Source organism: Rhodopseudomonas sp. NSM, assembly GCF_052445935.1.
Taxonomy (GTDB): Bacteria; Pseudomonadota; Alphaproteobacteria; order Rhizobiales; family Xanthobacteraceae; genus Rhodopseudomonas.
Genome location: NZ_JBQTCH010000006.1, coordinates 335,784 through 384,565, shown reverse-complemented (window position 1 = coordinate 384,565; position 48,782 = coordinate 335,784). Strand labels below are relative to the sequence as shown.

The following is a 48,782-nucleotide window of genomic DNA, read 5'->3' as shown; positions in this document are numbered from 1 at the left end:
CTCGACCCGGCAATCCATCTTCTTCGCAAACAGTCATGTGGCGCGCTCGCGCGCGCGATGGATGCGCGGGTCAAGCCCGCGCATGACGTCGTTAGTGAGGCCAGGCCGTGACAAAAGAGTAAGCCATCATGCCTTGCGAAGGGTGATAGTAAGGTTGCCAGGCAATGCCACATTCTCAGCCGTCATCCCCCGCGTAAGCGGGTGATGGATTCACGATTGAAGCTCGTAGGATGGGTTAGGCGCACTTGCGCCGTAACCCATCACTTCGCGCACACCGTCGCACGATGGGTTACGCGCTTTGCGCTAACCCATCCTACGGGCTGCTGTTTCGGCGCCTTCGCCACGCTCGGCATCATCATCGGCATCTTCGGACAACGCGGTTGAGCCCGTAGCGGTCCGCAAGGATGTCAGGGCGGCGACCAGCCCGGCGGCGCCAGTTCGAATGTCGCGAAATCGAAGCCCGGCGCCACGGTGCAGCCGACCAGCGTCCAGTCGCCGGTCGCGGCGGCGGCCTGCCAGGCGTGCGGCGGCACGATCGCCTGCGGCACTTCGCCGGCTGCGATGTCCGGCCCGAGCGTGATCGTGCGGTGGCCGCTGTCGTCGGCGATCTGCAGCGTCAGCGCCGCGCCGGCGTAATAGTGCCAGATTTCAACGGCGTCGATGCGGTGCCAGTGCGAGCGCTCGCCGCGCGCCAGCAGGAAATAGATCGCGGTCGAGACGCTGCGGCCGGAGGCGTCGCAGCGCGGATCGCGAAACGTCTCGCGATAGTGGCCGCCTTCGGGATGCGGCGCGAGGCCGAGTTGCGCGATCACCTCCGCGGCGGACAGGGTCGCCTGCATCACGAATTGTTCTTGCGCTCGCGGATTTCGCCGAACACGTCGGCCGCGCTCTCGCCGGCCAAGCCGACCGCCGCAGCGACCGACGCCTCGTCGGCACGCAGGAACACATTGGCCTGCTTCTCTTCGCCGAGCGTCACCGGGATGGTCGGCTGGCCGGCGGCGCGCTGCTGCTCGACCTGTTTGGCGCGCGCCTGCAGCGCGGCGTTGTCGGGCTCGATGGTCAGCGCGAATTTGACGTTGGAGGCGGTGTATTCGTGGCCGCAATACAGCTTGAAGTCGTCCGGCAGCGCCCGCAGCTTCAAGAGCGATTCCCACATCATCGGATAGGTGCCCTCGAACACCCGGCCGCAGCCGATCGAGAACAGCGTATCGGCGGCGAACAGCGCGCGATCGTCGTCGAACACGTAGGAGATGTGATCGAGCGTGTGGCCCGGCGTCTCCAGCACCCGCGCGCTCAGTCCGCCGACCTTGACGACGTCGCCCTCCTGGACGCGCAGATCGACGTCGGCGATCTTGGCGTTGGCGTCGTGCGGCGCGACGACGCGGCACTGATACTTCTTCTTCAGCTCGGCGATTCCGCCGACGTGATCGCCGTGATGATGCGTCACCAGAATATCGGTCAGCGTCCAGCCTTCCTTCTCCAGCGCCGCGATCAAGGGCGCGGCTTCCGGCGCGTCGATCGAGGCGGTGGCGCCGCTCGACTTGTCGTGGATCAAATAGCCGAAATTGTCGGTGAGGCACGGAACGATGCGGATGTCGGCAGCCATGAGATCTCCCGGGAATTGGACGGTGCGGTTGCGCCCGACGTTGGTGGCGGCCGCCGGAGCGACGCAACACGGACTCTACCACGACGGCGAGTCCGGCGAAACGCACGAGAATGCGCGTGTCAACTCCGCAGCACGCCGCTTTGCCGGAGTGTCCACTGCCGTGGTAAAAGCTCGGCATGACGATCGACGTGGTCAATCTGCGCGAGTTCTACTCCAACCGGCTCGGCGTGGTCGCGCGACGCCTGATCAACCGCGGTATCCAGACGCACTGGCCGGATGCGCGCGGACAGCGCGTGCTCGGCCTCGGCTATCCGACGCCGTATCTCGGCCTGTTTCGTCATAATTGCGAACGCTGCATCGCCTTCATGCCGGCGGCCCAGGGTGTGCTGAAATGGCCGACCGCGCGCGCCACGCTGTCGACGCTGGTCGAGGAGCGCGCGCTGCCGCTGCCCGACGCCGCGGTCGACCGCATCCTGCTGGTGCATTCGCTGGAAATGTCCGACGACCCCGACGCGCTGCTGCGCGAGGTGTGGCGGGTGCTGGCGCCGTCGGGACGGCTGCTGGCGGTGGTGCCGAATCGCCGCGGCGTCTGGGCGCGGATCGACAACACCCCGTTCGGTCACGGACGGCCGTATTCGCGCTCGCAGATTTCCGACCTGCTGCGGCGGACCTGGTTCACCCCGGTCGGCTGGAGCGAGGCGCTGTTCGTGCCGCCGCTCGAGCAGGCCTGGCTGCTGCGCTCGGCGCCGGCATGGGAGCGGATCGGCGCCGCCACGTCGCTGCCGCTGGCCGGCGTCCATGTGGTCGAAGCGACCAAGCAGGTGGTGCGGCCGATCCAGGCGCGGCGCGAACGCACCCGGCTGATTCCCTCGCTGGAGCCGTCACTGGTGCCGTCGCCGATGCAGGCCGACGACAACGACCTGCCGGCGCGGCCGCGCTGAACGCAAAAGGGCCGCGCCGAAGCGCGACCCTTGCTGTCTCCAGCCGATCGGCCGGGCTTATTCGTTGCCGGGGGTGGCGTCTTCCGCGGGCGCCGGCGCTGCGGCGGCGCCTTCGGCGGTCCGCGGCGTATGCGGACGACGCCGGCGACGCGGCGGAAAGCGTTCGCCGCCAGCACCGGTCGCGCCCTCGAACGCCGCGGGGCTGATCTGCGGCTGCGGCCCGGTGATGAACGAGGGCAGCCGATCGACGCCGGCATCGACGCTCGGCTGCGGCTGCTCGACCCGCGGCGTGAATTGCGGCTGCGGCCGATGCTCGCGCGGCTGCGGCTGCTCACGCGGCTCCCGCGGCTGAAACTGCGGCTGTTCGCGGGGTTCGCGCTGTTCGCGCGGCTCGCGGGGCTGAAAGGATTGCGGCTGCTGCTGCACCGGGACGAGGCCGGGCTCGGCGCCGAAATTCGAGTAATCGGCCTCGCCGTCGTCGTCGCTCTCCGACATCTCGTTGTCGAGGCGGGGCGCCTGCTGCGGCTGGTTCTGCCGGAACTGCTCCTGCGCCGCGGCGATCAGGCGAAAGTAATGCTCGGCGTGCTGATAGTAGTTCTCCGCCGCGACCGGATCGCCGGAGGAGCGCGCGTCGCGCGCCAGCTGGACGTATTTCTCGGCGACGTGAGAGGCGGTCCCGCGGATCTTGATATCGGGTCCATTCGACTCGAACACCCGGGTCATCGGGTTCTGGCCGCGCCGGTTATTGTTATTGTTGTTGTTATTGTTGCTACCGCTGTTCCGGTTACGCAGCCGCTTGTTGTTCTGCCCGTTTCTCATGTCTTACCTTCTTACGAACCCGTTATATCCCGACAGTCGCGAAATCCCGACGGCCGCTTGTTCAGATTGGAGTGTGTTGCGGGGGCCAGGCATGCCGCTGCCCGTCATGAAACTATCCCAGTCATGAATCTGTCGAAGCATGCGCCGCCGGGCGCTCGGACGGCGCCGAACGCGACGACGCCGAACGCAATGCGACCACCCGAAGTGTTGACCCGCCCGGTATCGATCGTGCCGTATATCGCGTTCAGCAAAGACGCGTTCCCCAACTCCGGAGCGCGCCGTGCCGCGCCGGCCGGACCATTCAACGAGCCCGCCACAGCAGGCTCAGCTTCGCTTGCGTGAGTTCTTCAAGCGCAAATTCAGGCTTTCGTTCGCTTCGCGGTCGCGAGCAGCGCGGCTGTCTCAGCCTTCGCGCGCCATCAAACCCGCCGTTTGGGAACCCTTCTCGATCCGGGCTCTCGACAAGAACTCTGTTCTGTTCTGGTCTTTGACCGCAGACCCGCGGGACCAGCCACCCTGGACCGATATCCTGCCCGGAACGTAGTCGCTCTCGACCGATATTCCAAGCGTTTTTTGCAATCAATTCCGACATTAACCCGTCAAATTGCGCCCCACCACCGCCCGAAAAACGCCACCCAGATCGGGCCGCGGCGGATCGGCGACGGCCAGCCCGGCGGCCCGCATCAGCGCCGTGACGTCGTCGCTCTGGCCCTGCCCGATCTCGACCACCAGCGCCCCGCCGGGGCGCAGCAGCCGCTTCGATTCGGGGGCGATCCGGCGATAGGCGTGGAGGCCGTCGTCGCCGCCGTCGAGCGCGCGGCGCGGATCATGCGCTCGAACCTCGACATCGAGCGCGGCGATGTCGCGCGCCGGTATGTAGGGCGGGTTGGAGACGATCAGGTCGAACGAAGCGCCGAGCGCCGCGGCGTAGTCGCAGGCGACGAAGCCGGCGCGATCCGCCAGCCCGAGAGCGACCGCATTGGCCCGCGCGGCTCGTAGAGCTCCGGGGCTGATATCGGTCGCCAAGCCGAACGCGTCGGGGCATTCCGACAGCAGCGCCAGCAGGATCGCGCCGGAGCCGGTGCCGAGATCGAGAATCAGCGGGCGCGCGCGCGCCTCGGCGCGCAGATAGTCCAGCGCGACCTCGACCACGGTCTCGGTGTCGGGCCGCGGCACCAGCGTGTCGGCGGACAGCGTCAGCGACAGCCCCCAGAATTCGCGCCGGCCGAGAATCCGCGCCACCGGCTCGCCGGCCAGCCGGCGCGCCGCGAAGGCGTCGAGCCGGCTGGCCTCGTCCGGCGTGAGCCGACGCTCGGCCTGCACGATCAGTCCGGTGAGATCGAGCCCGGTCGCCTCCCCGACCAGCAGCCGGGCGTCGAGCTCGGCGGATTCGATGCCGGCGTCCCGCAGCCGCCGGCCGAGCGCCCGGCGCGCGGCGGCGATGGCAGTGCCTGCGAACGATCCGGTCACGCGCGCCGCGCCGCTGATCGCGCGCGGCCATGTCGCTTACGCCGCATGGCCCTGCGCGGCGAGTTGCGCGGCCTGGTGCTCGGTGGTGAGCGCGTCGATCAGTTCGCCGAGCGCTTCGCCGGCGATCACCTGCGGCAGCTTGTACAGCGTCAGATTGATGCGATGATCGGTGACCCGTCCCTGCGGAAAGTTGTAGGTCCGGATCCGCTCCGAGCGGTCGCCGGAGCCGACCTTCTCCTTGCGCTCGGCCGAGCGGGCCGCGTCGAGCCGCTGCTGCTCGGCGTCGTAGATCCGCGAGCGCAGGATGTTCATCGCCGAGGCGCGGTTTTTGTGCTGCGAGCGGCTGTCCTGCATCATCACCACGATGCCGGTCGGCAGATGGGTGATGCGGATCGCCGATTCGGTCTTGTTGACGTGCTGGCCGCCGGCGCCCTGCGCCCGCATGGTGTCGATCTTGAGATCGTCCTGCCTGATCTCGACGTCGACCTCCTCGACCTCGGGCATCACCGCCACCGTCGCCGCCGAAGTGTGGATGCGGCCCTGCGTCTCGGTGTCGGGCACCCGCTGGACGCGATGCACGCCGGATTCGAATTTCAGCTTGGCGAAGGCGCCGCGGCCCTTCACTTCGGCGATGATTTCCTTGTAGCCGCCGACGGTGCCTTCGGAGGCCGAGATCACCTCGACGCTCCAGCCCTGCAGCGCGGCGAATTTCTCGTACATCCGGAACAGATCGCCCGCGAACAGCGAGGCCTCGTCGCCGCCGGTGCCGGCGCGGATTTCCAGCATCACGTTGCGATCGTCCATCGCGTCCTTCGGCAGCAGCGCGACCCGGATCTGCTGGATCAGTTCCTCGCGATGGGCGTCGAGCGCGTCGCGCTCGGCTTCGGCCATCGCCCGCATCTCGGGGTCGGTGGCCGGATCCTCGAGCAGTTCGTCGATGTCGCCGAGTTCGTCGCGCACCTCGCGATAGGCCTTCACCGCCTCGACCAGCGGGTTCAGCTCGGACAATTCGCGGGTGATGCGGACGTAGTCGGAGGCGCCGACCTCGCCGAGCAATTGCGCTTCGAGCGAGGCGTGATGCGCGAGCAGGACGTCGAGCTTGGCTTCGGGCAGTGTGGACATCGATCGGTCTCGGACAGCGAAGGCGAAAACGGAAAAGGCAACGGCGGGGCGACGGCGCGGAGATCGTCGCTACAACGACAGCCCGTGGGCCTCGGCGAATTCCGCGAGCTTGTGCCGGATCGAGACGCTACCGGACGGCAGATCGAGCAGCGGCGAGATCGCCGCTTCGGCCTTGGCGGCGTCGAGTTCGAGGATCATCGCCTTGACCGGGCCGTGCGACACCGCCGACACCGACAGCGCGCGGTAGCCGATCGCGATCAGCGCCAGCGCGCCGAGCGGCTGCGACGCCATCTCGCCGCACAGCGACACCGAGCGCTTGGCGGCCTTGGCCTTGCGGACGATGTCGCGCAGCGCGCGCAGGATCGGCGCCGACAGCGTGTCGAAGCGGTCCGACACCTTGGCGTTGCCGCGGTCGACCGCATACAGGAACTGGAACAGATCGTTGGAGCCGACCGAGATGAAGTCGACCTTCTTCAGCAATTCGTCGAGCTGATACAGCAGCGCCGGCACCTCGACCATGGTGCCGACATCGACCCGCTCCGGCAGCGTGTGGCCGTGCTGGCGCAGATAGGTCAGCTCGCGCTCGACGATCGCCTTGGCGGCATCGAATTCGGCGACTTCCGAGATCATCGGGAACATGATGCGCAGATTGCGCCCGCCGCCGGCGCGCAGCAGCGCGCGGATCTGGCTGCGCAGCAGGCCCGGCCGATCCAGCCCGAGCCGGATCGCACGCCAGCCGAGCGCGGGATTTTCCTCGACCACCGTCTCCATGTAGGGCAGCGCCTTGTCGCCGCCGATATCGAGCGTGCGGAAGGTCACCGGCTTGGAGCCCGCCGCATCGAGCACGGCGCGGTACAGCGCGAGCTGATCGCTGGAGCGCGGCAGGCTCTGGCCGATCATGAACTGCAGCTCGGTGCGGAACAGGCCGACGCCGGACGAGCCGGTGTCGTCGATATGCGGCAGGTCGATCGCCAGCCCGGCATTGATCATCAGGTCGATCGGCTGGCCGTCGGTGGTGGCGCAGGCGAGATCGCGCAGCGCCGAATACTGCGCCTGGCGGCGGGCACGGAAGCGCACCCGCTCGGCATAGGCGGCCTCGACTTCGGCGGACGGCCGCACATAGATCGAGCCGGAGGTGGCGTCGACGATGATCGCGTCGCCCGGATCGGCGATGCCCGGCGCGTTCGGCACTTCGCCGATCGCCGCGATGCCGAGCGCGCGCGCCACGATCGAGACGTGGGAATTCGCGGTGCCTTCTTCCAGCACCAGGCCGCGCAGCCGCTTGCGGTCGTAATCGAGCAGCGCCGCGGGGCCCATCGAGCGCGCGATCAGGATGGCGTTGTCGGGCAATTGTTCGCGTGACGGCGCGTGGTTCTGGCCGACGAGCTGGCGCATCAGCCGGTGGCCGAGGTCCTCGAGATCGTGCAGCCGGTCGCGCAGATAGGGATCGGTCGAGCGCAGCATCCGGGCGCGGGTGTCGGACTGGACGCGCTCGACGGCGGCTTCCGCGGTGAGGCCGGTGGCCACCGCCTCGTGCAGCTTGTGCGACCAGCCGTGGTCGTTGGCGAACATCCGGTAGGCTTCGAGCACGTCGCGATGGTCGCCGCCGTCGGCGACGTCGCCGCGCTCCAGCAGGCGGTCGAGGTCGGCGCGCAGATTCGCGAGCGCGGTGTCGAGCCGCCGGATCTCCTTGGGCAGATCCTCGGCGATGTAGTTGGTGATGACGACGCGCGGCTCGTGCAGCACGACATGGCCGAGCGCGATGCCGTCGGACAGGATCGCGCCGGTCTTGTGGATCGAGTGCCGCGCCGCTGGCTCGGCGCCGGGCTGCGCCAGCGCCGACAATTCGCCCGAGGCGATCATCTCGGCGAGCACCATCGCGGTGGTCTGCAGCGCCTCGACTTCTTCCTCGACGTAAGTGCGCTTGGCGCGGTTCTGCACCACCAGCACGCCGAGCGTGTTGCCGGCGCGCAGGATCGGCACGCCCAGGAACGAGTGATAGATCTCTTCGCCGGTCTCCGGGCGGAACGAGAATGCCGGATGGCTCTGCGCGTCGGACAGATTCAGCGGCGTCGCCTCGGAGGCGACCAGACCGACCAGACCTTCATGCGCGGTCAGCACGGTCTGGTGAACAGCCTCGCGGTTGAGGCCTTCGGTGGCGTAGAGTTCGAGCGTGTTGTCGACCCGCAGGACGTAGGTCGAGCACACCTCCGCCACCATATTGGCGGCGATCAGCACCACGATCTTGTCCAGCCGTTCCTGCGCGGAGACCTGCTCCGCCATGGTTTCACGGAGCCGTCTCAGCAAGACGCGGGGGCCGCCCGACGTGCTCCGCATATGCCGACATCTCCCCTGAAAAGCGTCACCACCGCCGGCCTGCGGTGCCGGCGACGAACCTCTGGACGCAGCGTCGCCGGGCCGCGATCCGCCCCGGCCTTCGAAGCAAGCCGGGACCAGGCCGGTTCACGGCCCGATTCCAGCCTTCGCGACGCACCGGAACCGGCCGTTCAGCCGTCTCGCCGGCGCCGCGCGCCCTTCAGGCCGTATAGCGAATTGACGCTTGATTTGCCAAGCAAAACGCCTGCCGCGGGCAACGGCGACGAACGCCGCGCCCGGCCCGAAATCACTGCAAAATTGTTCTAAACTTGATCCAATCCGTACAAAGTATGCAACGTCCGTACCGCGAGCTCGGTATAGGCGGCGTCGATCAGCACCGAGAACTTGATTTCCGAGGTGGTGATGGCGCGGATATTGATGTTGCGGGCGGCCAAAGCGGCGAAGGCCTGGGCCGCGACGCCGGCATGGCTGCGCATCCCCGAACCGATCACCGAGACCTTGGCGACGTCGGTTTCGCTGTCGAACCGGGCGTAGCCGATCTTGTCCTGCGCCGAAGTGATGGTCTGCTTGGCGCGGGCGAAATCCGCCGCCGGCACCGTGAAGGTCAGGTCGGTGGTCTTGCCGTCCTCTGAGACGTTCTGCACGATCATGTCGACGTTGATATTGGCGTCGGCCAAAGGCCCGAAGATCGACGCCGCCACGCCCGGCTTGTCCTCGATCCGGCGCACCGAGATCTGGGCCTCGTCCTTGGAAAAGGCGATGCCGGTGACGACGTGGTTCTCCATGATTTTCTCCTCGCTGCAGATCAGCGTGCCCGGCGGCGTGCCGTGCGGATCGATATCTTCGGGTTTGTCGAAGGAAGAGCGCACGAAGATCGGCATGTTGTGCACCATGCCGAGCTCGACCGAGCGGACCTGCAGCACCTTGGCGCCCTGGGAGGCCAGTTCCAGCATTTCCTCGAACGCAACCTTGTCGAGCCGCCTGGCCTTCGGCACCACGCGGGGGTCGGTGGTGTAGACGCCGTCGACATCGGTGTAGATGTCGCAGCGGTCGGCCTTCAGCGCCGCCGCGATCGCCACCGCCGAGGTGTCGGAGCCGCCGCGGCCGAGCGTGGTGATGCGCCCGGTTTCCGGATTGATGCCCTGGAAGCCGGCGATCACCGCGACTTCCTTGCGGTCGCCGAAGCGCTTGATGATCTCGCTGCCGTCGATCTCGACGATCCGGGCCGAGGCGTGGGCGTCGCTGGTGCGGATCGGCAGCTGCCAGCCCTGCCACGACCGCGCCTGGATGCCGAGCGCCTGCAAGGCGATCGCCAGCAGTCCAGACGTCACCTGCTCGCCGGACGCCACCACCGCGTCGTATTCGCGGGCGTCGTGCATCGGCGAGGCCTCGGTGCACCAGGCCACCAGCTCGTTGGTCTTGCCGGCCATCGCCGACACCACCACGGCGACCTCATGGCCGGCGTCGACCTCGCGCTTGACATGGCGCGCGACGTTCTGGATGCGCTCGATATTGGCGACGGACGTGCCGCCGAATTTCATCACCAGCCGGCCCATGACGAATAGTGCAATCCCTGCAGACAACGAGTAATGATGGCGCGGGCTTCGCGAGATAGGCGCCGCGAGGCGCGTATACACAGCGGCGCTGTTCCGGGCAAGCAATCGAGACCGCGACCAGGATGATTCGCGCCGGACAGGCGGTCGGGAAAGGCGTCTGAGACGGCATGGGGTACATCGACCAGATCCTGCAGCCCGGGGAGAAGGTGCTCTATTCGGCCAAGCCGCACTGGATCTTCTATCTGCCGGCGCTCGGGCTGTGGATCATCGTTGCCGCGGTCGTCGGCCTGACCCGCATTCCCGCCGTCGTCGCCATGGACCCGCGCATCGAGATCGGTATGCTGGGACTGGCTGCAGTGATCGGGGTGTTCGCGCTGTATTTGACGCTGAAGGCCTGGTTCCATCGCTGGACCACCGAGACCGACGTCACGTCGCTGCGGCTGGTCCATAAAACCGGATTCATTCAGCGCCGTACCTTCGAGATGAGCCTGGACAAGATCGAGAGCGTTGACCTCGATCAGAGCATCCTCGGCCGCGTTCTCGACTATGGCGACGTCACCGTTCTGGGCGTCGGCGAGGGGCGGGAAACCATCCGGACCGTCGCCGCCCCGCTGGCGTTCCGAAGTTCAATAACCGCGCGATAGGAGCACGGCGCATCCATGGCACTGCAATCCGAATCTCCCGGTCCCGTGTCGCCTTCGGTCGATCCGGCCGAAATCGCGAAATTCTCCAAGCTGTCGGCGCAATGGTGGGATCCGACCGGCAAGATGGCGCCGCTGCACCGGATCAACCCGCTGCGGATCAGCTTCATCCGCGACGCCGCCTGCCGCAAATTCGACCGCAACGCCAAGAGCCTGAGCTGCCTGTCGGGGCTGCGGATGCTCGACATCGGCTGCGGTGCCGGGCTGCTGTGCGAGCCGTTCACCCGGCTCGGCGCGCAGGTGACCGGGATCGATCCGTCGGCGACCAACATCGCGGCGGCCAGGATCCACGCCGACAAGTCGCATCTGCCGATCGACTATCGCTGCACCACGGTGGAGGAGATCGACCCGCGCGAGCGCTTCGACATCGTGCTGGCGATGGAAGTGATCGAGCACGTCACCGACGTCGGCGCTTTCCTCGGCCGCTGCGCGGCGCTGATGAAGCCGAACGGGATCATGGTGGTGGCGACGCTCAACCGCAACTGGAAGAGCTTCGCGCTGGCGATCGTCGGCGCCGAATATGTCATGCGCTGGCTGCCGCGCGGCACCCATCAGTGGGACAAGTTCGTCACCCCCGCCGAGCTCGAGCAGCACCTGCACGGCTTCGGGCTGGTCGTCACCGAACAGTCCGGCATGGTGTTCAACCCGCTCGCCGACCGCTGGAAGCTGTCGGCCGACATGGACGTGAACTACATGGTGGTGGCCGAGACCGCGCCGTAGCTCGATCGACGCGATGCACGGACTCCTCATCCTGAGGAGGCCGTCGAAGCCGGGCGTCTCGAAGGATGCGGCCACGGGTGCGGCGCATGGTCCGGGACGGCGCTTCGCTTCTCACCATGAGGTTATAATTGTGGTGAGCGTCCCGGAACGCCAATACTGATACGAACGCTCAGCGCGGGGCGCGCTTGGCGAGAATGCGCTGCAGGGTGCGGCGGTGCATGTTGAGGCGGCGCGCGGTTTCCGAGACGTTGCGGTTGCACATCTCGTAGATCCGCTGGATGTGCTCCCAGCGAACGCGATCGGCCGACATCGGATTGTTCGGCAGTTCGGATTTCTCATTCCCGCTCGCCAGCAGCGCGGCGACGACGTCGTCGGCGTCCGCCGGCTTCGACAGATAGTCGACCGCGCCCATCTTCACCGCGGTGACCGCGGTGGCGATGTTGCCGTAGCCGGTCAGCACGATGGCGCGCGCGTCGGGGCGCTCCTTCTTCAGCGCCGACACCACGTCGAGGCCGTTGCCGTCGCCGAGCCGCAGATCGACCACCGCGAAAGCCGGCGCCGCCTTGCCGATCTGGGCGAGGCCGCTGGAAACGCTGTCGCAGGACGTGACCTCGAAGCCGCGGGTTTCCATCGCCCGTGACAGCCGCTCGAGGAACGGCTTGTCGTCCTCCACGATCAGCAGCGAGCGATCGGCGTGGTCGTTCAGTTCGGGGATGGCGTTCACGGCGCGGGATCTCCTATGCGTCTTCAGGCGAAGTGGAACCGCTTCGCCTGACGAGAACGCGTCAAAACCAGAATCGGCAACGTCGACGCAAAAGATATGGCGACGGGGTGCGACAATGCCAAGGCCCGGCCGCAGCCCGGGCCCTGCGACCGGACCGCGCGCCCCCGGTCAAGCCTCTGCGATGGCAGCGGTTTCCGAATTCTCGAAGCGGGCGCGGGGCCAGGTGAGCTGGACCACCGCGCCGTGGTCGGGGAACAGCTTGTTGCGGAACGAGACCTTGGCGCCGGTGCGCTCCAGCAGGGTGCGGGCGATGAACACGCCGAGCCCGAGGCCGGAGCGCTCGTTCGGCGCGTCGTCGGCATGGCGGCGGCGCGACAGATACGGCTCGCCGATCCGCTTCAGCAGATCGGGTTTGATGCCCGGCCCGTCGTCCGAGATCATGATCTGCACGGTTTCGGCATTCCACCAGGCGTTGACCTCGACCGCGTCGCGGGCGAAGTCGACGGCGTTCTCCATGATGTTGCCGATGCCGTAGAGGATCGCCGGGTTGCGCATCACCACCGGCTCGGCGGTGCCGGAGACCGCCACCCTGATCTTGATGGCGACGCCGAAATCGCGGTGCGGGGCCACCGCCTCCTCGATCAGCGTCGACAGCGGCATCTTGTCGAACGGCGCCCCGGCGGCGTTGAGATGCGAGATCTTGGCGAGGATCTCGCGGCAGCGCTGCGCCTGCTCGCGCAGCGTCCGCAGGTCGCCGGCCATCTCCGGCGGCGCGGTCTTCTCCAGCTCGCGCGAGATCAGGAAGATGGTCGACAGCGGCGTGCCGAGTTCGTGGGCGGCGGCGGCGGCGAGCCCATCGATCTGGGTCAGATGCTGCTCGCGCTCCAGCACCAGTTCGGTCGCCGACAGCGCGTCGGCGAGCTTGCGGGCCTCCTCGGTGACCTGGAACGTGTAGACGCTGGTGACGCCGATCGCGAGCAGGATCGAGAGCCAGACGCCGATCAGATAGATCTCCGGAAGCTGCACCGCCTCGTCGCCGGCCCAGGGCAGCGGCTGGTGGGTGTAGCCGAGCAGCGCCGCGCAGCTCGCGGCGAAGATGCCGAGCGCGATCGTCATCCTTGTCGGCAGCGCGGTGGCGGCGATCAGCACCGGGCCGAGGAACAGGAACGCGAACGGGTTCTGCAGCCCGCCGGTGAAGTACAACAGGCCGGCGAGTTCGGCGATGTTCAGCGCCAGCAGCAGCGCCGCATAGATCGGCTCCATCCGCTGCATCGGATTGAACGCGATCTGCAGGCTGAGATTGACCACCGCCGAGGCGAAGATGATGGCCAGACAGGGCAGCACCGCGAAGTCGAATTCCAGCCCCTGGGCGACGATGAAGATCGCCGACAATTGCCCCAGCGCCGCGAGCCAGCGCAGCCGCAGGATGGTGTCGAGCCGGACGTGGCGGCGCGGATGGCGGAAATCGGCGGAGATCAGATCGTCGGACATGGGCCGACCCTACCCGTCGCCGCGCGCGTTCACAATTCGCGCCGGGGTCGCGGACGCCCGCGTCGGCGCTTGCGCAGTCCGGCCGCAATCGGCAAACAGGCCGCCATCATGACCGCCGAGCCCACTCCGAAGCAGACCTCGCCCGCCGCCGCGCCCATCGCCGCGATCGAGGTCGCGCATCTGGTCAAGGTCTACAAGGCGGCGCGGGCGGTCGACGACATCTCGTTCAGCGTCGCGCGCGGCAGCATCACCGGGCTGCTCGGCGGCAACGGCGCCGGCAAGACCACCACGATCGCGATGATCATGGGGCTGGTGCTGCCCACCGCGGGCCACATCCGGGTGCTCGGCCACGACATGCCGGAGCAGCGCGCCGACGTGCTCGGGCGGATCAATTTCGAAAGCCCCTATGTCGACATGCCGTCGCGACTGACGGTGCGGCAGAACCTGCGGGTGTTCGGCAAGCTTTACGACGTGCCGGATCTGCCCGGCCGGATCGCCGAACTCGCCGCCGATCTCGACCTCGGCGAATTTCTCGACCGCGCCAGCGGCAAGCTCTCGGCCGGGCAGAAGACCCGCGTGGCACTGGCGAAGGCGCTGATCAACCGCCCCGAACTGCTGCTGCTCGACGAGCCGACCGCCTCGCTCGATCCCGACACCGCCGACTGGATCCGGTCGCATCTCGAGACCTATTGCCGCCGGCACGGCGCCTCGATCCTGCTCGCCTCGCACAACATGCTCGAGGTCGAGCGCTTGTGCGACCGCGTCATCATCATGAAGCGCGGCCGGATCGAGGACGACGACGCCCCGGCCGCGATCATGGCGCGCTACAACCGCGCGACGCTCGAAGAGGTGTTCCTCGACGTCGCCCGCGGCCGCGACCGCGAGCAGGGCGATCCGCTATGAGACACAACCTCTCCCTTGGTCGGTTCCGCGCAGCTGCGTTCAGCCGCCGCCTCCGCAACATGTCGTCCCCGCGCAGGCGGGGACCCATAACCCCTGGCTTCCCGGTTGAAACAAAGTCTCTGTCTCCGAGCTTCCAACGCGATGCTGCGGCGTATGGGTCCCCGCCTGCGCGGGGACGACAGAGTGATGGACGGTGCGAAACACTGTGGGCGAGCGGCGTGAGGGCACGACCATGCGCTCGCTGATCGGCAGCCTCGAATTCGGCCGCGGCATCGCCTGGCACCGCATCGCCGCGATGGTGCTGCGCTATTGGTACCTGCTGCTGTCGTCGTGGCCGCGGCTGCTCGAGCTGTTGTACTGGCCGGCGCTGCAGATCATCACCTGGGGCTTCCTGCAGAGCTACATCGCCGAGAACGCCGGGTTCTTCGCCCGCGCCGGCGGCACGCTGATCGGCGCGGTGATCCTGTGGGACATCCTGCTCCGCGGCCAGCTCGGCTTCTCGATCTCGTTTCTGGAAGAGATGTGGGCGCGCAATCTCGGCAACCTGATGATGAGTCCGCTGAAGCCTGTCGAGTTTCTCGCCTCGCTGATGATCATGAGCCTGATCCGGCTGGCGATCGGCATCGTTCCGATGACGTTGCTGGCGATGATCTTCTTCGACTTCAACCTGCTCGGCTTCGGGCTGCCGCTGATCGCGTTCTTCTGCAACCTGATCTTCACCAGCTGGGCGCTCGGCATCTTCGTATCGGGCCTGGTGCTGCGCAACGGCCTCGGCGCCGAGAGCATCGTCTGGACGCTGATGTTCGCCGTGATGCCGCTCGCCTGCGTGTACTATCCGGTGTCGGCGCTGCCGCACTGGCTGCAGCCGATCGCCTGGGCGCTGCCACCGACCTACGTGTTCGAAGGCATGCGGGCGCTGCTGATGCAGCATCAGTTCCGCGCCGACCTGATGCTGTGGTCGCTGGGGCTGAACGCGGTGCTGTTCGCGGCCGCGTTTGTGAGCTTTATGCTGATGCTGAACAGTGCACGGCGGCACGGATCGTTGATTCAGAGCGGCGAATAGGCCCTTTCCGGACAGCTTTTGGCCGCCGCCTGTGCTCATAATTCGATCTACGGATTGACGCATCCTGACCCAGCGGCCACTATGCTGCGGTGCGAGAAGAGCCAGGGAAACAAATAAGATGCCGGTTAATATGCCCGTGATTGGTGAGTTTGGCCGTCCGCCGGAGATGCCAGCGGAAGTCAGTCCGGCGATGACCACGCCGATGTACTGGTTCTACGAACTCGCTCACGCGTCGCTCAATCCGGCGCGGGCGATGTCGGACGCGACGCGGCTGATGTTCAAGAACCCGATGAATCCGTGGAGTCACACCGACCTCGGCAAGTCGATCGCGGCGGCCTGCGAAGTGTTCGAGCGCACCACGCGCCGCTACGGCAAGCCCGAATGGGGCCTCGACACCACCGAGGTCAACGGCATGCGCGTGCCGATCGAAATTCACAATGTGTGGGAAAAGCCGTTCTGCCGGATGTTGTATTTCGAACGCAAGCTGGAGCACCCGCTGCGCCATCCGCAGCCGCGGGTGCTGATCGTGGCGCCGATGTCGGGCCACTACGCGACGCTGCTGCGCGGCACCGTCGAGGCCTTCCTGCCGACCCACGAAGTCTACATCACCGACTGGACCGACGCCCGGATGGTGCCGGTCGCCGCCGGCCGGTTCGATCTCGACGATTACGTCGACTACGTCATCGAGATGCTGCGGACGCTGGGCGGCAACATCCACGTCGTCGCGGTGTGCCAGCCGTCGGTGCCGGTGCTGGCCGCGGTCTCGGTGATGGAAGCCAATGACGACCCGTTCGTGCCGCTGTCGATGACGCTGATGGGCGGCCCGATCGACACCCGCCGCAATCCGACCGCGGTGAACAACCTCGCCGCCGAGAAGGGCATCGACTGGTTCCGCAGCCACGTCATCACCAAGGTGCCGTTCCCGCATCCGGGCGTGATGCGCGACGTCTATCCGGGATTCCTGCAGCTCAACGGCTTCATCAGCATGAATCTCGACCGCCACATGGACGCGCACAAGAACCTGTTCAACCATCTGGTCCAGGGCGACGGCGACCTCGCCGACAAGCACCGCGAATTCTACGACGAATATCTGGCGGTGATGGACCTCACTGCGGAGTTCTATCTGCAGACCGTCGATCTGGTGTTCGTCAAGCACGCGCTGCCGAAGGGCGAGATGACCCATCGCGGCAAGCTGGTCGAGCCGTGGAAAATCAAACGCGTCGCGCTGATGACCGTCGAGGGCGAGAACGACGACATCTCCGGCATCGGACAGACCGAAGCGACGCACACGCTGTGTAGCTCGATCCCCGACGATCGCCGCGTGCACTACGTGCAGAAAGGCGTCGGACATTACGGCGTGTTCAACGGCTCGCGGTTCCGCTCCGAAATCGTGCCGCGGATTTCCGACTTCATGCTGTCGGCCGCGAACAGCGCGCACGCGAACGCCGCGGAGTAACGCGCGACGCAACGAGTCCCCGCGAGTAATCCACGTGAGTAATCCACGTGAGTAACGGGGATCGTTGTCGCGGCCGGCGCGGTTTGCATCGTGGAATCAAACGGAAGCGCGATGTCCTAGGGGTCGGGGGCATTGTGGGAATCTCGATTCAGCTCCATTTCAATGAATGAGGACTGAGTCATGATTCAAAGCCGATAATTGAATCGAAATTCGCGAAAATTTCGGGTTCCGGCACCCATGTTGTAGGGGGATCGACGCGCGATCACCCTGTATATTGGGCAAATGATTTGTTTTCGCGCCGGGCGCTTCCAATGGCGGCGGATATGGCAGACTCCAGGTGACCTCCTGTTGTCCGGATCTGCAGAAATGGCCTTCCGCGCACTCCTCTATCGGCGGCCCACCGAGCCGTCGACCATCCCCGTTCGTCACGGCTCGCATTTTTTCGCCGTTCGCATCCGGCGTCATCGCCGCGCGACGCGCTACACGCTGCGCATTCATCCGAGCGATCGCGAAGCGATTCTGACGATGCCGCCGCGCGGCACGCTCGCCGACGCCAAGGATTTCGCACAGCGTCACGGCGCGTGGATCGCGGCGCGTCTCGGCCGTCTGCCGAAGGCGGCGCCGTTCCAGCCCGGCACGCTGGTGCCGCTGCGCGGCCACGACCACAAGATCGTTCACCGCGCCGGCCGCGGCACGGTGTGGACCGAAGTGCGCGAGAGCGGCGAGCGCATCATCTGCGTCGCCGGCGAGCTCGACCACATCGACCGCCGCGTCCACGACTTCCTCAAGCGCGAGGCGCGCGCCGACCTGCAGAAGGCCTGCGACCGCTACGCGCCCGAGCTCGGCGTCAAGGTGAAGCGGCTGTCGATCCGCGACCAGTCGAGCCGCTGGGGCTCGTGCACCTCGGCGGGATCGCTGTCGTTCTCGTGGCGACTGATCCTCGCGCCGTCCTATGTGCTCGATTATCTCGCCGCGCACGAAGTCGCGCATCTGGTCGAGATGAACCACTCGGCGCGGTTCTGGCGCGTGGTCGGCAAGGTCTGTCCGCATATGGAGCGCGCCAAGACCTGGCTCGACACCCACGGCAACGACCTGCACCGCTACGGCATCAGCGACTGAGGGCGCTTGCTGCCGGCATCGTGCCCGGGGCTTCCCCCACCCCAACCCTCCCCCGCAAGGGCGGGAGAGGGAGCCCGCCAAGCGTGATGCACAGCCCCACCACAGCCGCTGAATGCCCCCTTTCCCGCCTGCGGGAGAGGGTTGGGGTGAGGGTGACGCGGGCACGGCGTGTCGATGAGGCGCCGAAGCAGCCGAAAGAAAAAGGCCCGCCAGATCGACTGACGGGCCTCACGCATACTCAAATGTAAAACGGCTTGCTGCGCCTCAGCGCGGCGCCAGCACCATGACCACCTGACGGCCTTCGAAGCGGGCGTCCTGCTCCACCTTGGCGATCTCGGCGACGTCGGCCTTCACCTTTTCCAGCAGCTTGGTGCCGATTTCCTGGTGGGCCATTTCGCGTCCGCGATAGCGCAAGGTGATCTTCACCTTGTCGCCTTCCTCGAAGAAGCGCTGCATCGCCTTCATCTTCACGTCGTAGTCGTGATCGTCGATCATCGGGCGGAGCTTGATCTCCTTGATCTCGACGATCTTCTGCTTCTTGCGCGCCTCGGCGGCCTTCTTCTGCGCCGAGTACTTGAACTTGCCGTAGTCCATGATCTTGCAGACCGGCGGACTGACGTTCGGCGAAATCTCGACCAGATCCATGCCGGCTTCCATCGCCATCTTGATCGCGACGATGGTCTCGACCTTGCCCTGGTTCACACCGGCCTGGTCGATCAGCTGGATCTCGTGATTGCGAATTTCATCGTTGGTGCGCGGCCCATCCTTGGCAACGGGGGGCGGGGCTCTGTTGGGACGGCGAATGGTGGCTTCTCCAATATTGTGAACGTTGGTGGCGAACGATCAGATCAACGCATGTCACAGAAATATCGACGGCTGTGCCGATCAGATCATGCGCTCCATATAAGTCAGAGCGCGACCGGACGCAAAACCGGGATCGCCCCGGTTTTCTCCGCCGAGGCACATGCCCTTCCTGATCGCCGCGCAGTGTGACGGAAGAACCCCGACCCGGCAAGCCAACTTCCGCCTAAGCGGAGCGAAGACCGGCCGATTCGCGGCATTTCCGCCACGCCGGACCCGCGCCCGGCGTTGACGGCGCGACGCCGCGTATAGCAAACCAACTCCGCAACGAGGCCCTTGATCCATGACAAACACCTCCTCCGCTCCGGCTTCCGACTTCATCACCGTCGGCGACGGCCCGGCGCAGCGCCGGATCGCGGTGCAGGCGCGGGCGGGCAGCGGGCCCGGGCTGTTCTGGCTCGGCGGCTTCAATTCGGACATGACCGGCACCAAGGCGGTGGCGCTCGACCAATGGGCGGCCAAACGCGGCCGCGCCTGCGTCCGGTTCGATTATTCAGGCCACGGCACCTCCTCCGGCGCCTTCGCCGAGGGCACCATCAGCCGCTGGCTCGAAGACAGCCTCGCGGTGTTCGAGCATTTCTGCAAAGGCCCCCAGGTGGTGATCGGCTCCTCGATGGGCGGCTGGATGGCGCTGCTGCTGGCGCGCGAACTGAGCCGCCCCGGCGGCACGGGCGCCGCGAAACTCGCCGGCCTGGTGCTGATCGCGCCGGCGCCGGATTTCACCGAAGCGCTGATGTGGAAGGGGTTTTCGCCCGATATCCGCCGGCAGATCGAGACCGAGGGGGTGTGGATGCGGCCGTCCGAGTATGGCGAGCCGTATCCGATCACGCGCGCGCTGATCGAGGACGGCCGCAACCACCTGCTGCTCGGCGGCGCGATCAGCACCGGCTGCCCGGTCCGCATCCTCCAGGGCAAGCAGGACCCCGACGTGCCCTGGACCCACGCCTTCGCGCTGACCGAACGGCTGCCCTGCGAGGACGTCGTGCTGACCCTGATCCAGGACGGCGACCACCGGCTGTCGCGGCCCCAGGACATCGCAAGGATGCTGGCGGCGGTGGAGGAGATCGGGTGAGCTGTTCCTCGGATTGGAGAACCTCTCCCCTTGTGGGAGAGGGTGGCAGCCGAAGGCTGCCGGGTGAGGGGTGTCCCGAGCACAGTGTCCGCGGCTAACCCCTCATCCGGCACGGACTGCGTCCGTGCCACCTTCTCCCACAAGGGGAGAAGGACGTGCGTCCGTCCACTCCGCCCGCACACTCTCGTCCGCTTCACCGACGACATGCCTCTCGCGCAGCGCCGCGAACTGATCGTACGCACTTAACTGCCCGAGCGCCCAAACCGCTGCGCCGCGCACCACCGGATTGGCGTCGCCGAGCAGCCTTTCGGCTTCCGCCGCCAGCCCGGCATCGCCTGAATTGCCGATCGCGATCAGCACGTTGCGGATGAAGCGGTCGCGCCCGATGCGCTTCACCGGCGACTTGGTGAACAGCGCCCGGAACGCCGGATCGTCGAGCCGCACCAGATCCTGCAGCGACGGCGCCCGCAACGCCTCGCGCGCGGCGAGCTTGGCCTCGCGCCCCGCCTGAGCGAACTTGTTCCAGGGGCAAGCCGCCAGACAATCGTCGCAGCCATAGATTCGGTTGCCGATCGGCCGACGGAATTCGTGCGGGATCGGTCCCTTGTGCTCGATCGTCAGATACGAGATGCAGCGCCGCGCATCGAGTTGATACGGCGCCGGGAATGCCGCGGTCGGGCAGGCGTCGAGACAGGCGCGGCACGAGCCGCAGCGATCGGGCTCAGGCTCGTCGCGCGGCAACTCCAGCGTGGTGAAGATCGCGCCGAGAAACAGCCACGAGCCGAATTCGCGCGACACCAGATTGCTGTGCTTGCCCTGCCAGCCGATGCCCGCCGCCTGCGCCAGCGGCTTCTCCATCACCGCAGCCGTATCGACGAAGACCTTGACCTCGCCGCCCGCGGTCGCGACCAGTCCGCGCGCGAGCTGCTTCAGCCGCGACTTGATGACGTCGTGATAATCGTCGCCCTGGGCATAGACCGAGATCGCGCCGCGATCCCTCGTGTCGAAAATCGATCGCGGATCGGCATCGGGACCGTAATTGACCCCGAGCATGATCACCGAGCGCACCTCGCTCCACATCGCCCGCGGGTCGGCCCGGCGCTCCGGCCGGTCGGCCAGCCAGGCCATCTCGCCGTGGCGGCCGGCGTCGAGGTAAGCGAGTAGCTGTTCGAGGGCGCGGGGGGTGGAATCCGGCGCGCAGACCCCGAGCGCGTCGAAGCCGAGCGCCTGCGCCTGCTGCCTCAGCTTTGTCACCAGTTTGCCGCAAGCCTCAGCGGGGTCTGAATCGTCTCCCGGGGCGGCGCTCAGAAGTCCAGATCCACGTAAGTCCGCGACGCCGGCACCCCCGCCAGCCACTCGCTCAGCAGCGGACGGAACGACGGCCGCGACTTGATGCGCGCGTACCAGGCCTTTGCCGCTTCGTCCTCGATCCATGGCACGTCGCCCAGATAGTCGATCGCCGACAGATGCGCCGCCGCCGCCAGATCGGCGAAGCTCATGCGGTCGCCGGCGAGAAAGTTCCGGGTCCGCGCCAGCCAGCCGATATAGGCGAGATGATAGCGCACATTGGCGGTCGCGGCGCGGATCACATCCATCGCCGGCGGCCCGCCGCCGTCTTCCTCGCTCATGAAACGCTTGTAGATCCGCTCCGTCACAAGCGGTCCGCTGGCCTCCTCGAAGAACTTGTCGTTGAACCACGACATCAGCCGGCGCACTTCGATCCGCTCGGCGGTCGAATGCGGCAGCAGCCGGCGATCACGCAAGCCCGCGCCATGGGTCTCGTCGAGGAACTCGGCGATGACGTCGGCGCCCGGAATCGGCGGATAGCCTTCGCCCACCAGCACGGGTGTGGTCCCGGCCGGATTGAGTGCGAGGAAAGCCGTGCGCCGCTCCCATGAGCGTTCTTCCACCAGCCGCAGGTCGAGACCGTGTTCGCCGAGCGCGAGCCGGACGAACCGGGACTGCGGGCAGAACGGATGATGGAAAAGGGTGTACATAGCGACCTTGATAGTTTCGCAGGCTTAACAAACGGTGGCCGGGACAACGATTTGACCCTGCCCGCGGAGGTGCCGGACGCGTGATGCGCGGCCGCGTGGCACGCCGGCTTTCGGCGCATTTTTGACGTTGCGGCATGCAATCGAATAGGCGACAAGGTCGCGCCTCTTGCGAGACCGATCCCTCCCAGCGGACAATCCCATGCTTTCCGATATCATCAGAGCCGTCATTCTCGGCGTGGTCGAGGGTGTCACCGAGTTCCTGCCGGTGTCGTCGACCGGCCATCTGCTGCTGGTGGGGCGATTCTTCAATCTCGGCGAGGGCGATTTCTGGAAGACCTTCGACGTCCTGATCCAGCTCGGCGCGATCCTCGCGATCCTGGCGCTTTATTTCGCCAAATTGTGGCGAATTGCGCTCGGGATGTTCTCCGATCCGGCGGCGCAGCGTTTCATCATCGGCGTGCTGGTCGCGTTCCTGCCAGCGGCGGTGATCGGCGCTGCGGCGGGGTCCTACATCAAGCTGTTTCTGTTCAATCCGTGGGTGGTGTGTTTCTCACTGATCGTCGGCGGCGCGATCCTGCTGTGGGTCGATCAGCTCGACCTGAAACCGCGCCACCACGACGCCACGACGTTTCCGCTGTTGATGTATTTCTACATCGGATGCGCGCAATGCGTGGCGATGATCCCCGGCGTGTCGCGCTCAGGCGCGAGCATCGTCGCGGCGATGCTGTTCGGCGCCGACAAGCGCGCGGCGGCCGAGTTCTCGTTCTTCCTGGCGATCCCGACCATGGTGGGCGCCTTCGTCTACGATCTCTACAAGAGCCGCGCCGACCTGACGACCGACCATATGACCATCGTGGCGGTCGGCTTCGTGGTGTCGTTCATCACCGCGATCATCGTGGTGAAGACCTTTCTCGGCTACGTCACCCGGCATGGCTTCGAGCTGTTCGCGTGGTGGCGCGTCGTCGTCGGCACGCTCGGCCTGATCGCGCTGGCGATGGGGCGCTGATCGCCTGCCGACAGACGCCGGAGCCGATGCCCCGGCATCATTCCGCGTCGGTGACTACGCGTTCTTGCGCGCGAACTCGCCGGTCCTGCGGAAGCGCCAGAGATAGGACGGCACGATCGCCTGCATCGAATCCGGCGTGATGCCGAGCCCCGGCAGCGTCAATCCGGCGCTCTTGGCGGCCTCGGACACGACGTTGTCGACCTTCAGCAGCTCGACCTGATCCGGCGTCAGCTTGAGGCCGCCCGGCGCGAATTGCAGCAGCATCGCCTGCATGCGGGCGAGCCCGAACGGCAGCGGCAACATCAGCCGCTTGCGGTCGATGGTCTCGAGAATGATCTCGATGATCTCGCGCATCGTCAGTTGTTCCGGACCGCCGAGCTCGTAGGTCGCGCCCGGCCTGGTGTTGCCGTCGACGGCTTCGGCCACCGCGGTCGCGACGTCGCCGACATAGACCGGCTGCAGCTTGGTGTCGGCGCCGACCAGCGGCATCACCGGCGACATCCGCGCCAGCGCGGCGAAGCGATTGGTGAACTGGTCCTCGGGGCCGAACACCACCGACGGCCGCAGGATCGTGGCCTGCGGCACCGCGGCCAGCACCGCCTGCTCGCCGGCCGCCTTGGAACGGGCGTAGCGCGCCGGCGAGTTGGCGTCCGCGCCGATCGCCGAGACGTGCACCATCCGCGCGCCGATCGCCGCGGTGGCCTTGGCGATCGCGGCTGCGCCCTCGGCCTGCACGGAGTCGAATTTCTGCGCCCCGCCCTCCGCGAGGATGCCGACCAGATTGATCGCGACGTGAGCGTCGCGCATCGCCGCCTCGATCGAGGCCGGATAGCGCAGATTGGCCTGCACGGCGTGAATCTGGCCGACCCGCCCGAGCGGCTGCAGATGCCCCGCCAGCTCCGGCCGCCGCACCGCCACCCTGATTCGGTAGTCCCGCCGGGCCAGCGCACTGACCACATGGCGGCCGATGAAGCCCGAACCGCCGAAAACCGTGACGAGGGTGTCGATGTTGGAAGTCATGCAGGGTCATCCTGTGGAGAAACGAAGCGCCGGAAGGCCTTCATTCTGGCGGTTTCGCGTTACGGCATCAACCTTTCGCTGTACAGCGGAATTGGAGCCGCGAAGCAATTTGACATTTCCGTATCGGGTCCCTATCAACCCGCCCGGGCCCAGGTGGCGGAATTGGTAGACGCGCTGGCTTCAGGTGCCAGTGGCTTCACGGCCGTGAAGGTTCGAGTCCTTTCCTGGGCACCACTCGCCCGTTGCCCTGAAGCTGATGCCGAGCCCTACGATTCTCACCGCAGGATTCGGCGCCGCGCTCGCCTCGCGCCGGTCGCGGCGATAGGTTGAGCGGGCGATTCGAGGCCGGTTCCGGCTTCTCCTTCAACGTCCGAACTCAAATCTTAGGATTGGCCTGACCATGACGATCCGTCTGCATCGCGGCGATCTGCCGGATCTCGCGCGCTATACGACTTCGGTGGCGATCGACACCGAGACGATGGGGCTGCATCCGCATCGTGACCGATTGTGCGTGGTGCAATTGTCGAACGGCGACGGCAGCGCCGATGTGGTGCAGATCCCGCAGGGGCACAACGACGCGCCACATCTGAAGAAGCTGCTCGGCGACCCGAATGTCGTCAAGATCTTCCATTTCGCGCGGTTCGATCTCGCCGCGCTCTACAACGCCCTCGGGGTGATGCCGCAGCCGGTGTACTGCACCAAGATCGCCTCGCGGCTGGCCCGGACCTACACCGACCGCCACGGTCTCAAGGATCTGGTGCGCGAGTTGCTCAACGTCGACCTGTCCAAGCAGCAGCAATCCAGCGACTGGGGCACGGACACGCTGAGCGACGCCCAGCTCGCTTATGCGGCCTCCGACGTGCTGCATCTCCACGCGCTGCGCGACAGGCTCGACACCATGCTGGCGCGGGAGAACCGCACCGAGCTGGCGCAGGCCTGCTTCGGATTCCTGCCGCATCGTGCCCGGCTCGACCTCGGCGGCTGGAGCGAAGAGGACATCTTCGCGCATTCTTGAGGAATTCGGGCCCGATTCGGCGGGCGGGCCCGCCCCGTTTCGGTCATACTCCTCGTCCTGATGGACTTTTGATCGACCGGTCGCCCAGGTCCCCTCGCCTCTCGCGGCGTTTGTGACTATCTGGGGGTGCTCCCCGCGCCGGAATTCTCCCCGGCCGGCCCCCCGATCCGGAGCGCGAGTGTGAAACAGCGGGGCTCGACGCCGGCCGATCGGCCGGGCGCGGCACCAGGCGGGAGCAGCGGTGGCTTCGGTTCAGGCGGCATCCTATCAGGCCGGCATGGAGGTGCGCTTCGCGGCTGCGGCGCGCCACAGCCGGCTGGTGCGGACGCTGCGAATCGCGGTGCCGCTGGTGGTGGCGCTGTCGATGGCCGCGATCATCGCGATCTCGCTGTTCAATCCGTTTCGCCTGCTGTCGAAACTGCCGCTCGAGGTCGGCGACCTGGTGGTGTCGGGGACCAAGATCACGATGGAATCGCCGCATCTCGCCGGCTTCACCAATGACGGTCGGCCCTACGAGATGTGGGCCCGCTCGGCGACGCAGGATCTGACCAGCCAGGATCATGTCGACCTGCATACGCTGCGGGCCAAGGTCACGAGCGACGATCAGTCCACCGTGCTGATCGAGGCGCGCGACGGCAAGTTCAACACCAAGGCGCAGCTTTTGAATCTGCAGAAGGACGTCTATTTGCGCACCTCGACCGGCAGCGAAGCCTGGATGACCCAGGCCGACATCGACATGGGCAAGGGCACGGTGGCGTCCGACGAACCGGTCGACGTCAAATGGCTCGGCGGTACGTTGCGCGGCCAGCGGCTGCGAATTACCGAGAAAGGCGACGTGATCCGATTCGAGGGCGGAGTGGTAATGAACCTGGACAACGCCAGGCTGCCCGGGCCCGCAGAGGAGACCGATGCGCCGGCGCAGCCGACCTCGACCCCGAAGGCAGATCCGGCGGCCAAGCCGAAATCGTCGCAACGCGAAGTGAACCGTCCATGACCGCAGCCGGCCATCTCTGCGCGCGCCGCATCGTCGCGATCGCCTGTGCGTCCCTTCTCACCGCCGCGATGACCTGCGGCGGCGCCGCTGCGCAGAGCGCGGTGCAGGGCGTGCCGAACGCCATGCAGGGGTTTTCGCAGAACCGCGAACAGCCGATCCAAATCGAATCCGACACGCTGGAGGTCCGAGACAAGAAGAAGGAGGCGACCTTCGCCGGCAGCGTCAAGGTGATCCAGGGCGACACCACCATGACGTCGAAGAGTCTGGTGGTGTTCTACGATCAGGATCAGTCCGACGCCGCCGCCAAGCAGCAGGCCAAGCGCAAGACGATGCCGGCCGCTGCGCCCGGCCCCGGCGGGGCCTCGTCGATCCGCAGGCTCGAAGCCAAGGGCAATGTCGTCGTCACCCAGAAGGATCAGGTGGTGACCGGCGACAGCGCGGTGTTCGACACCAAGACCAATCTGGTGACGATGCTCGGCAGCGTGGTGCTGACCCAGGGCAAGAACGTGGTGCGCGGCGACCGACTGCTGGTCGACATGACCACCGGCGTGTCGCGCGTGGAATCCAACAGCGGCCGGGTGCAGGGTCTGTTTCAATCGTCGGGAAGCGGCACTGGCGGTCCGCTCGGCATCGCACCGACGGGCCAGAAGAAATGACAGCGCGACGGCTTCGAACAACGACGCGGCGCACAGCAGGGCCTGATCGGTAGCGGCATGGTGGACCTTCTCGGCATGTTCCGTCGGCGCGCCCCGAAACAACCTTCGGGCTTCGGGCGCACGCGCATCGACATCACCGCGCTTCAAGGCGAGGTCGGCGATCTGCTGACGGCGCCGGTGCGGGACGCGCCGCCCGTCGCCCGTGCGGCCAGGCATGATGCCTCGCTGGGGCCGCCGACGCCTGCGCAGCCGCGGCCACGCCGACCGGCTGCAGCGCCGAGCGAGCGACGCGAGAGTCATAGCGGCTATCTGGCGGTGCATCGCGTCGAGAAGAGCTTCGGCACCCGCAAGATCGTGCGCGGCGTCAGCATCTATGTCCGCCGCGGCGAGGCCGTCGGCCTGCTCGGCCCGAACGGCGCCGGCAAGACCACGGTGTTCTACATGATCACCGGCCTGATCAAGGCCGACCGCGGCGCGATCGAGCTCGACGGCCACGACGTCACCAAGCTGCCGATGTATCAGCGCGCCCGCCTCGGCATCGGCTATCTGCCGCAGGAAGCCTCGATTTTCCGCGGCCTGAATGTCGAGCAGAACATCCTCGCCGTGCTCGAGGCGGTCGAGCCGGACAAGCGCAGGCGCGAGGCCGAACTCGACAATCTGCTGCACGAGTTCAACATCGAGCGGCTGCGCAAGTCGCCGTCGATCGCGCTGTCCGGCGGCGAGCGCCGCCGCGTCGAAATCGCCCGCGCGCTGGCCAGCCGCCCCAACTACATGCTGCTCGACGAACCGTTCGCCGGCATCGACCCGATCGCCGTCGGCGACATCCAGGACCTGGTCCGGCACCTTACCAATCGCGGTATCGGCGTGTTGATCACCGATCACAACGTCCGCGAAACGCTCGGCCTCACCGACCGCGCCTATATTGTTTATGCCGGCGAGATTCTCACCGAAGGCAGCCCGGAAGAGATCGTCAATAATCCGGACGTCCGCCGGCTTTACCTTGGCGAAGAATTCCGCCTGTAAGCGGTTGCAGTTTCCACGCCGGCGCGGCATGCTTGCGCTGCCTTGCTCGCCCCGCGCTCCCTCCTCGCTGGTGGCCCCCTACTCCGAATTTCCAATTCGTCAAGGCGTGTACATCGGCCACGGAAAGGCGTAAGCAAGAAACGGACCAACTTGGATCGTTCTTGCCACCATGGCACTGACTCAACGCCTCGAGTTCCGACAGTCGCAGTCGCTGGTAATGACGCCGCAGCTGATGCAGGCGATCAAACTGCTGCAACTGTCCAATCTGGATCTCGCGACCTTCGTCGAGGACGAACTCGAGAAGAATCCCCTGCTCGACCGCGCCAGTGACAATGCCGAACCGCCGGTCGCCGGCGAGGCGACGACGGACCGCGCCGAAACCGGCAGCGACGAATTCAGCGGGAGCGACAGCGGCGGAGAGGGTTCGGACTTCTCCGACGGAGTCGGCAGCGACTCGTTCGAGCCGGGCGCCGAAGACTGGATGCACCGCGAGCTCGGCAGCCGCAGCGAGATCGAGCAGACGCTCGATACCGGCATGGAAAACGTGTTCCCGGAAGAGCCGGCCGAGGCCGCCGCCCGCGCCGCGCAGGACGCAGCGCCAGCCTCCTACACCGAATGGGGCGGCGGCGCCTCCAGCGACGAGGGTTACAATCTCGAAGCCTTCGTTGCCGCCGAGACCTCGCTCGCCGATCGCCTCGCCGAACAGCTCGCGGTGGCGCTGACCGCGCCGTCGCAGCGCATGATCGGCCAATATCTGATCGACCTCGTCGACGACGCCGGCTATTTGCCGCCCGACCTCGGCGAGGCCGCAGCACGTCTTGGAACCACCCAGGCCGAAGTCGAGGCGGTGGTCGCCGTGCTGCAGACGTTCGATCCGCCGGGGATCTGCGCGCGTTCGCTGGCCGAATGCCTGGCGATCCAGTTGCGCGAGCTCGACCGGTTCGATCCGGCGATGCAGGCGCTGATCGAGAATCTCGACCTGCTGGCCAAGCGGGATATTGCCAGCCTGCGCAAGCTCTGCGGCGTCGACGACGAAGATCTCGCCGACATGATCGGCGAGATCCGCCATCTCGACCCGAAGCCGGGTCTGAAATTCGGATCGTCGCGGGTGCAGACGGTGGTGCCCGACGTGTTCGTCCGCCCCGGCCCGGACGGCGGCTGGCTGGTGGAGCTCAACAGCGACACGCTGCCGAAGGTCCTCGTCAACCAGTCCTACTATTCCGAACTGTCGAAAACGATCCGCAAGGACGGCGACAAATCCTACTTCTCCGACTGCCTGCAGAACGCCACCTGGCTGGTGCGTGCGCTCGACCAGCGCGCCCGCACCATTCTGAAAGTGGCGACCGAGATCGTGCGTCAGCAGGATGGCTTCTTCACCCACGGCGTCGCGCATCTGCGGCCGCTGAATCTGAAAGCGGTGGCCGACGCGATTCAGATGCACGAGTCGACGGTGTCGCGTGTGACCGCCAACAAGTACATGGCGACCAATCGCGGCACATTCGAGTTGAAGTATTTCTTTACCGCCTCGATCGCATCCGCCGATGGCGGCGAGGCGCACTCGGCCGAAGCCGTGCGCCACCACATCCGGCAGTTGATCGACGGCGAGGTGCCGACCGCTATTCTGTCCGACGACACCATCGTCGAACGGCTGCGCGAAGCCGGCATCGAGATCGCGCGCCGCACGGTCGCGAAATATCGCGAGGCGATGCGCATCCCGTCGTCGGTGCAACGACGGCGCGACAAGCAAAGTATGCTCGGCGCGGCCCTGACGGCGCCCGCCGATCGGTCCCGCGACACCGCTCCGGCTTGATTACGCCGCAGGCAGGACTACTGTCATTTCCCCCAAGGACGAAACGAGGCATCCCATGACTTTTCGGGTCTCCGGCAAGAGCATCAGCGTCGGCGAAGCCCTGCGCGGCCGCGTCAGCGAGCGCACCGAAGAAGTGCTGCGCAAGTATTTCGACGGCAATTATTCGGGCCATATCACGCTGAGCAAGGACGGCTTCGGCTTCCGCACCGACTGCGCGCTGCATCTGGATTCCGGTATCACGCTGGAAGCCGAATCGAACGCGGCCGACGCCTATGCCAGTGCCGATCAGGCGCTGCTGCAGATCGAGAAACGTCTGCGCCGCTACAAGAGCCGGCTGAAGGACCGCTCCGCCCGCAAGGCGCACGCCGAAGCCAGCGCGCTGGCCGAACTGACCGCGCCGGTCGACATGCCGAGCTACGTCATCGAAGCGCCCGGCGGCGACGAGGAGCATTACGAGGACGCTTACAACCCGGTGATCATCGCCGAGGCCACCACCGCGATGAAGCGGCTGTCGGTGAGCGAGGCCGTGGTCGAGCTCGACCTCACCGGCGCGCCCGTGCTGGTGTTCCTTCACGGCAGCTCGGGCCGCGTCAACATCATCTATCGGCGCGCGGACGGCAATATCGGCTGGATCGATCCGCCGGCGCTGAACGGCGCCGCGGCCTGACGGGCAGTGGACGGCGCCGGACCGGCGCGGTTGCGGCGAGATCGGCCATTGACGCCCGTCGACGCCTCTGCCTATGGTCCGCCGCCTTCCGACGCCGGTCCGGAACGGCCGGAATTTGCGACCGCCGGCAGGGATGGTTGATTAGTTAGGTTGATGATTTCAGGGATGTTTTCCCCAGGCCGCGAATGGCTCGGCGGACCTCTGGAATTCGAGCTTGACGCAGCCTGCCCCTGTCCTATTTCACACTGACCGCACAGCTCATCCTCGGAACGCCGCATGACGATTACCGATCTGGTCGCGCCCGAGGCCGTTATCCCGGCGTTGAAAGTCATCAGCAAGAAGCAGGCGCTGCAGGAACTCTCGGCACGCGCCGCGGAACTCACCGGGCAGAACGAACGTGCGGTGTTCGAGGTCTTGCTGCAGCGCGAGAAGCTCGGCACCACCGCGGTCGGATACGGCGTGGCGATTCCGCACGGCAAGCTGCCGAAGCTGGAGCGGCTGTTCGGCCTGTTCGCGCGGCTCGAGCGCCCGATCGATTTCGAGGCGATGGACGGCCAGCCGGTCGATCTGGTCTTCCTGCTGCTGGCGCCCGAAGGGGCCGGCGCCGACCATCTCAAGGCGCTGGCGCGGATCGCCCGCCTGCTCCGCGACCAGGACGTCGCCAAGAAGCTGCGCGCTTCTCGCGACGCCCAGGCGATCTATTCGGTGCTGGCGCTGCCGCCTGCTACGGCCGCATAGTTCGCGGCCGCGCAATGCGGCTGCGAAGAATCAGCTGAGCGGTTTGGTTTGACTGTCCGCGGGTGATTGCGGTCACGGCAAACGCGGGGCCCGTCACCGGACGTCCGCGTTGCGTAACTCAGACATCAGCGTTCAGTGGACGCTGACGGCCTGCAGCTCCTGGCTCCAGGCATTGGCGACCGCCGCCTCGCGGCTGTCGGTCAGCATGATCGGCGTGCCGTCGGCCGAATGCAGAGCAAACAGCTTGATGCCCGGCGCGATATGCGGCGCCTGCGGGAACAGGCCGGGGACATCCTCGGATCGGATCTGCTTCACATAGGCGATATGACCTTCGCCCAGATGCGCCAGCGCTTCCAAGGTGACGCTGGCATTGTCGTGATTTGTGCCCATTCCAGTCATGGTCTCGACTCCTCTGTCAGACTAAGCGGTCGAGTCCGCTACTCGTTCCATTATTCATGTTCCGTGATGGCGATTGTCTTAATGACCCGCTCCGGCTCCGGCCGGACCAGATCGACCGACAACAACCCGTTCTTCAAATCCGCGCCCAGCACCTGCATCCCTTCCGCCAGCACGAAGGTGCGCTGGAAGTGTCGCGCGGCAATGCCGCGATGGATGTATTGCCGGGTCTTGTCATCCTGCTGCCGGCCCCTGATGACGAGTTGATTTTCCTCAATCGTGACATCGAGTTGTTCGCGGGTGAAACCCGCCACCGCGAGCGTGATCCGGAGTCGTTCCGGATCGCCGTTGCCGCGCTCGCAGCGCTCGATGTTGTAGGGAGGATACCCGTCGGCACCTTTCACGACGCGGTCGAGCGCACGCTCGATCTCGTCGAATCCCAGCAGAAAGGGACTTGATAACGAAGGAACACGAGACATCACAAAGTCCTCTCGAAGCGACTTTGAGGGGGTCCTTCACGGCACCCCTGACCGTCCGGCACCGCGCCGTCCGGTCCAACCCAATATGGGCAATGCACCACAAGTCTTCAAGAAGGCCGAAACATTGCAATCGGCCAATGGGTTAGACCCCGACCTCGATGCGGCGCCGGCCGTCGGCGCTGAACAGGTGCAAATGTTGCGGCAAAGCCGTGGCAAACATGCGATCGCCGACCGCCGGCGCCTCCTGGCCCGGAACCCGGACGATGATGTCGTCCGCCGGTAGTTCTCCCGGCTTCCTGCTGATCGCGGTCGGGCGGCCGTGGCCTGATCGGGTCCCGTAGATGAAGGTCTCCGGCCCGACCCGCTCGATCGCCTCGACGGTGAGGTCAAGCGACAGCCCGTCCGTCGCTGCGGGCTCCCGTGAGATTACCAGGTCCTCGGGGCGGACGCCGAGAATGCCGGCTCCGGTCGCGGCGTTGCCGAACCGGGCGCGGACGCCCTCGGCGTCGAGCGGCATCAGGTTCATCGGTGGCGCGCCGATGAAGGAGGCGACGAAGGTCGTCGCCGGCCTGGCGTAGACGTCGAGCGGCGAGCCGATCTGCTCGACCTGGCCGGCGTTCATCACCACCAGAATGTCGGCCAGCGTCATCGCCTCGAGCTGGTCGTGGGTGACGTAGATCGCGGTGGTGCCGAGCCGGCGCTGCAGCTTGCGGATCTCGACCCGCATCGCCACCCGCAGCTTGGCGTCGAGGTTGGACAACGGCTCGTCGAACAGGAACACTTTGGGCTGGCGCACGATGGCGCGGCCCATCGCGACGCGCTGGCGCTGGCCGCCGGACAGTTGCCGCGGCTTGCGATCGAGCATCGCGCCGATCTCGAGAATCCGCGCCGCCTCCTGCACCCGCGCCTCGATCTCGGGCTTCGGCATGCCGCGATTGCGCAGGCCGTAGGCCATGTTGTTGTAGACGCTCATATGCGGATACAGCGCGTAGTTCTGGAACACCATCGCGATGTCGCGGTCGGCCGGCTCGATCTGGTTGACGATTCGGCCGCCGATCTCGATCTCGCCGGCGGTGATGGTCTCCAGCCCCGCCACCATCCGCAGCAGCGTGGACTTGCCGCAGCCGGAGGGGCCGACCAGCACACAGAACTGGCCGTCGCCGACTTCGAAATCGACGCCCTTGATGGCCTCGAAGCCGCCCGGATAGGTCTTGCGGACGTTGCGGAGAACGACGTTGGCCACGATGCTACTTCTCCGTCTCGACCAGACCGCGCACGAACAGTTTCTGCATCAGCACCACCACGGCGACCGGCGGCAGCATCGCCAGCACCGCGGTCGCCATCACCACCGGCCATTCGGTCAGCGCGTCGGACGTCACGATCATCTTGCGGATGCCGATCTGGATGGTCTGCATGTCGTCGCGCGTGGTGATCAGCAGCGGCCACAGATACTGGTTCCAGCCGAGGATGAACAGGATCACGAACAGCGCCGCCATGTTGGTGCGCGACAGCGGCAGCAGCGTATCCCAGAAGAACCGGAACGGCCCGGCGCCGTCGATCCGCGACGCCTCCAGCAATTCGTCCGGGACCGTCATGAAGAACTGCCGGAACAGCAGCGTCGCGGTCGCCGAGGCGATCAGCGGCAGCGTCAGCCCGGCGTAGCTGTCGAGCAGATTGAGGTCTGCGACGATCTTGTAGGTCGGATAGATCCGGACCTCGACCGGCAGCATCAATGTTATGAAGATCAGCCAGAAGATCGTCATCCGGAACGGGAACCGGAAATACACGATCGCATAGGCCGAGATCAGCGAGATCGCGATCTTGCCGACCGCGATCAGCATCGCCATCACGAAGGAGTTGAACAGCATGGTGCCGACCGGCTCGCGGGTGGTGCCCGAGGTGCCGACGAACAGCGTCTGATAATAGGTGTCGAGAAAATGCCCGCCCGGCAGCAGCGACATCTGGCCGTTGGCGATGGTGGCGTTGTCCTGGGTCGAGGCGACGAAGGCGATGTAGACCGGGAACGCCACGATCAGCACGCCGGCCCACAGGATCAGGTGCGGCAGCAGGTTTCCGAATCGGCGGTGCTCGACCATCAGTAGTTGACCTTGCGCTCGACGAAGCGGAACTGGAACGCGGTGAGCGCGATGACGATGCCCATCAGGATCACCGACTGCGCCGCCGAGCTGCCGAGATTGCCGCCGAGCAGGCCGTCGCTGTAGACCTTGTAGACCAGCGTCTCGGTGGCCTTGGCGGGGCCGCCGCGGGTCATGGTGTCGATGATGCCGAAGGTTTCGAAGAACGCGTAGACGATGTTGACGACGATCAGGAAGAAGATCGTCGGCGACAGCAGCGGGAAGACGATGGTCCAGAACCGCCGCATCGGCCGCGCGCCGTCGATCGCCGCCGCCTCGATCACGCTACCCGGGATAGCCTGCAGGCCGGCGAGGAAGAACAGGAAATTGTAGGAGATCTGCTTCCATGCCGCGGCGAGAATGATCAGCGTCGCGGCCTGGTTGCCGTCGAGCAGCGGGTTCCAGTCGACGCCGAGCGCGCGCAGGCCGTGGGCGATGACGCCGAGCGACGGGTTGAGCATGAAAATCCACAGCACGCCGACCACCGGCGGCGCCACCGCATAGGGCCAGATCAGCAGCGTGCGATAGAACATCGAGCCGCGCAGCGGCCGGTCCGCCATCACCGCCAGCAGCAGCGCCAGCGACAGTGACGACACCGCGATCAGAACCGAAAACAGGAAGGTGCGCAGGATCGCGCTGAAGTAATCCGGGTCGCTGAGCAGTTCCTGATAGTTCTCGAACCAGACGAAAGTGGTCGACAGCCCGAACGCATCCTGCAGCAGGAACGACTGCACCACCGCCTGCAGGGCCGGCCAATAGAAGAACACCAGCACCACCGCGAGCTGCGGCAGCACCAGCCAATAGGGCAGGAATTTCGACCGGAAGACGGATTGCTTCTGCATGATCAGCTCCCCTCCCCCCGCTCTTGCGGCGGGGAGGGGTCGGGGGTGGGGGGAGCCGCGCGCACGGCGTCTACGATGGTCTGCATCACGCCGTCGATGTTCTGGAGGACATCGTTATTCCAGAAACGCAATACGCGATAGCCCGCCGCCTCGAGATAGTCCGTTCGAACGACATCGGCGGCCGATCCGTCGTGTTGGCCGCCGTCGATTTCGATGACGAGGCGGAGCGCATGGCAGGCGAAATCCGCGTAATAGGGGCCGATCGTCGCTTGCCGGCGGAAATGAGCCTCGCCGAACGCGGGGCGACGCAGTCGTTGCCACAGCTTTCGTTCGGCGTCCGTCGGGTTTTGACGGAGGCTCCGCGCTCGGTGGATCCGCTGGTCGACTGTGCGCGCCATCAGCGTTCGTGCCTGGGGCACCCCCCACCCCCGACCCCTCCCCGCCGCAAGGGCGGGGGGAGGGGAGATCGCGGGCGATGGAGTGCTTACTTCACCGCGGTCTTTTCGAACTGCCGCAGCATCACGTTGCCGCGGGTGACGGCGGCGTCGAGGGCTTCCTTGGCGGTCTTCTTGCCGGCGAGCGCCTGCTCGATTTCCTCGGCCCAGACGTCGCGCAGCTGCACCATGTTGCCGAGCCGCAGGCCGCGGGAATTCTCGGTCGGCTGCTTGTTGGTCAGTTCCTTGATCGGGGTCTCGAGATAGGGCTGGTCCTTGTAGAAGCCCTCGGCCTTGGCCTTCTCGTAGGCGGCCTTGGTGATCGGCAGATAGCCCGACGCCTTGTGCACCGCGACCTGACGATCGGTGTCGGACAGGAAGGCGAGGAACTTGGCGACGCCCTTGTATTCGTCCGGCGTTTTGCCGCCCATCACCCACAGCGAGGCGCCGCCGATGATCGAATTCTGCGGCGCTCCTTCGACGTCCGGATAGTAGGGCATCGGCGCATTGGTCCAGTTGAACTTGGCCTGCGACTTGACGTTGCCGAAGAAGCCCGACGAGGTCAGGAAGATCGGGCACTCGCCGGAGGTGAAGCGGCCCTCGCCGGTGTTGGTGCGGCCGGAATAGTCGAAGGTCTTGTCCTTCTGCAGCTCGACCAGTTTTTCGAGGTGCTTGACCTGCAGCGGGCCGTTGAATTCGAGTTTGGTGTCGAAGCCGTCGAGGCCGTTGGCCTTGCTGGCCAGCGGCACATTGTGCCAGGCCGAGAGCTGCTCGAGATTGACCCAGGTCACCCAGGCGGTGGAGAAGCCGCAGGTGGCGTAGCCGGCCGCCTTCAGCTTCTTGGCATCCTCGAACACCTGCGGCCAGGTCTTCGGGACTTCGGCGATGTCGGCCTTCTTGAGCGCGTCGAGATTGACCCACATCACCGTCGACGACGAGTTGAACGGGAACGACAGCATCTCGCCCTTGGAGGTCGAGTAGTAGCCGGTGATCGCCGGCAGGTAGGCGTTCGGGTCGAACGGCTCGCCGGTCTCCTGCATCAGCTTGTAGACCGGCTTCACCGCACCGGTCGCTGCCATCATGGTGGCGGTGCCGACCTCGAACACCTGCATGATGTGCGGCGCGTTGCCGGCGCGGAACGCCGCGATACCGGCGTTCATGGTGTCGGCGTAGCTGCCCTTGTAGGTCGGGACGACCTTGTAGTCGCTTTGCGCGGCGTTGAATTCGTTGGCGAGCTTGACCACGACCTCGTTGTTGCCGCCAGTCATCGCGTGCCACCACTGGATCTCGGTCGCCGCCTGCGCCGGCGCGGCGATCGCGAGCGTTGTGGCGATCGTCGTCGCCAGCGCAGCGGTCAGAGCTTTCAAACGGAATGCCATCGAGAACCTCCCAGTTCAGCCGTCATCTTCGTGTGGCGCGCGTTAGCAGCGCTGGATGACAAACACATGACCGTATACAGCGGCCAGACCGTAGGGGGAAAGCGGTCAGCCTACCAAACAAGAATAAAGACTGATGCGGGGACGGCGGGTGCGGCGCACTGCATTGCAGCGCACCGGATTACAGCACACGGGGTCCAGCCCCATCAGCCTGCGCGGCGAAACCGCGGGCGCCGCAGCGCCCGCAGCTCGGGGATCAGCGCTTGCGTTCCGGCCCGCTGACGATGCCGTCGGCCACGAGCTTCGAGACCTCGTCCGGCGTGTAGCCGAACTCGCCCAGAACGTCGCCGGCGTGCTGGCTGAAGGTCGGCGGAATGTGGCGCAGGCTAGCCTTGGTGCGGTCGAACCGGATCGGCGAGGCGATGCCCTTGTACCAGTCCTTCTCGATGATATCGCCGCGGGCCTTGACGTGCTCGCTGGCCAGCGCCTTGTCGATCGCCTGCACCGGCCCGGCCGGCAGGCCGGCGGCGAGCAGCTTGCGGCACAGCGGCTCTGCGTCGTGCTGGGTCAGAATCGCCTCCAGCTCCGCGCGCAGCGCCAGGCGATTTTCGACGCGGTCGCGGTTGCGGGCGAAGCGCGGATCGGTTCCGAGCTCCGGCCTGCCGAGTTCGCGGCACAGCTTGCGGAAGGTGCCGTCATTGCCGACGCCCATGAAGATGTTGCCGTCCCGTGCCGCGAACACCGAATACGGATAGAGATTCGGATGCTCGTTGCCGGTGCGCGCCGGCGGCTTGCCGTGAATGAAGAAGTTGGCGGCGTGCGGATGCATGATCGCCAGCCCGGTCTCGAACAGCGTCGCCTCGACGAACTGCCCGAGCCCCGATTTCTGCCGCTCCAGCAGCGCCATCAGGATGCCGGTGCAGGCGTAGAGCCCGGTCGCCATGTCGACCAATGCGACGCCGATGCGGGTCGGGCCGCTGTCCGGCGTGCCGGTCGATTCCATCAGCCCGACCATCGACTGGATGATGGCGTCGTAGCCGGGGTGGCCGCCATGCGGACCGTCGCCGCCGAAGCCCGAGATCCGGCAATGCACGAGCTGCGGAAATTTCGCCCGCAGCACCTCGTTGCCGATGCCCCATTTGTCGAGCGTGCCCGGCTTGAAGTTCTCGATCATGACGTCGGCGTCTTCGAGCATCTTCATCAGCACAATGCGGCCGCCCTCGGAGGCGAGGTCGAGGCCGATCGAGCGCTTGTTGCGGTTGGTGCCGATGAAATACGCCGCGTCGTCGTCGTGGAACGGCGGGCCCCAGTCGCGGGTCTCGTCGCCGGCCGGCGGCTCGACCTTGATGACGTCGGCGCCGTGATCGGCGAGAATCTGGGTGCAATACGGGCCGCCGAGCACGCGCGACAGATCGATCACGCGCAAACCGGCAATGGCGCCGGGCATCAGGGGAGAAGTCATGAGGGCTTTCTTATTGAAGCTTTGATGCAAGACGGAGGACAGAGCCGCTTGTTGGCAAATGCTCTGCCCGAATGGGACTTCAGATAGTGTTCGAACTCCAGAGCTTTGAACTTATCGGGAAAGGCACAATACCAGCACAGTTCCCAAGGCATGAACTTCGAGGTGTGTGGCGACCTTCCGGTATTGTGATCCTTGATCCGCATTTTTAGATCGGCGGTCGCACCCGTGTAAACCTGATCGGGATGGCTGAGGCTGCGGATGATGTAGACGTACCACATTCCCCACCTCCGCAAAGATCGCGCAAGTTTCGAGCGGCGCCGCCCGCTTCGATGGCTCCCAGAGGGAGGCTAGCGAGGCTCGCTCACGGACGTGAAGACTAAATCAAAATCGCGGGGAAACTGGACGGGCACCACGCGAAGCACAAATGTGCTGCGTTGCAGCCCGTCTTCGCCGACGGCTTCGCCGGGCACCACGCTTCGCCAAGTGGCTTAGCGCGGCTGCGCCACGCGAAGCCAAGGTGTGTGCTGCGTTGCAGCCCGTCTTCGCCCTGTGGGCTTCGCCGGGCACCACGCTTCGCCAAGTGGCTTAGCGCGGCTGCGCCACGCGAAGCCACTTGGCGAAGCGTGGTGGAGCCAGGCGGGATCGAACCGCCGACCTCTTGCATGCCATGCAAGCGCTCTCCCAGCTGAGCTATGGCCCCTGAAGCCTGGGTGCGCGCGGAGAAATCACCGCGCGCGGCATTCGTTGATCACAGATCGGCGACGATCTCAAGTCTCCTCATCGCCGGAAACGTCACCAATGATGTCGGTGACGTCTTCATCGCCTTCTTCCTCGTCGGCAATGAAGGTCGAATCGTCGTCGTCCTCGATCGATTCGTCGATCTCGATGTCGTCCTCGGACTCCGGAACGACGGCCTTGACCTTGCCGGTCTTCTCCTCGGCATCGGCCTCCTCGAGCGACACCAGCTCTTCGGACTCCATCGCCTCGGGCGCCTCGGCGGCGGCGGGGGCTGCGGCAGCGCGGGAGTCGGCCCGGCTGCGCGATGCCACTACCGGCGCGATCGGCACGACTTCGCCGGTATAGGGCGAGATCACCGGAGTCTTGTTCAGATCGTAGAACTTTTTGCCTGTCACCGGGCAAATACGTTTGGTTCCGAGATCGGATTTCGCCACTTGTGCAACCTTGGGATTTCTTGAAAAACGGTGCTTCACTTGGCTAGTTGCCACGCTGCTGTCAATAGCGGTTTATGCGAAGCGGCCGCCGTGCGACGCGCGCGGCCGCAATTCGATCACGCGCCCGGCGCGCAGGGGACCCCATCTTGAGCCATTCCGACCACACCTCGCCGCTCGAGGCGCGCAAAAGCGCGGCGCTCAGCGGGACCGCCCGCGTCCCCGGCGACAAGTCGATTTCCCACCGCGCGCTGATTCTCGGCGCGCTCGCGGTCGGCGAGACCCGGATTTCCGGCCTGCTGGAAGGCGAGGACGTGCTCAATACCGCGAAGGCGATGCGGGCGCTGGGCGCGCAGGTCGAGCGCACCGGCGATTGCGCCTGGCGCGTCCACGGCGTCGGTGTCGCAGGCTTCGCGGAGCCCGCCGCGCCGCTCGATTTCGGCAATTCCGGCACCGGCTGCCGGCTGGCGATGGGCGCGGTGGCGGGTTCGCCGATTTCCGCGACCTTCGATGGCGACGCCTCGCTGCGCTCCAGACCGATGCGGCGGATCGTCGATCCGCTGGAACAGATGGGCGCGCGGGTGACGCAGAGCGCCGAGGGCGGCCGGCTGCCGCTGACGCTGGCCGGCGCGCGCGACCCGCTGCCGATCACCTACCGTACCCCGGTGCCGTCGGCGCAGATCAAATCCGCGGTGCTGCTGGCCGGCCTGTCGGCGCCGGGCATCACCACCGTGATCGAGGCCGAGGCCAGCCGCGACCATACCGAGCTGATGCTGCAGCATTTCGGCGCGACGGTCGTGACCGTGCCCGAAGGCGCCCATGGCCGGAAGATTTCGCTGACCGGCCAGCCCGAATTGCGCGGCGCGCCGGTGGTGGTGCCGGCGGACCCCTCTTCGGCGGCGTTCCCGATGGTCGCGGCGCTGATCGTGCCGGGCTCCGACGTGATGCTGACCGAGGTGATGACCAACCCGCTGCGCACCGGGCTGATCACCACGCTGCGCGAGATGGGCGGCGCGATCGAGCAGAGCGAGACCCGCGGCGACAGCGGCGAGCCGATGGCGCGCTTCCGGATTCGCGGCTCGCAATTGCGCGGCGTCGAGGTGCCGCCGGAGCGGGCGCCGTCGATGATCGACGAATATCTGGTGCTGGCGGTCGCGGCCGCCTTCGCCGAGGGCACCACCGTGATGCGCGGCCTGCACGAATTGCGGGTGAAGGAAAGCGACCGGCTCGAGGCGACCGCGGCCATGCTGCGGGTCAACGGCGTCAGGGTCGAGATTTCGGGCGACGACCTGATCGTCGAGGGCAGAGGCCATGTGCCGGGCGGCGGCCTGGTTGCCACCCACATGGATCACCGCATCGCGATGTCGGCGCTGGTGATGGGGCTCGCGGCGGACAAGCCGGTGAAAGTCGACGACACCGCCTTCATCGCCACCAGCTTCCCGGACTTCGTGCCGATGATGCGCCGGCTCGGCGGCGAGTTCGCCTGAGCGACTGCCTCATGCCGGCTCGACCGGCACGCGGCCGACCAGCCGGTCGGTCTCCTGCTGCGCGGCGGTCAGCGAGGCCGACAGCCGCGCCCGGATCTCTGCGCGATCGGCATCCGCATCGACGATGATCGGTTCGCCGAACCGGATCGCGACCTTCGAGAACAGGCCCGGCAGCAGCAGCCGGTCCCAGCTTCGCAGCAGCTTGCCGCGCTGCAGGCTGACCGCGGCCGGCAGGATCGGCAGGCCGGTGAGCCTTGCGAGGTCGAGAATGCCGTCATTGTTGATGTGCATGCGCGGGCCGCGCGGACCATCGGGCGTCACGAACAGGCTGTGGCCGTCGCGCGCCAGCCGCAGCATCTCGCGCGCCGCCCGCATGCCGCCCTTGGAACTCGACCCGACCGCGGTCTGGATCCCGTACAGGGCGCCGGCCTTGCTGATGATCTGGCCGTCGCGGTGACCGCTGATCAGCGCGATCAGGGGTTTGCCGCCATTGCGCAGCATCGGCAGCGTGTTCAGCCGTCCGTGCCACATCGCCAGGATATATGGCTCCGCAATCGGAAACGGCGTGCGATCGAACCGGCCGGTCCAGATCACGACCTGCAAATAGGCCGCGGCCGGAATCACCGCCGCCCACTGGAATGCGTCGCTCCTCAGGATGCGTTTGACGAAAGCAGGAGTGGCCATACCGAGGATTGTCCGGGCAAATCATGTCGCGGCGCGCAGGGCTGATTTCCGCGGCTCGCGGGTTTATATCGGCCGGCGGCAAGCTGCAAACCGCGCCGCTTGAAATCCCTCTATCCGCCGTGTTGAAGAGCAGCCGCGCTGCTCCGCGCCGGGACCGACTGGAAAGCTGAAGACCGCATGATCATCGCCATCGACGGACCGGCCGCCTCCGGCAAGGGCACGCTCGGCAAGCGGCTCGCCGCTCATTACGGCTTTCGGCACCTCGACACCGGGGTGATCTACCGTGCCGTCGCCAAGGTGTTGCTCGACGGCGGCGCCGATCTGAGCGACGAGGCCCAGGCCGTCGCCGCCGCGCGCGGGCTCGATCCGGGCATTTTCGGCGACCCGGCGCTGAAGAGCCAGGCCGTCGGCGACGCCGCCTCGGTGATTTCGGCCTATCCAAAGGTCCGCGAGGTGCTGGTCGGCTTCCAGCGGCAATTCGCCGCCGAACCGCCGGGCGCGGTGCTCGACGGCCGCGACATCGGAACCGTGATCTGCCCGGACGCCGACGTGAAGATCTTCGTCGTCGCCGACCCGAAGGTGCGCGCCTTGCGCCGGACGCTCGAGGCGCAGGCCCGCGGCGAGCCGGCCGACGAGGCGGTGATCCTGGCCGACATCCTCAAGCGCGACGAACGCGACCGAAACCGCAGCGCAGCGCCGCTGAAGCAAGCGCCGGATGCGGTCTTGCTCGATAATTCCAATTTGGATATAGAAGGCGGCGTCCGGGCCGCCATCGCTATTGTCGAGGCCGTTCGAGCGGGCCGGCGTCGGGTCTGAGGACCAAACCGACGCCGTCATTGGAGGAACGCCCGCTCCACGGTTCTGTACAGATGGTCGAACGCACAACGCCCAGGCCCGATTAGGCCTGTCGTTCTCGTTCTGCGCCCCGCGTTTCTTGGAATGACAGCTTCTCGATCCGATGCTTCGGATCAACGGCTCGACCGTGCAGGCATGCTGCCGGCCCGCTCTGCAATGATTTGCAGGGCGGTCGTCAGGTTCGCGGACCCCTGACACTGCGCGCGCGAGACGTCCCTCAACCGAACTGCCGGCGACATCCGCATCTGGAGAACAAATGGCTTCGACTGATACTTACAATCCGACCCGCGACGATTTCGCCGCGATGCTCGACGAGTCCTTTGCGGGTGGCAATCTGCAGGAAAGCTCCGTCATCAAGGGCATCGTCGTCGCGATCGAAAAGGACATGGCCGTCATCGACGTCGGCCTGAAGACCGAAGGCCGCGTGGCGCTGCGTGAATTCGCAGGACCCGGCCGTGAAAGCGAATTGAAGGTCGGCGACACCGTCGAAGTGTTCCTCGACCGGATCGAGAACGCCCTCGGCGAAGCCGTTCTGTCGCGCGACAAAGCGCGCCGCGAAGAGAGCTGGGGCAAGCTCGAGAAGGCCTTCCAGGGCAACGAGAAGGTGTTCGGCGTCATCTTCAACCAGGTCAAGGGCGGCTTCACGGTCGACCTCGACGGCGCCGTGGCGTTCCTGCCGCGCTCGCAGGTCGACATCCGTCCGATCCGCGACGTCGCGCCGCTGATGAACAACTCGCAGCCGTTCCAGATCCTCAAGATGGACCGCCGCCGCGGCAACATCGTGGTGTCGCGCCGCACGGTTCTCGAAGAGACCCGCGCCGAGCAGCGCCAGGAGCTGGTGCAGAACCTCGAAGAGGGTCAGGTGATCGACGGCGTGGTCAAGAACATCACCGATTACGGTGCGTTCGTCGACCTCGGCGGCATCGACGGCCTGCTGCACGTGACCGACATCGCATGGCGTCGCGTCAACCACCCGACCGAAGTCCTGACGATCGGCCAGACCGTCAAGGTCAAGATCATCAAGATCAACCACGAGACCCACCGCATCTCGCTCGGCATGAAGCAGCTGCTGGACGATCCGTGGCAGGGCATCGAGGCCAAGTACCCGCTGAACGCGCGCTTCACCGGCCGCGTCACCAACATCACCGACTACGGCGCGTTCGTCGAGCTCGAGCCGGGTATCGAAGGCCTGATCCACGTCTCCGAGATGTCGTGGACGAAGAAGAACATGCACCCCGGCAAGATCGTTTCGACCTCGCAGGAAGTCGAAGTGCAGGTGCTCGAGGTGGATTCGGTCAAGCGCCGGATTTCGCTCGGCCTCAAGCAGACGATGCGCAACCCGTGGGAAGTGTTCGTCGAGAAGTATCCGGTCGGCTCGACCGTCGAAGGCGAAGTCAAGAACAAGACCGAGTTCGGGTTGTTCTTGGGCCTCGACGGCGACGTCGACGGCATGGTGCATCTGTCGGACCTCGACTGGAAGCAGCCGGGCGAGCAGGTGATCGACAACTTCAAGAAGGGCGACATGGTCAAGGCCATCGTCCTCGACGTCGATGTCGAGAAGGAGCGGATCTCGCTCGGCGTCAAGCAGCTCGAAGGCGACCCCTTCGCCGAGCCGGGCGACGTCAAGAAGGGCGCGATCGTGACCTGCGAAGTGCTGGAAGTGAAGGAATCGGGCATCGACGTGCAGATCGTCGGCACCGACTTCGCCACCTTCATCAAGCGCTCGGAACTGGCGCGCGACCGCAACGATCAGCGCAGCGACCGCTTCGCGGTCGGTGAGAAGGTCGACGCCCGCGTGATCCAGTTCGACAAGAAGGCCCGCAAGGTCCAGGTGTCGATCAAGGCGCTGGAAGTCGCGGAAGAGAAGGAAGCCATCGCGCAGTACGGCTCGTCCGATTCGGGCGCGACGCTGGGCGACATTCTCGGCACCGCGCTCAAGCAGCGCGACAAGTAAGCTCAGGCTTACCGCCGACCAACATCAGGGCTCCGGCATCGCCGGGGCCCTTTTTGTTTGTCTCGCCCCGCAGCCAAACACCACGCCGTCATGCCCGGGCTCGTCCCGGGCATCCACGACTTTACGGACTCCGCGACAGAAAGATCGTAGATGGCCGGGACAAGCCCGGCCATGACGAAGCAAAGGTCACGCGCAGTCACCGCGGCGTACCGTCGCCTGCACCTTGTTTTCTTCATATTGGGGCGCAATTGATGTAATCCCGTCACGGGAAATCAACGATCCCCTTTGAAAACCGTGAATAGTATTTCGCCGGAGAATCTCCATGTCGCTTGATTCCGATGTGATCGTCGATCGCCGCCGCATTCGCCGCAAGCTGACGTTCTGGCGGGTCGCCGCGGTGCTGGTCGCGATCGGCGCCGTGATCGCGATCGGCGCGATGGCCTCGCCGGCGGGGCGCAGCGTGCTGACGACCTCCGGCTCGATCGCGCGGATCAAGATCGACGGGCTGATCCGCAGCAACTCCGAACGGGTCGAGGCGCTGGAGCGGCTGGCGAAATCGAACAGCGCCGCGGTGATCGTCCACATCAATTCGCCGGGCGGTACCACCGCCGGATCGGAAGAACTCTACACCGCGCTGATGCGGCTCAAGGCCAAGAAGCCGATGGTGGTGGTGGTCGAGGGCCTGGCCGCGTCGGGCGGCTACATCGCCGCGCTCGCCTCCGATCACATCATCGCCCAGCAGAGTTCGCTGGTCGGCTCGATCGGCGTGCTGTTTCAATATCCGAATGTCTCCGAACTGATGAAGACGGTCGGCGTCAAGGTCGAGGAGGTGAAGTCGTCTCCGCTGAAGGCCGCGCCGAACGGCTTCGAGCCGACCAGCCCCGAGGCACGCGCCGCGCTGGAATCGCTGGTGCGGGATTCCTATGCGTGGTTTCGCGATCTGGTGAAGCAGCGCCGCGCCATGGACGACAATCAGCTCGGCATCGTCGCCGACGGCCGCGTCTTCACCGGCCGGCAGGCGGTCGGCCTGAAGCTGATCGATCAGCTCGGCGACGAGAAGACCGCGGTGGCTTGGCTGGAGACCGAGAAGAAGGTCAAGAGCGGCCTGCCGGTGCGCGACTTCAAGCTGGCGCCGCAATTCGGCGACCTGACGTTCCTGCGGGCCGCGGCATCGGTCACGCTCGATGCGCTCGGCCTCGGCCCGATCGCGCGACAGATCGAGCAGTCCGGCGCGATGCATCTCGGCCTCGACGGCATGCTCGCCTTGTGGGTGCCGGGTAGCAGCCGCTGACCGCGGTTCCGGGCACGCGTCGCGCGGCCTTCTCTGCTCGACCGCGCGCGACGCGCTCGCAAGCACCGCCGGACGGCATTGTCCAGCCCGCCTCATTTGATTTAGCGTCTTGACAGTTCACAGTATTTTCAAGGAAATGGCGGTCCGCACGCACGGACCACATCCTCGATGATCAAATCCGAACTCGTTCAGCGTATCGCCGAGCACAACCCGCACCTTTACCAGCGGGACGTCGAGAACATCGTCAACGCGATCCTCGATGAGATCGTCGACGCGCTGGCGCGCGGCGATCGGGTGGAGCTGCGCGGCTTCGGCGCGTTTTCGGTGAAGCATCGGCCCGCGCGGGCCGGCCGCAATCCGCGCACCGGCGCGCATGTTCCGGTCGACCAGAAGAGCGTGCCGTTTTTCAAGACCGGCAAGGAAATGCGCGAACGGCTGAATCGCGACACCGGAAATACTGATACCGGCGCGTGACGCGACGCCCGTTTGCTGGGCAAGGCGAGCGAGAACGACATGCAGAAATTCCTGACGGCCCTGGTGCTGATCCCGCTCGGACTGATTTTCATCGTCTTCGCGGTCGCCAACCGCCATCTCGTCACGGTGTCGTTCGATCCGCTGGATGTCAGCGATCCGATCGGCACCGTGCAGATGCCGTTGTTCGTCCTGATCATCGGCGTGGCGATCCTCGGCGTGATCGCCGGCGGCATCGCTACCTGGTTCCGGCAGCGGCATTGGCGCCGCGCGGCACGGCGGCATCAGGCCGAGGCGATCGAGGCCAGGGCAGAGCTCGCGAATTTGCGCGCCAGCATCGTCACCCCGGCGCAGAGCGAACCGAAGCGGCTGCTGCTGGAACAGGGTTCCGCGACCGGCAGGCGCGACAAGGCCAGCGCGGCGCTGTAGAACTCCGTCGAGCAGCCGGCCTCCCTGCCGCCGGCCGAAACCCGATCGCGAACCCATGTCCGTCGTCGTCAAAATCTGCGGCCTGTCGACCTGCGACACGCTCGAAGCGGCGGTCGCGGCCGGCGCCGACATGGTCGGCTTCGTGTTCTTTCCCGCCTCGCCGCGCCATGTCGGGTTCGACCTCGCGCGCGACCTCGGCAGCCAGGTCGGCGACCGCGCAGCGAAAGTCGCGCTGACGGTCGACGCCAGCGACGCGCTGATCCGCGACATCGTCGAGATCCTCAAGCCCGATCTGCTGCAACTCCACGGCAAGGAGAGCCCGGAGCGGATTCGCGCGATCAAACACAGCTTCGGGCTGCCGGTGATGAAGGCCGTCGCGGTGGCGACCGCCGACGATCTCGCGGCGCTGCCCGCTTACGTCGCAGCAAGCGACCGCATCCTGTTCGATGCGCGGCCGCCGAAGGACGCTACCCGCCCCGGCGGGCTCGGCGTCCCGTTCGACTGGGACCTGCTGAGCGGCCTCGCGCTGCCGGTGCCGTTCATGGTGTCCGGCGGCATCACGCCCGGCAATGTCGCCGAGGCGTTGCGGGTGACCCGCGCCGGCGGCGTCGATGTGTCGTCGGGCGTCGAGATTGCGCCCGGTGTCAAAGACCCCGAATTGATCCGAAGCTTCATCCGCGCTGCGCGCGCCAACGAAGAGACGATGGCCTGATATGAATCAGATCCTGCCGAATTCATTCCGATCCGGTCCCGACGAGCGCGGGCATTTCGGCATCTTCGGCGGCCGCTTCGTCGCCGAGACGCTGATGCCGCTGATCCTTGCGCTCGAGAAGGCCTATGCGGAAGCCAAGGACGATCCGGCGTTTCGCGCCGAGATGGACGGCTATCTCAAGCACTATGTCGGCCGGCCCTCGCCGCTGTATTTCGCCGAACGGCTGACCGAGCATTTCGGCGGCGCCAAGATCTACTTCAAGCGCGAGGACCTCAACCACACCGGCGCCCACAAGGTGAACAACGTGCTCGGCCAGATCATGCTGGCGCGGCGGATGGGCAAGCCGCGGATCATCGCCGAAACCGGCGCCGGCATGCACGGCGTCGCCACCGCGACGATGTGCGCGAAATTCGGCCTGCAATGCGTGGTCTATATGGGCGCGGTCGACGTCGACCGGCAGCAGCCCAACGTGCTGCGGATGAAGGCGCTCGGCGCCGAAGTCCGCCCGGTGACGTCCGGCGCCGCCACGCTCAAGGACGCGATGAACGAGGCGCTGCGCGACTGGGTCACCAACGTCCACGACACGTTCTATTGCATCGGCACCGTCGCAGGCCCGCATCCCTATCCGATGATGGTGCGGGACTTCCAGGCGGTGATCGGCCAGGAGGTGCGCGAGCAGATCATGGAAGCCGAAGGCCGGCTGCCGGATTCGCTGATCGCCTGCATCGGCGGCGGCTCCAACGCGATGGGGCTGTTTCATCCCTTCCTCGACGATGCCGGCGTCGCGATCTACGGCGTCGAGGCCGCGGGTCACGGCCTCGGCAAACTGCATGCGGCGTCGATCGCCGGCGGCAAGCCCGGCGTGCTGCACGGCAACCGCACCTATCTGCTGATGGACACCGACGGCCAGATCCAGGAAGCGCACTCGATCTCGGCCGGCCTCGACTATCCGGGCATCGGCCCCGAACACGCCTGGCTGCACGACGTCGGCCGCGTCAACTTCCTGTCGGCCACCGACACCGAGGCGCTCGACGCCTTCAAGCTGTGCTGCCGGCTCGAGGGCATCATCCCGGCGCTGGAGCCGGCGCACGCCCTTGCCAAGGTCGCCGAGCTCGCGCCGATCCTGCCGAAGGATCATGTGATGGTGCTCAACATGTCGGGCCGCGGCGACAAGGATCTCGCCTCCGTCGCCGAACATCTCGGGGGCCAGTTCTGATGACCACGCGTATCGACACCCGCTTCGCCCAGCTCAAGCGCGAAGGCCGCCCGGCCTTCGTCACCTTCGTGATGGCGGGCGATCCCGACCTCGCGACCTCGCTGCAGATCCTCGAGGCGCTGCCGGCCGCCGGCGCGGATATCATCGAGATCGGCATGCCGTTCACCGACCCGATGGCCGACGGACCGGCGATCCAGGCGGCGGGGCTGCGCGCGCTGCACGCCGGCGCCACGCTGCACAAGACGCTCGACCTGGTCGGCGACTTCCGCAAGCACGACGACGCCACGCCGATCGTGCTGATGGGCTACTACAATCCGATCTACATCTACGGCGTCGACGCGTTTCTCGCCGACGCCAGGAAGGCCGGCGTCGACGGGTTGATCATCGTCGACTTGCCGCCGGAGGAAGATTCCGAATTGTGCCTGCCGGCGATGAAGGCCGGGCTGAATTTCATCCGGCTGGCGACGCCCACCACCGACGAAAAGCGGTTGCCGGCGGTGCTC

General features: G+C 66.2%; 49 protein-coding genes and 2 tRNA genes (1 of these 51 only partly in view). 26 read left to right on the top strand and 25 right to left on the bottom strand.

Annotation, left to right across the window (positions count from 1 at the left end; genetic code table 11):
• Nucleotides 1-407 precede the first annotated feature (407 nt).
• Together ACTZWT_RS17625 and gloB are read right to left on the bottom strand one after the other, a co-directional pair.
• Nucleotides 408-839 carry a cupin domain-containing protein gene (locus ACTZWT_RS17625; RefSeq protein ID WP_444770978.1) on the bottom strand — a complete coding sequence of 144 codons (432 nt, stop codon included), beginning with the start codon at nt 837-839 and terminating at the stop codon, nt 408-410.
• Complete coding sequence (gloB, locus tag ACTZWT_RS17620) at nt 839-1,606, bottom strand: hydroxyacylglutathione hydrolase (RefSeq protein ID WP_444770960.1); 768 nt, start codon at nt 1,604-1,606, stop codon at nt 839-841. The genes ACTZWT_RS17625 and gloB overlap by 1 nt, the downstream gene beginning before the upstream one ends.
• Nucleotides 1,607-1,782: 176 nt before the next feature.
• Here gloB and ACTZWT_RS17615 point away from each other — a divergent pair, with 176 nt between their 5' ends.
• A complete protein-coding gene (locus ACTZWT_RS17615) occupies nt 1,783-2,547 on the top strand; it encodes a class I SAM-dependent methyltransferase (protein WP_444770959.1) in 765 nt (254 codons plus the stop codon).
• Between the two features lie 57 nt (nt 2,548-2,604).
• On the opposite strand, the gene ACTZWT_RS17610 is transcribed toward ACTZWT_RS17615, so the two are convergent.
• The 5 genes from ACTZWT_RS17610 to ACTZWT_RS17590 form a co-directional block, all read right to left on the bottom strand.
• Nucleotides 2,605-3,366, bottom strand: coding sequence for a DUF4167 domain-containing protein (locus ACTZWT_RS17610; RefSeq protein WP_444770958.1), 762 nt, complete (start codon nt 3,364-3,366; stop codon nt 2,605-2,607).
• A 591-nt stretch (nt 3,367-3,957) separates the two neighbouring features.
• Complete coding sequence (gene prmC, locus ACTZWT_RS17605; protein ID WP_444770957.1) at nt 3,958-4,836, bottom strand: peptide chain release factor N(5)-glutamine methyltransferase; 879 nt, start codon at nt 4,834-4,836, stop codon at nt 3,958-3,960.
• 36 nt (nt 4,837-4,872) lie between these two features.
• Complete coding sequence (gene prfA, locus ACTZWT_RS17600; RefSeq protein ID WP_444770956.1) at nt 4,873-5,958, bottom strand: peptide chain release factor 1; 1,086 nt, start codon at nt 5,956-5,958, stop codon at nt 4,873-4,875.
• Nucleotides 5,959-6,027: 69 nt separating this feature from the next.
• Nucleotides 6,028-8,295: a phosphoenolpyruvate--protein phosphotransferase gene (gene ptsP, locus ACTZWT_RS17595; protein ID WP_444770955.1), complete on the bottom strand. Its 2,268-nt coding sequence runs from the start codon at nt 8,293-8,295 to the stop codon at nt 6,028-6,030.
• Nucleotides 8,296-8,597: 302 nt separating this feature from the next.
• Nucleotides 8,598-9,851: an aspartate kinase gene (locus ACTZWT_RS17590; RefSeq protein WP_444770954.1), complete on the bottom strand. Its 1,254-nt coding sequence runs from the start codon at nt 9,849-9,851 to the stop codon at nt 8,598-8,600.
• 167 nt (nt 9,852-10,018) lie between these two features.
• Between ACTZWT_RS17590 and ACTZWT_RS17585 the strand changes: the two genes are divergently transcribed.
• Nucleotides 10,019-10,495: a PH domain-containing protein gene (locus tag ACTZWT_RS17585; RefSeq protein WP_444770953.1), complete on the top strand. Its 477-nt coding sequence runs from the start codon at nt 10,019-10,021 to the stop codon at nt 10,493-10,495.
• 15 nt (nt 10,496-10,510) lie between these two features.
• A complete protein-coding gene (gene ubiG, locus ACTZWT_RS17580; protein ID WP_444770952.1) occupies nt 10,511-11,272 on the top strand; it encodes a bifunctional 2-polyprenyl-6-hydroxyphenol methylase/3-demethylubiquinol 3-O-methyltransferase UbiG in 762 nt (253 codons plus the stop codon).
• 169 nt (nt 11,273-11,441) lie between these two features.
• Here the strand turns inward: ubiG and ACTZWT_RS17575 are convergent, their stop codons facing one another.
• Together ACTZWT_RS17575 and ACTZWT_RS17570 are read right to left on the bottom strand one after the other, a co-directional pair.
• Complete coding sequence (locus ACTZWT_RS17575) at nt 11,442-11,996, bottom strand: ActR/PrrA/RegA family redox response regulator transcription factor (RefSeq protein WP_444770951.1); 555 nt, start codon at nt 11,994-11,996, stop codon at nt 11,442-11,444.
• Nucleotides 11,997-12,164: 168 nt separating this feature from the next.
• A complete protein-coding gene (locus ACTZWT_RS17570; RefSeq protein WP_444770950.1) occupies nt 12,165-13,487 on the bottom strand; it encodes an ActS/PrrB/RegB family redox-sensitive histidine kinase in 1,323 nt (440 codons plus the stop codon).
• Between the two features lie 108 nt (nt 13,488-13,595).
• On the opposite strand from ACTZWT_RS17570, the gene ACTZWT_RS17565 reads away from it, so the two are divergent.
• The 4 genes from ACTZWT_RS17565 (at nt 13,596) to ACTZWT_RS17550 (ending at nt 18,028) form a co-directional block, all read left to right on the top strand.
• Nucleotides 13,596-14,390 (top strand): ABC transporter ATP-binding protein, encoded by a 795-nt coding sequence (locus ACTZWT_RS17565; RefSeq protein WP_444770949.1) that lies wholly within the window; start codon nt 13,596-13,598, stop codon nt 14,388-14,390.
• A 232-nt stretch (nt 14,391-14,622) separates the two neighbouring features.
• Nucleotides 14,623-15,453, top strand: coding sequence for an ABC transporter permease (locus ACTZWT_RS17560; RefSeq protein WP_444770977.1), 831 nt, complete (start codon nt 14,623-14,625; stop codon nt 15,451-15,453).
• Between the two features lie 130 nt (nt 15,454-15,583).
• Entirely contained in the window at nt 15,584-16,909 is a 1,326-nt protein-coding gene (locus ACTZWT_RS17555) for a polyhydroxyalkanoate depolymerase (protein ID WP_444770976.1), read from the top strand.
• A gap of 282 nt (nt 16,910-17,191) precedes the next feature.
• A complete protein-coding gene (locus ACTZWT_RS17550; protein ID WP_444770948.1) occupies nt 17,192-18,028 on the top strand; it encodes a M48 family metallopeptidase in 837 nt (278 codons plus the stop codon).
• Nucleotides 18,029-18,292: 264 nt separating this feature from the next.
• Here the strand turns inward: ACTZWT_RS17550 and infC are convergent, their stop codons facing one another.
• A complete protein-coding gene (infC, locus tag ACTZWT_RS17545) occupies nt 18,293-18,832 on the bottom strand; it encodes a translation initiation factor IF-3 (RefSeq protein ID WP_041797822.1) in 540 nt (179 codons plus the stop codon).
• Nucleotides 18,833-19,172: 340 nt separating this feature from the next.
• On the opposite strand from infC, the gene ACTZWT_RS17540 reads away from it, so the two are divergent.
• On the top strand, nt 19,173-19,961 hold the full coding sequence (locus ACTZWT_RS17540; protein ID WP_444770947.1) for an alpha/beta hydrolase: 789 nt from the start codon (nt 19,173-19,175) through the stop codon (nt 19,959-19,961).
• A gap of 102 nt (nt 19,962-20,063) precedes the next feature.
• Here the strand turns inward: ACTZWT_RS17540 and queG are convergent, their stop codons facing one another.
• Both queG and ACTZWT_RS17530 read right to left on the bottom strand, forming a co-directional pair.
• Nucleotides 20,064-21,317: a tRNA epoxyqueuosine(34) reductase QueG gene (queG, locus tag ACTZWT_RS17535; protein ID WP_444770946.1), complete on the bottom strand. Its 1,254-nt coding sequence runs from the start codon at nt 21,315-21,317 to the stop codon at nt 20,064-20,066.
• A complete protein-coding gene (locus ACTZWT_RS17530; protein ID WP_444770945.1) occupies nt 21,266-21,958 on the bottom strand; it encodes a glutathione S-transferase family protein in 693 nt (230 codons plus the stop codon). The genes queG and ACTZWT_RS17530 overlap by 52 nt, the downstream gene beginning before the upstream one ends.
• A gap of 199 nt (nt 21,959-22,157) precedes the next feature.
• Here ACTZWT_RS17530 and ACTZWT_RS17525 point away from each other — a divergent pair, with 199 nt between their 5' ends.
• On the top strand, nt 22,158-22,964 hold the full coding sequence (locus ACTZWT_RS17525; RefSeq protein ID WP_444770944.1) for an undecaprenyl-diphosphate phosphatase: 807 nt from the start codon (nt 22,158-22,160) through the stop codon (nt 22,962-22,964).
• 54 nt (nt 22,965-23,018) lie between these two features.
• Here ACTZWT_RS17525 and ACTZWT_RS17520 read toward each other — a convergent pair whose 3' ends face one another.
• Nucleotides 23,019-23,984, bottom strand: a complete 966-nt coding sequence (locus ACTZWT_RS17520; protein ID WP_444770943.1) for a complex I NDUFA9 subunit family protein — start codon at nt 23,982-23,984, stop codon at nt 23,019-23,021.
• A 147-nt stretch (nt 23,985-24,131) separates the two neighbouring features.
• On the opposite strand from ACTZWT_RS17520, the gene ACTZWT_RS17515 reads away from it, so the two are divergent.
• The 8 genes from ACTZWT_RS17515 (at nt 24,132) to ptsN (ending at nt 30,887) form a co-directional block, all read left to right on the top strand.
• Nucleotides 24,132-24,218 (top strand) — tRNA-Leu (locus ACTZWT_RS17515).
• 166 nt (nt 24,219-24,384) lie between these two features.
• Nucleotides 24,385-24,999, top strand: a complete 615-nt coding sequence (locus ACTZWT_RS17510) for a ribonuclease D (protein ID WP_444770942.1) — start codon at nt 24,385-24,387, stop codon at nt 24,997-24,999.
• Nucleotides 25,000-25,276: 277 nt separating this feature from the next.
• Nucleotides 25,277-25,993: an LPS export ABC transporter periplasmic protein LptC gene (lptC, locus tag ACTZWT_RS17505; protein WP_444770975.1), complete on the top strand. Its 717-nt coding sequence runs from the start codon at nt 25,277-25,279 to the stop codon at nt 25,991-25,993.
• Nucleotides 25,990-26,649 (top strand): LptA/OstA family protein, encoded by a 660-nt coding sequence (locus ACTZWT_RS17500; protein WP_444770941.1) that lies wholly within the window; start codon nt 25,990-25,992, stop codon nt 26,647-26,649. The genes lptC and ACTZWT_RS17500 overlap by 4 nt, the downstream gene beginning before the upstream one ends.
• Before the next feature lie 57 nt (nt 26,650-26,706).
• Nucleotides 26,707-27,672, top strand: a complete 966-nt coding sequence (gene lptB, locus ACTZWT_RS17495; protein WP_444770940.1) for an LPS export ABC transporter ATP-binding protein — start codon at nt 26,707-26,709, stop codon at nt 27,670-27,672.
• A 169-nt stretch (nt 27,673-27,841) separates the two neighbouring features.
• Entirely contained in the window at nt 27,842-29,482 is a 1,641-nt protein-coding gene (gene rpoN, locus ACTZWT_RS17490) for an RNA polymerase factor sigma-54 (protein ID WP_444770939.1), read from the top strand.
• 55 nt (nt 29,483-29,537) lie between these two features.
• A complete protein-coding gene (gene hpf, locus ACTZWT_RS17485; RefSeq protein ID WP_444770938.1) occupies nt 29,538-30,149 on the top strand; it encodes a ribosome hibernation-promoting factor, HPF/YfiA family in 612 nt (203 codons plus the stop codon).
• A 276-nt stretch (nt 30,150-30,425) separates the two neighbouring features.
• A complete protein-coding gene (gene ptsN, locus ACTZWT_RS17480; protein WP_322514730.1) occupies nt 30,426-30,887 on the top strand; it encodes a PTS IIA-like nitrogen regulatory protein PtsN in 462 nt (153 codons plus the stop codon).
• A gap of 132 nt (nt 30,888-31,019) precedes the next feature.
• Here the strand turns inward: ptsN and ACTZWT_RS17475 are convergent, their stop codons facing one another.
• The 11 genes from ACTZWT_RS17475 to ACTZWT_RS17425 all read right to left on the bottom strand — a co-directional run bounded on the left by ACTZWT_RS17475 (nt 31,020) and on the right by ACTZWT_RS17425 (nt 39,183).
• Nucleotides 31,020-31,286, bottom strand: coding sequence for a BQ00720 family protein (locus tag ACTZWT_RS17475; RefSeq protein ID WP_444770937.1), 267 nt, complete (start codon nt 31,284-31,286; stop codon nt 31,020-31,022).
• A gap of 50 nt (nt 31,287-31,336) precedes the next feature.
• Complete coding sequence (locus tag ACTZWT_RS17470; RefSeq protein WP_444770936.1) at nt 31,337-31,762, bottom strand: Hsp20 family protein; 426 nt, start codon at nt 31,760-31,762, stop codon at nt 31,337-31,339.
• Nucleotides 31,763-31,904: 142 nt separating this feature from the next.
• Nucleotides 31,905-33,005, bottom strand: coding sequence for a sn-glycerol-3-phosphate import ATP-binding protein UgpC (locus ACTZWT_RS17465; RefSeq protein WP_444770935.1), 1,101 nt, complete (start codon nt 33,003-33,005; stop codon nt 31,905-31,907).
• 4 nt (nt 33,006-33,009) lie between these two features.
• A complete protein-coding gene (ugpE, locus tag ACTZWT_RS17460; protein WP_444770934.1) occupies nt 33,010-33,858 on the bottom strand; it encodes a sn-glycerol-3-phosphate ABC transporter permease UgpE in 849 nt (282 codons plus the stop codon).
• Nucleotides 33,858-34,739, bottom strand: coding sequence for a sn-glycerol-3-phosphate ABC transporter permease UgpA (gene ugpA / locus ACTZWT_RS17455; protein WP_444770933.1), 882 nt, complete (start codon nt 34,737-34,739; stop codon nt 33,858-33,860). The genes ugpE and ugpA overlap by 1 nt, the downstream gene beginning before the upstream one ends.
• 2 nt (nt 34,740-34,741) lie before the next feature.
• Nucleotides 34,742-35,137, bottom strand: coding sequence for an endonuclease domain-containing protein (locus ACTZWT_RS17450; RefSeq protein WP_444770932.1), 396 nt, complete (start codon nt 35,135-35,137; stop codon nt 34,742-34,744).
• An 86-nt stretch (nt 35,138-35,223) separates the two neighbouring features.
• Entirely contained in the window at nt 35,224-36,552 is a 1,329-nt protein-coding gene (gene ugpB, locus ACTZWT_RS17445; protein WP_444770931.1) for a sn-glycerol-3-phosphate ABC transporter substrate-binding protein UgpB, read from the bottom strand.
• Nucleotides 36,553-36,805: 253 nt separating this feature from the next.
• The gene (locus ACTZWT_RS17440; RefSeq protein ID WP_444770930.1) at nt 36,806-38,011 is read right to left on the bottom strand and encodes a CaiB/BaiF CoA transferase family protein; all 1,206 of its coding nucleotides are present in this window, start codon (nt 38,009-38,011) and stop codon (nt 36,806-36,808) included.
• Complete coding sequence (locus ACTZWT_RS17435; RefSeq protein ID WP_444770929.1) at nt 38,008-38,289, bottom strand: GIY-YIG nuclease family protein; 282 nt, start codon at nt 38,287-38,289, stop codon at nt 38,008-38,010. Before ACTZWT_RS17435 ends, ACTZWT_RS17440 begins: the two co-directional genes overlap by 4 nt.
• A 346-nt stretch (nt 38,290-38,635) precedes the next feature.
• Nucleotides 38,636-38,711 (bottom strand) — tRNA-Ala (locus tag ACTZWT_RS17430).
• Between the two features lie 67 nt (nt 38,712-38,778).
• Nucleotides 38,779-39,183: a TIGR02300 family protein gene (locus ACTZWT_RS17425; RefSeq protein WP_444770974.1), complete on the bottom strand. Its 405-nt coding sequence runs from the start codon at nt 39,181-39,183 to the stop codon at nt 38,779-38,781.
• 146 nt (nt 39,184-39,329) lie between these two features.
• On the opposite strand from ACTZWT_RS17425, the gene aroA reads away from it, so the two are divergent.
• The gene (aroA, locus tag ACTZWT_RS17420; protein WP_444770928.1) at nt 39,330-40,667 is read left to right on the top strand and encodes a 3-phosphoshikimate 1-carboxyvinyltransferase; all 1,338 of its coding nucleotides are present in this window, start codon (nt 39,330-39,332) and stop codon (nt 40,665-40,667) included.
• Nucleotides 40,668-40,676: 9 nt separating this feature from the next.
• Here the strand turns inward: aroA and ACTZWT_RS17415 are convergent, their stop codons facing one another.
• Nucleotides 40,677-41,351 (bottom strand): lysophospholipid acyltransferase family protein, encoded by a 675-nt coding sequence (locus ACTZWT_RS17415; RefSeq protein WP_444770927.1) that lies wholly within the window; start codon nt 41,349-41,351, stop codon nt 40,677-40,679.
• A 177-nt stretch (nt 41,352-41,528) separates the two neighbouring features.
• On the opposite strand from ACTZWT_RS17415, the gene cmk reads away from it, so the two are divergent.
• The 8 genes from cmk to trpA all read left to right on the top strand — a co-directional run.
• A complete protein-coding gene (gene cmk, locus ACTZWT_RS17410) occupies nt 41,529-42,167 on the top strand; it encodes a (d)CMP kinase (protein ID WP_444770926.1) in 639 nt (212 codons plus the stop codon).
• 295 nt (nt 42,168-42,462) lie between these two features.
• A complete protein-coding gene (gene rpsA, locus ACTZWT_RS17405; RefSeq protein ID WP_322514743.1) occupies nt 42,463-44,160 on the top strand; it encodes a 30S ribosomal protein S1 in 1,698 nt (565 codons plus the stop codon).
• A gap of 322 nt (nt 44,161-44,482) precedes the next feature.
• Nucleotides 44,483-45,451, top strand: a complete 969-nt coding sequence (gene sppA, locus ACTZWT_RS17400; RefSeq protein ID WP_444770925.1) for a signal peptide peptidase SppA — start codon at nt 44,483-44,485, stop codon at nt 45,449-45,451.
• A 168-nt stretch (nt 45,452-45,619) separates the two neighbouring features.
• Nucleotides 45,620-45,925, top strand: coding sequence for an integration host factor subunit beta (locus ACTZWT_RS17395; RefSeq protein ID WP_444770924.1), 306 nt, complete (start codon nt 45,620-45,622; stop codon nt 45,923-45,925).
• Nucleotides 45,926-45,964: 39 nt separating this feature from the next.
• A complete protein-coding gene (locus tag ACTZWT_RS17390; RefSeq protein WP_444770923.1) occupies nt 45,965-46,351 on the top strand; it encodes a lipopolysaccharide assembly protein LapA domain-containing protein in 387 nt (128 codons plus the stop codon).
• A gap of 55 nt (nt 46,352-46,406) precedes the next feature.
• Complete coding sequence (locus ACTZWT_RS17385) at nt 46,407-47,063, top strand: phosphoribosylanthranilate isomerase (RefSeq protein WP_444770922.1); 657 nt, start codon at nt 46,407-46,409, stop codon at nt 47,061-47,063.
• Nucleotide 47,064: 1 nt separating this feature from the next.
• Nucleotides 47,065-48,279 (top strand): tryptophan synthase subunit beta, encoded by a 1,215-nt coding sequence (trpB, locus tag ACTZWT_RS17380; protein WP_444770921.1) that lies wholly within the window; start codon nt 47,065-47,067, stop codon nt 48,277-48,279.
• A protein-coding gene (gene trpA, locus ACTZWT_RS17375) for a tryptophan synthase subunit alpha (protein WP_444770920.1) crosses the window boundary here: on the top strand, nt 48,279-48,782 show its 5' portion. It continues 333 nt past the right edge of the window; the window shows 504 of its 837 coding nt (coding positions 1-504); the start codon lies at nt 48,279-48,281; the stop codon falls past the right edge of the window. Before trpB ends, trpA begins: the two co-directional genes overlap by 1 nt.

Bases quoted from the DNA above. Each gene is read 5' to 3' on its own strand.
- ACTZWT_RS17625 (WP_444770978.1), bottom strand. From the start codon at position 839: ATGCAGGCGACCCTGTCCGCCGCGGAGGTGATCGCGCAACTCGGCCTC.
- gloB (WP_444770960.1), bottom strand. From the start codon at position 1,606: ATGGCTGCCGACATCCGCATCGTTCCGTGCCTCACCGACAATTTCGGC.
- ACTZWT_RS17615 (WP_444770959.1), top strand. From the start codon at position 1,783: ATGACGATCGACGTGGTCAATCTGCGCGAGTTCTACTCCAACCGGCTC.
- ACTZWT_RS17610 (WP_444770958.1), bottom strand. From the start codon at position 3,366: ATGAGAAACGGGCAGAACAACAAGCGGCTGCGTAACCGGAACAGCGGT.
- prfA (WP_444770956.1), bottom strand. From the start codon at position 5,958: ATGTCCACACTGCCCGAAGCCAAGCTCGACGTCCTGCTCGCGCATCAC.
- ptsP (WP_444770955.1), bottom strand. From the start codon at position 8,295: ATGCGGAGCACGTCGGGCGGCCCCCGCGTCTTGCTGAGACGGCTCCGT.
- ACTZWT_RS17590 (WP_444770954.1), bottom strand. From the start codon at position 9,851: ATGGGCCGGCTGGTGATGAAATTCGGCGGCACGTCCGTCGCCAATATC.
- ACTZWT_RS17585 (WP_444770953.1), top strand. From the start codon at position 10,019: ATGGGGTACATCGACCAGATCCTGCAGCCCGGGGAGAAGGTGCTCTAT.
- ubiG (WP_444770952.1), top strand. From the start codon at position 10,511: ATGGCACTGCAATCCGAATCTCCCGGTCCCGTGTCGCCTTCGGTCGAT.
- ACTZWT_RS17570 (WP_444770950.1), bottom strand. From the start codon at position 13,487: ATGTCCGACGATCTGATCTCCGCCGATTTCCGCCATCCGCGCCGCCAC.
- ACTZWT_RS17565 (WP_444770949.1), top strand. From the start codon at position 13,596: ATGACCGCCGAGCCCACTCCGAAGCAGACCTCGCCCGCCGCCGCGCCC.
- ACTZWT_RS17560 (WP_444770977.1), top strand. From the start codon at position 14,623: ATGCGCTCGCTGATCGGCAGCCTCGAATTCGGCCGCGGCATCGCCTGG.
- ACTZWT_RS17555 (WP_444770976.1), top strand. From the start codon at position 15,584: ATGCCCGTGATTGGTGAGTTTGGCCGTCCGCCGGAGATGCCAGCGGAA.
- ACTZWT_RS17550 (WP_444770948.1), top strand. From the start codon at position 17,192: ATGATTTGTTTTCGCGCCGGGCGCTTCCAATGGCGGCGGATATGGCAG.
- ACTZWT_RS17540 (WP_444770947.1), top strand. From the start codon at position 19,173: ATGACAAACACCTCCTCCGCTCCGGCTTCCGACTTCATCACCGTCGGC.
- ACTZWT_RS17530 (WP_444770945.1), bottom strand. From the start codon at position 21,958: ATGTACACCCTTTTCCATCATCCGTTCTGCCCGCAGTCCCGGTTCGTC.
- ACTZWT_RS17525 (WP_444770944.1), top strand. From the start codon at position 22,158: ATGCTTTCCGATATCATCAGAGCCGTCATTCTCGGCGTGGTCGAGGGT.
- ACTZWT_RS17520 (WP_444770943.1), bottom strand. From the start codon at position 23,984: ATGACTTCCAACATCGACACCCTCGTCACGGTTTTCGGCGGTTCGGGC.
- ACTZWT_RS17510 (WP_444770942.1), top strand. From the start codon at position 24,385: ATGACGATCCGTCTGCATCGCGGCGATCTGCCGGATCTCGCGCGCTAT.
- lptC (WP_444770975.1), top strand. From the start codon at position 25,277: ATGGAGGTGCGCTTCGCGGCTGCGGCGCGCCACAGCCGGCTGGTGCGG.
- ACTZWT_RS17500 (WP_444770941.1), top strand. From the start codon at position 25,990: ATGACCGCAGCCGGCCATCTCTGCGCGCGCCGCATCGTCGCGATCGCC.
- lptB (WP_444770940.1), top strand. From the start codon at position 26,707: ATGGTGGACCTTCTCGGCATGTTCCGTCGGCGCGCCCCGAAACAACCT.
- rpoN (WP_444770939.1), top strand. From the start codon at position 27,842: ATGGCACTGACTCAACGCCTCGAGTTCCGACAGTCGCAGTCGCTGGTA.
- hpf (WP_444770938.1), top strand. From the start codon at position 29,538: ATGACTTTTCGGGTCTCCGGCAAGAGCATCAGCGTCGGCGAAGCCCTG.
- ptsN (WP_322514730.1), top strand. From the start codon at position 30,426: ATGACGATTACCGATCTGGTCGCGCCCGAGGCCGTTATCCCGGCGTTG.
- ACTZWT_RS17475 (WP_444770937.1), bottom strand. From the start codon at position 31,286: ATGACTGGAATGGGCACAAATCACGACAATGCCAGCGTCACCTTGGAA.
- ACTZWT_RS17470 (WP_444770936.1), bottom strand. From the start codon at position 31,762: ATGTCTCGTGTTCCTTCGTTATCAAGTCCCTTTCTGCTGGGATTCGAC.
- ugpE (WP_444770934.1), bottom strand. From the start codon at position 33,858: ATGGTCGAGCACCGCCGATTCGGAAACCTGCTGCCGCACCTGATCCTG.
- ugpA (WP_444770933.1), bottom strand. From the start codon at position 34,739: ATGCAGAAGCAATCCGTCTTCCGGTCGAAATTCCTGCCCTATTGGCTG.
- ACTZWT_RS17450 (WP_444770932.1), bottom strand. From the start codon at position 35,137: ATGGCGCGCACAGTCGACCAGCGGATCCACCGAGCGCGGAGCCTCCGT.
- ugpB (WP_444770931.1), bottom strand. From the start codon at position 36,552: ATGGCATTCCGTTTGAAAGCTCTGACCGCTGCGCTGGCGACGACGATC.
- ACTZWT_RS17440 (WP_444770930.1), bottom strand. From the start codon at position 38,011: ATGACTTCTCCCCTGATGCCCGGCGCCATTGCCGGTTTGCGCGTGATC.
- ACTZWT_RS17435 (WP_444770929.1), bottom strand. From the start codon at position 38,289: ATGTGGTACGTCTACATCATCCGCAGCCTCAGCCATCCCGATCAGGTT.
- ACTZWT_RS17415 (WP_444770927.1), bottom strand. From the start codon at position 41,351: ATGGCCACTCCTGCTTTCGTCAAACGCATCCTGAGGAGCGACGCATTC.
- cmk (WP_444770926.1), top strand. From the start codon at position 41,529: ATGATCATCGCCATCGACGGACCGGCCGCCTCCGGCAAGGGCACGCTC.
- rpsA (WP_322514743.1), top strand. From the start codon at position 42,463: ATGGCTTCGACTGATACTTACAATCCGACCCGCGACGATTTCGCCGCG.
- sppA (WP_444770925.1), top strand. From the start codon at position 44,483: ATGTCGCTTGATTCCGATGTGATCGTCGATCGCCGCCGCATTCGCCGC.
- ACTZWT_RS17395 (WP_444770924.1), top strand. From the start codon at position 45,620: ATGATCAAATCCGAACTCGTTCAGCGTATCGCCGAGCACAACCCGCAC.
- ACTZWT_RS17390 (WP_444770923.1), top strand. From the start codon at position 45,965: ATGCAGAAATTCCTGACGGCCCTGGTGCTGATCCCGCTCGGACTGATT.
- ACTZWT_RS17385 (WP_444770922.1), top strand. From the start codon at position 46,407: ATGTCCGTCGTCGTCAAAATCTGCGGCCTGTCGACCTGCGACACGCTC.
- trpB (WP_444770921.1), top strand. From the start codon at position 47,065: ATGAATCAGATCCTGCCGAATTCATTCCGATCCGGTCCCGACGAGCGC.